Genomic DNA, 56,227 nt, shown 5'->3' on the forward strand with positions numbered 1-56,227 from the left:
CGGCTGACATTGGCGTCGGCCACGGTTTCAAGCATCGCCAGGCGGCGGAAGTGCCGGGCGATATGCCGGGTCCGCAGGAAGCCGGCGAAGAACTCTTTCAACAGGGTGAGGTTCATGATTGTTACTCCTGCGCGAGGAAAAAACCGTCGTGCAGGTACCGCCCGTCCGTACCGCGCCCGTTCTACAGGCACGGCAAGACAGGGCCCGCCCACCGCAAAAGGCAGGCGCGTCCGTAGCATCCTGGGGTTACCCAGGTGCTGGTCAGCGTCGATGAGAGGGATTCAGGCAGGCGCCTGGACTGGCTGCTGCCGGGATGCCGCTTCTCGCTTTAGTGGCGAGACAACGGCATCGAAAGAATGCGCGTTACCTTGCCAAGTATGTGCCGGTTATCAGAACCGGCCGACTACTGTCACTCGAACAAGTACCCACTGAGGGTCTCCGCTATTGATGAAAACGCGCGAAGCTTACGCCCCGGTGATAGGAGAGTAAACCGTAGGAAAGCATCCCAATGGGGAATAAGAGGATTCTTCAGGATGGGTTCAGGTACACATTCCCCCGGGCCGCCGCGCAGCAAAATGTGGGAGCGGGCTTGCTCGCGAAGGCGGTGTATCAGTCAATGAATGCTCTGACTGACACACCGCCTTCGCGAGCAAGCCCGCACACTTTGGATGGCGTACATACATTGCTACGGTAAAACTGGCCGATCTCGTGGCACCAAGCCCAAGTAATCCTCAACCTGCCCACCTGACAACGCCTTGACCTGAATCGACACCCGGTTCACCTGCCGACCCATGGTGATGCCCTCCCGCGTACGCACCTGCACATACCCAAGCTTGGGCCAAAAACGCTCGGCCTTGGCATTGCCGATAACCACCGTCAGCCGCAACCATTGCGCGCCACTCTCGGCGGCCCAGGTTTCAAGGCTCGCATGCAGTTGTTGCGCCAGCCCCGAACCCTGCAAACGCGAGTCGACCAGCAGCAAACCGATATGCCAAACGCCGACGGCCAACAGGTCTGCTGCAATGTTCACCACTGCGACCAATTGGCCATGCGCATCGCGATAACCTAGCCAATACAGGCGGCGGCACTGCCACCCCGGCGGCAACTGGCCCAGCAGTTCATCACGCGCTTCGTTGGGCGTGGCCGGCTCGCCGTTCACAGCGATGAAATACTCCGGCGCCCGTTCAAAAAACTGCTGCAACTCGACTTCATCGCGATCAAGCAACTCAACCACACGAATGCCTTCTACGGCGCAATCAGGCAACGACACGATCAATCATCCCGCGTCAGCACTTCCAACAACTCAATCTCAAAACGCAGATTGCTGTTGGGCTTGATATGCGCGCCCATCGACCGCTCGCCATAGGCCAGATGCGCCGGCACAAATAGCGTACGCACACCGCCGACCTGCATGCCCATCAGGCCCTGGTCCCAGCCCTTGATAACGCGGCCCGTGCCGATCACACATTGAAACGGCTTGCCCCGCTCCCAAGAGGAGTCGAACACCGTGCCATCTTCCAGGGTGCCGGTGTATTGAGTGGTGATAAGAGCGCCCTTGACCACGGCTTTACCGTCGCCCAGGCGGTTGTCGGTGATCTGGAGTTCGTTGTCGTTCATGGGGGGTCTCGTGGAATGCGCAAAGGCTGGGGTTTTCCCAGAATCGAAGGGGTTTGGCAAGTGCACCAGCGCCTGTACTCCATACGCACCCCGTGAGCAGGCAATTTCTCTGCACTATCCTTACCCCAAAGTGTCGTACTCCCATGCGCCCACACCCGGAGACTTTATGACCCAAGACGTCCTTGCCAAGGAAACCAACCGCCGCCAATTGCAGCAGATCATCTCCGGGCTCTCCGACGGCGTGATGCTGGCCGAGGTTGATCAAACAATCCTGTGGGCCAATGAGGCCGCGCTGGCCATGCATGGCGTGGGTGAAGTGACGGAGCTGGGGGCCAATGGGCCGCAATACGCCGAACGTTTCGGCCTGCGTTATCGCAATAACCATCCGGTATTACCGGAAAACTACCCCCTGGCCCGTGCGGCACTGGGAGACGAGTTCAGCGATGTGGTGGTGGAAGTCACCCCCGTCGCTGATCAAGATAGAACCTGGGTCCACCGCCTGCGCAGCCTGGTCATCACCGACGCCAAGGGTGAGCCGGAGCTGCTGGTGTTGATCCTCAGCGACGCCACCGAATGGGCCAGCGCCGAGCAACGCTTCGAGAAAACCTTCAATGCCAACCCCGCGCCCGCCGTGATCTGTCGCTTGAGCGACTTGCGCTACATCAAGGTCAACCAGGGCTTTTTGGAGATGACCGGCTACAACCGCGACCAGGTCATCGGCAAGTCCGTCTATGAGCTGGATGTGCTGGAACAGGCCGAGCGCAAAGACCTGGCCATCCAGCGCTTGGGCGAAGGCGCGACCATCCCGCAGATGCAGGCCGAGCTGCGGCTGCCCGCCGGTGGCAGCAAACTGGTGATCGTTGCCGGCCAGCCGTTGGACATGAACGAAGAAGACTGCATGCTCTTCTCCTTCATGGACCTGGAGCCGCGGCGCAAAGCGGAAATTGCCCTGCGCCAGAGTGAAGAGCGCTTTGCCAAGTCGTTCCGCCTCACGCCTGTGCCCACCCTGGTGTGCAGCGCCGATAATCGCCAAGTGGTGGACGTCAACGAAGCCTTTATGAACATCACGGGCTACATCAGCGAAGAATTGATCGGTAAATCCATCGAAGACATCGACTTTATCGACAGCCCCCAGGTGGGCGCAAAGCTGTTCGCAAGCCTGGAAAAAGCCGGCAACCTCGACGGCCAAGACCTCAAAGTACGCAAAAAAGGTAACGAGGTGATCGACTGCGTAGTCTCTGCCGACACCGTGATCATCGAGGATGTGCCGTGCTACCTGCTGGTGATGATGAACATCACCGAACGCAAACGCTCGGAGCTGGAGTTGGTCGCGGCCATCGAGGAAGTGATGCAGGACGCCTCCTGGTTCAGCCAGACCCTGATCGAGAAACTGGCCAACGCCAAGAGCGTCAACAGCCCCAATGCGCCCAACATCGCGTTCACCGACCTTACCGCGCGCGAACGCGATGTACTCGGGCTGATTTGCGAAGGCTTGGCCGACAAAGAGATCGCCTCGCGCCTCAAACTGGCGCCCAATACGGTGCGCAACCATGTGGCCACGGTGTATTCCAAGCTGGGCGTGCACAGCCGCAGCTCGGCCATCGTCTGGGCCCGTGAACGCGGGTTATTTGCCGGAGAACTGCGGCTTAGAAAGTAAGCCAGGAAAGTGCAAATGCACTAGTGCGACTAGTGCGAATTCGCCTTATGGCGCCAGGGGCCAGTCCTTAACCTTCAAGGGTCGAAACTTATGCCTTGAAGGAACTCGCATGTTTACCCTCTCGCAACTGCGAAACTGCATCGAAGAAGGCCTGTCGCCGCTGACGTGTGAGTTTACCCTGTGCCGGGACGCGTCCTTGACCCTCAAGGTCTTCGACGCGCAAACCGGCCGGGTAGACCTGGTCGTCACGGGGATCAGCACCAACCGGCTGCAGACCCCGCAAGAAGTGCAAACGATGGTGGAAGAGTTGCGCTACGAACTGCAAAGCAACAATGTCGGCAAGCTCACGCTCGATGACTGGCCTTCAGCGACGCCCCAATAAAATAGAACACCCCGCCCCCAACAATAAACGCCCCCAGCATGTAAAACATGTAGTGGGCCGGCAGGCTGGCCAACACCAGCCCACACAGCACCGGCCCCAGGGCGGCGCCGAGATTGGACAGGTTTTGCGCACCGTAATACATGCCCCGCAAGTGGTCTGGGGCAATTCGGTCGATAAACATGTACTCGGCCGGAAACACCACAATCTCCCCCACCGTAAACACCGCCATCGCCAGCACCCACCACAGCACGCTGGTAGACAAGGCAAAGCCAATCAACCCAAGCATGAACATGCTCAAGCCAAAGATCAGCCACTGGCTCAGGTAGCGGTGGGAAATGCGGCGACCGATCACGTATTGCAAGGCAATCACCAACACGGCGTTGGTGGTGAGCACCGCATTGATGACGGTGTACGTGTATTCATTGCTCGTGGTGGTCACCAGGTACTGCGACAGGTAGGCCGTGAATTGGCCGAACACCACCGCACTGAGCAAGCCGCCAATCGTGAAGCACACCAAGCGATGATCCCGCAGCAGCACACGCCCCACTGCAAGAAAGGAAACGGGTTTTTGCGTGGCATCCACAGTAGTCAGCGAGCGGTCGCCCCAGCGCCAGTACAGCAAGAAAAATCCCGCCCCCAACAGCGCCGACAGCATAAACGGCAAGCTGATATCCAGCCTGGCAATCATCGCTCCAAAAAACGGCCCGACGGCATAGCCGATATTGGTCAGGGTGTACTTGATGGAAAACACTTCACTGCGCGCCTCTTCAGACAGCAGGCTGGCAAAGCCGGCTTTGACCGCAATATCGATGACCGCGTAGGCGAGGTTGATCAGGATCAGGCAGCTGTAGAACGCCCAGATATTCTGCGCCAGCACCGTGCCGATAAAGCCCAGCACAAACACCACACTCAAGCCGAGCAACAGCCGATAACTGTTGATGCGATCGACCAGAAAGCCGCCGTACACACTGAGCAATGAGCCCACGATCAACGAACTGCCAATCACCAGGCCCACCTGAGTAATGTCCAGGGCAAAGTGGCTGGTGAGGTAGATCACGAGGTAGGGAAAGGTGATGGCCTTGGCCAGCGTCAGCATCAACGTGGCGCACAGCAACAGGTTAACGGTGCGGGGGTAATTTCTTATTGTGGCAAGCATCCTGCTCTCTTTTTTAAGGTAACGCGGCCCTTTTATAGCCGGCTACCTTAACCCAGGAGCAGGGGCAAAATACAAGGTCATTTCTTGACGGGCGTAATCTCGAGAATCGTGCCGTTGGTGGTCTTGAGCAACACGAATTTATCGCCTACCCGTGCCCATTGGCTTTCGTCCTCCGGCTGCTTGAGGCCACGTTTTTTCCAGTCGCTGACGGCTGACTCCTTGCGCATCAAAATGTCCGGCGCACGGTCGCCTTCTTTCAAGTCACGGGTGTTGATGTTGGAAGGCTGCACGGTTTCTTGCGGGGTATCACCGGCCTGCACGACAAAGCTGGCAGTGGACAGGCTGGTGGCGACCAACAGACAGGCGATCAGGGGTTTGGCTTTCATGGGTGCTCCTTCAATAAATAGTGCTCACCCAAGTTCGGACCGCTGGCGCACGCAATCATTCAACCCAATACCTGTGGCGAGGGAGCTTGCTCCCGCTGGGCTGCGCAGCAGCCCCAAAAAGCCCCACCCTGATCTACCTGAACCACCCCGCTGCCTGAGTTGGGGCCGCTTCGCGGCCCAGCGGGAGCAAGCTCCCTCGCCACAGGGGATCTACCAACCTGGAGGGGCTCATTGCCATCGTGAAATAATTCATGTAATTTTTCATGAAATTATTCGATATATATTTCATGACCCCACAAGAAGAACTCGCCACCCTCGCCGCCCTGATCCACGACCTGCGCAAGCACAAGAAGCTCACCCTCGCCCAGCTCGCGCAAAAAATCGAGCGCTCAGTGGGCTTCCTGTCCCAGGTCGAACGCGGGTTGTCGCGCCCGACCGTAGCGGACTTGACCGCCATCAGCCACGCCCTAGACGTGCCTACCACCTATTTCTACAGCCAGCCCAAACCCAAAGCGGTGAGCTGGATCACCCGCCCCAACGAACGGCGCACGGTGTATTACGCCAACGGCATCACCGACATTCTCGTCTCGCCCAGCATGAACGGCGCCTTCTCGATGCTCGACAGCCTGTTGGCCCCCGGCGCCAACAGCGGTGAGCAGACCATGAGCGACCGTGCCGAGCAGGCCGGTTTTGTACTGGAAGGCGAGCTGACGCTGTGGGTGGAGGGTGAAGCCGATTCAGTCACCCTCCTCGCAGGCGACAGTTTCCACCTGGCCAGCTTCGCCCATTGCCGCTACGCCAACCTGACCGACCTGCCCGCCCGCGTGCTGTGGGTTTACAACTAGGAGTTGCACCCGTGAAAAGCCAATCCACCACGTTGCTGGCCGAAGTACGGACCTTTCGCCAGAACCACCCCGACGTGCGTTATGTCGACCTGATCGCCCTGGACATTCCGGGGCACTTCTATGGCAAGCGCTACCCCGTGGAGATGCTGGAAAAGGTCGCCGCCGGTAGCCCCTTGAAACTGCCACAAAACGCCGTACTGCTGGGCGCTCAGGGTGGCTTGTTCAAGATCGGCGATTACTGTTTTAACGACGGCGACCCCGATGCCAACCGCCGCCTGGTGCCAGGCACGCTCAAGCCGGTTACCTGGGAGTCGCAGCCGCTGGGGCAAATGCTGATCACCTCTGACGGCACCGAAGCGCCCATCGAATTCGAACCCCGGGAAGTGCTGGCCAAGGTGCTGGAGCGCCTGCATCACAAGGGCATTCACCCGGTGGTGGCGTTTGAGCTGGAGTTCTACCTGTTCGATAAAAAGCTCGCTGATGGCCTGCCGCAATTTGCCCGCGACCCGCTGAGCGATGACGCCGACGACCAGCCCAATCTGCATATAGAACGCCTGTCGCGGTTCAGCGAAGTACTGGACGACATGGCCCAGACCGCCAAGGCCCAGGGCATCGACATCACCGTGATCACCGCCGAAATTGGCCCCGGCCAGTTCGAAATCAATTTCGGTCATCTGGACGACGGCCTGCGCGCCGCCGACTGGGCCGCCCTGTTCTGCCGCAGTACCCGAGGCGTGGCGCTCAAGCACGGCTACCGCGCCAGCTTCATGGCCAAGCCCTACCTGCAATACCCCGGCAGCGGCATGCATGTGCATGTCAGCCTGTATGACGGCGCCGGCAATAACCTGCTGGCGGCGCACCAGCAGCAACCCCTGCGCCACGCCGTGGCCGGTTGCCTGGAGTTGCTGCCCCACTGCATGCCGATCTTCTCGCCCAACCACAACGCCTTCCGCCGACTGGGCGGCACCGTCAACGCGGCAACCTGCGCCAGCTGGGGCTTTGAGGACCGCGACGCCTGCGTGCGCATCCCCGAGTCCGACCCGCGCAACCTGCGCATCGAACACCGCCTCGCCAGTGCCGATGCCAACCCGTACCTGGTGCTGGCGACGATCCTCGTCGGCTTGGAGCATGGCCTTGAAGCCAAGCGCGAGCCCATCGCCCCGCTGAACGAAGACCGCAGCAGCGGCACCGACTTCCCCGTGGAAATGCTCGACGCCGTACGTGCCATGCAACATCAACCGGTATTGCGCGATAAGCTGGGTGCCGAGTTTGTCGATGTGTACTGCGAAAACAAACGCCAGGACCACCTCGCCTTCCAGCAAGAGATCCATGCGCGGGAATATCGCTGGTTTCTTTAACCCTATGATGGAATCACCCATGACCGACCAAAGCGCCCCGGCGCTCAAGGAAATCTTCAACGTCGAACGCCTGCACCACATCGCTACCGAGATGACAGCGGTGTATCCAGCGTTCGACGCCCAGGCTTTCCTCAAGCACGCCAAGACCGGGCTGGCCGAGTTGTCGGTGATGCAACGCATGGCACGGGTCAGCGAGAGCCTGCACGCGGTGATCCCCTTGGATTACACGCAAACCCTCAAACTGCTTTACGCCCTGGCACCGCGCCTGAACAGCGGGTTTGTCAGCCTGTTCCTGCCGCACTTCGTAGCGAGCTACGGCCTGCATGACTTCAAGCGTTCCATGGCTGCACTCAAATACTTCACCACCTTCGGCTCCTCCGAGTTTGCGATCCGGCACTTTTTGCTGCACGACTTCCAGCGCACCCTGGCGGTGATGCAAACCTGGTCGCTGGACGACAACGAACACGTACGACGCCTGGCCAGCGAAGGCTCGCGACCGCGCCTACCCTGGTCGTTTCGCCTGGCAGACGTACAAGCCAACCCCGAACTGTGCGCTTCGATCCTCGACAACCTCAAGGCCGACCCCAGCCTGTACGTACGCAAGTCGGTGGCCAACCATCTCAACGACATCACCAAAGACCACCCGGATTGGGTGCTTACCCTCATCGAAGGCTGGCCCCTCGACAACCCCCACACTGCCTGGATCGCCCGCCATGCCCTGCGCAGCCTGATCAAGCAAGGCAACACCCGCGCACTCACGATCATGGGCGCCGGGGGCAAGGCTGAAGTGAAGCTGCATGGATTGAGCGTGACCCCGGCGGTGATCAACCTGGGGGAGCGGATCGCGCTGTCGTTCAGCCTGGAATCAACAGCGGCCACAGCACAGAAGCTGGTGGTGGATTACGCCATTGATTACGTGAAAAGCGCCGGGCATAGCGCGAAGAAGGTGTTCAAGCTCAAGGCGTTTAGCCTCGGTGCGGGTGAGCACCACAGCCTGAGGCGCGAGCAGCACATCCGCGAGCTGACCACGCGCAAGCACTATCCGGGCAGGCATGTGGTGCATGTGATGGTAAATGGGGAGAGGCTGGGCAGCGCGGAGTTTGAATTGCTGGCCTGACAGGCTCCAAGCAACACCACTGCTCAAATGTGGGAGGGGGCTTGCCCCCGATGGCGGAGTGTCAGTTGGTGAAAGTGTTGACTGACACACTGTCATCGGGGGCAAGCCCCCTCCCACATTTTAATCCTGTTTCGGTCAGTTGGATTCGCCGAGCAGCAACCCCTGCTCCCGCGCGCACAACTCCACCACGTAATCCCACAACACCCGCAGCCGCACCGATTTATGCAACTCCCTGCGCGAGCTGATCCAGTAACTGCGCTGGATACCCTCCCCCGGCAGCAGCGCCACCAAGTCCGGATCGCCGGAGGCCATGAAGCACGGCAACACCGCAATCCCCAACCCCGACCGCGCAGCCTGGTGCTGGGCGATCACGCTGGTGCTGTGGAACACCACCTTGGGGTTGCGGCAGAAGCTGCTGAGAAATTTCAGCTCCTGGCTAAACAGCAGATCGTCTACGTAATCGATCCACGCATGGGCCGCCAGGTCTTCGCGTTTCTCAATCGGTGGGTTACGCGCCAGGTAATCACGGCTGGCGTAGAGCGCCAGGCGGTAGTCGGTGAGTTTGCGCGTGACCAGTTGATCGACGCTGGGGCGCTCCAGGTGAATGCTGATTTCCGCTTCGCGGTTGAGGATGCTGACAAAGCGCGGCACGGCTACCAGTTCCACTTCCAACCCCGGATAGCGTTCGAACAGCCCGCCCATACGACTGGCGAGGAACATCACCCCCAGACCTTCGGCCACCCCCAGGCGGATCTTGCCCAGCGGCGCGGCGGAGTGCGTCAGCTCGTCTTCGGCCAGCAGCGCGACGTTTTCCATGGCCTCGGCATGCTTGAGCAGGGCTTCGCCGGCGGGGGTCAGCTCATAGCCCTGGGCGTGCTGCACAAACAACGCGGTGCCCAGGCTTTTCTCGATAGCCTCGATGTGCCGGGCCACGGTGGCGTGGGTGGTTTTCAGACGTTGCGCGGCGGTCAGCAGGCGGCCGCTGCGTTGCAACTCCAGAAAGTAGCGCAGGTCATTCCAATCGAACATGTGCCCTCCATCTCCATGGGTCTTCGCCGCGCTGTTTAAAAACGCACAGCAGCTGGGTAAAAACTAACATTTTTAAGACGAAAACTAACAACTAGGATGGAGCCAATAAGAAAAACAAGCGAGACCTCAAATGCCCACTGCAACTGCTGAGTACGATTACATCGTCGTAGGCGCCGGCCCCGCAGGCTGCTTGCTGGCCAATCGTCTGTCCGCCAACCCCGCCCACCGCGTATTGCTGCTTGAAGCCGGTGGCCGCGACAACTACCCCTGGATCCACATCCCCGTCGGCTACCTGTTCTGCATCGGCAACCCACGCACCGACTGGTGCCTCAAGACCGAAGCCCAGGAAGGCCTGCAAGGCCGTGCGCTGAGTTATCCACGGGGTAAAGTGCTGGGCGGCTGCTCATCCATCAACGGCATGATCTACATGCGCGGCCAGGCCCGTGACTACGACGGCTGGGCGGCCGAAGGCAACGAAGGCTGGGGCTGGGACGATGTGCTGCCCCTGTTCAAGAAGAGCGAAAACCATTTTGCCGGTAGCTCCGAGTTCCATAGCGACGGCGGCGAGTGGCGCGTTGAGCAACAGCGCCTGCACTGGCCTATCCTCGATGCGTTTCGCGACGCGGCGGCGCAGAGTGGCATCGCCAACATCAACGACTTCAATCAAGGCGATAACGAAGGCTGCGGCTACTTCCAGGTCAACCAGAAGGCCGGTGTGCGCTGGAATGCAGCCAAGGCGTTTCTCAAGCCGATCCGCCAGCGCCCCAACCTCACTGTACTGACCGAGGTTGACGTAGACCGCGTGCTGCTGGAAAACGGCCGCGCTTCCCAGGTGATTGGGCGTCAGCAAGGCCAGCAGGTGAGTTGGAAGGCGCGCAAGGAAATCATCCTGTGTGCCGGCTCCGTGGGCTCGCCGGGCATTCTGCAACGCTCAGGTATCGGCCCCTCCAGCGTGCTCAAGCCGCTGGGCATCAATGTGCTGCACGAACTGCCCGGTGTTGGCGGCAACCTGCAGGACCACCTGCAATTACGGCTGATCTACAAGCTGGAAAACGCTCGCACCCTCAACCAGATCGCAGGCACCCTGTGGGGCAAGATGGGCATGGGCTTGCGCTACCTTTATGACCGCAGCGGCCCGCTGTCGATGGCGCCCAGCCAGCTTGGCGCGTTTGCTCGCTCCAGCCCGGACCAGGCCTCGGCCAATCTCGAATACCACGTGCAACCGCTGTCTCTGGAACGTTTTGGCGAGCCGCTGCACGCGTTCCCGGCGTTTACCGCGTCGGTCTGCGACCTGCGCCCGCAAAGCCGGGGGCGCATCGATATTCGTTCGGCCAACCCGGAGGATGCGCCGCTGATCCGGCCCAACTACCTCAGCCATCCAGAGGATCTACGCGTGGCCGCCGATGCCATTCGCCTGACGCGACGCATTGTTGCCGCGCCCGCCCTGAGCCAGTTCAAACCGGTGGAGTACTTGCCCGGCGACTCGCTGCAAACCGAGGAGCAACTGCACGAAGCGGCTGCGCGTATCGGGACTACTATCTTCCATCCGGTGGGCACCTGCCGCATGGGCAGCGATAAAGACGCTGTGGTTGACGCCCAGCTGCGGGTACACGGCGTGCCCGGCCTGCGTATTGCTGATGCTTCGGTGATGCCGCGCATTACGTCCGGCAACACCTGTTCACCTACGCTGATGATCGCGGAGAAAGCCGCGCAGCTGATCCTTTCGCCGAATACAAGGAGCCTCACCCCGCAGAGAGAACTGGTTCATGCAATCTGAATAGCGGCGCCGAAACTGGCGCCGACAGTGGAACAACAATAAATAATCACTGTGAGGGCTACCCGATGTCAGAACATGCTCAACCCTTGGGCTCGGCGGTCAACGCCGCGAGCACCAGCAACGACTCGAAGAAGGTCATCTTCGCCTCCTCCCTGGGGACGGTGTTCGAGTGGTATGACTTTTTCCTCTACGGCGCCCTGGCGGCGGTAATCAGCAAACAGTTCTTTGCCGGGGTCAACGACACCACGGCGTTTATCTTTGCGTTGATGGCCTTTGCTGCCGGCTTTGTGGTGCGCCCCTTCGGCGCGTTGGTGTTCGGCCGCCTGGGGGACATGATCGGGCGAAAATACACCTTTCTGGTCACCATCATTTTGATGGGCGTGGCGACCTTTTGCGTCGGGCTATTGCCGACCTACGCCAGCATTGGTATTGCGGCGCCGATCATCCTGATCGTGCTGCGCATGCTGCAAGGCCTGGCCTTGGGCGGCGAGTACGGTGGCGCGGCGACCTATGTGGCCGAGCATGCGCCTGCGGGCAAGCGCGGCTTCCATACCAGCTGGATTCAATCCACCGCGACCCTCGGCCTGCTGCTGTCGCTGCTGGTGGTGCTGGCTTGCCGCTACTTCACCGGTGACCAGTTCGAAGTGTGGGGCTGGCGTATTCCGTTCCTGTTTTCCATCGTGCTGCTGGGTATCTCGACCTGGATTCGCATGAGCCTGCACGAATCGCCGGCCTTCTTGAAAATGAAAGAGGAAGGCAAGGCCAGCACGTCGCCGATACGTGATTCGTTCGGCAAATGGGAAAACCTCAAGGTGGTGTTGATCGCGCTGTTCAGCATCAACGGCGGGCAAGCGGTGACGTTCTACGCCGCGCAATTCTATGTGCTGTTCTTCCTCACCCAATTCCTGAAAATGGACCCGGCCCTGGCCAACATGCTGCTGATCATCAGCGTGGTGATTGGCGCGCCGTTCTTTATCTTCTTTGGCTGGCTGTCGGACAAAGTGGGACGCAAGCCGGTGCTGATGCTCGGCCTGTTGCTGGCCACCGTGTTGTACTTCCCGATCTTCAAGAGCCTGGCGCACTACACCAACCCAGCGATGGACCAGGCCAGCACCCAGGCGCCGATCACCGTACTGGCCGACCCGGCCACCTGCACCTTCCAGTTCGACCCGGTGGGCAAGGCGAAATTTGACAGCCCGTGCGACAAGGTCAAGACGTTCCTGGTCAAGCAGGGCCTGCCCTACAGCAGCGCTGCGGCCCCGGCGGGCAGCCCGGTGCAGGTGAGCGTCGGCGAAGTGCGTATTGACGGCTTTGACGAAAAGGCACTGCGCGGCGCCGTGACCCTGGCTGGCTACCCAAGCTCAGCCGATGTGGCGCAAGTGAATAAAACCATGGTGGTGGTGCTGATCGTGGCGCTGATCCTGATCGCGGCCATGTGCTACGGGCCGTTGGCGGCGTTGATGGTGGAGTTGTTCCCAACGCGTATCCGCTATACCTCGATGTCCCTGCCCTACCACATTGGCAACGGCTGGTTTGGCGGGTTCCTGCCGACGGTGTCGTTTGCGTTGGTGGTGTATACCGGGGATATCTTCTATGGCCTGTGGTATCCGGTGGTGGTGACGGGGGTGAGTTTGGTAGTGGGAATGTTCTGCCTGAAAGAAACACGCCACGTAGACATCGACAATAACTAACCCGATCGTCTGAACACAGAAGATCCCCTGTGGGAGGGGGCTTGCCCCCGATAGCGGTGTATCAGTTGAAGCTTCTTTGACTGACACTCTGCAATCGGGAGCAAGCCCCCTCCCACATTTGCCTTGAGGCATCTACACAAATTGCTGTACATCCATACAGATAAAGGTTGATCAAACGCTGCTGACTAAGCATCCTGCACAGCATCAACCCGATCTGATGTGACGACCATGCGGCTGTACCTCTGTGAAAAACCCTCCCAGGCCAAGGATATCGCGGCCGTACTCGGCGCCAGTCGCCGGGGCGACGGCTGTTGGCTGGGCAACGGGGTCACGGTCACCTGGTGCATCGGCCATCTGCTCGAAACCGCCCCGCCCGACGCCTACGACGAAAAGTACAAGCGCTGGGTGCTGGCCGACCTGCCCATCGTCCCGGAAAAATGGAAGATGCGCGTCAAACCCAAGACTGCCAGCCAGTTCAAAGCCGTCAAGCGACTGCTCGGTGAGGCGCAAGAGCTGGTGATCGCCACCGACGCCGACCGTGAAGGCGAGATGATTGCCCGCGAATTGGTGGAGCATTGCCGTTATCGCGGGCCCATCCAGCGTCTGTGGTTGTCGGCGCTGGACGACGCGTCCATCCGCAAGGCCCTGGCGACCCTCAAGCCCGGCGCCGAAACCTTCAGCCTGTATCACTCGGCCTTGGGCCGCTCCCGCGCCGATTGGTTGATTGGCATGAACATGAGCCGCCTGTTTACCTTGCTCGGGCGCCAATCCGGCTACCAAGGTGTGCTGCCGGTAGGTCGCGTACAAACCCCAACCCTGCGCCTCGTAGTAGACCGTGACCGCAGCATCGCCGACTTCGTGCCGGTAGCCTATTGGGCAATTGACGTAGACCTGCACCACGAGCGCATGACCTTCACTGCCCAATGGCGAGCAGCAGACGATGTTTGTGACGACCAGGGCCGATGCCTCAACCCCCAACTGGCCCGCGATGCGGCCGAGGCCATGCGCAACGCCGCCAGTGCACGGCTGGTCAAGCTGCGCACCGAACGCATGCGTGAAGTGGCGCCCCTGCCCTTTGACCTGGGCACCCTGCAAGAAATCTGCTCCAAAAAACTCGGCCTCGGTGCCCAGGAAACGCTGGATATCGCCCAATCCCTCTACGAAACCCATAAAGTCATCACCTACCCACGCAGCGACTGCGGCTATCTGCCGGTTAGCCAGCACAGCGATGCGCCGAAGATCCTCGACGCCCTGGGCCGCGCCGATGCCGCGGTGAATGAGCTGATGCCCCATATCGACCCCCAGCGCCGCTCACGGGCATGGAACGACGCCAAGGTCAGCGCCCACCACGGCATCATCCCCACCGGTGCAGGCAAGGACGTAGGGCAACTAACGGGTAAGCACCGTGCGGTCTACACCTTGATTCGTGCGCGTTACCTGGCGCAGTTCCTGCCCAACCATGAATACGACCGCACCCAGGCGGATTTCGACTGCGCCGGGCAAGCGTTGCGTGCGGTGGGCAAGGTCGTGATCGAGCCGGGCTGGAAGCGCGCCTTGCCCGAAGCGCTGGCGCCGGCCAAGGGCCGTGAAGCACCTGCACCGCAGGCCCTGCCGATGTTGGTTCAGGGCCAGGAGTACACGGTAGCCAAGGTCAATCTCAAAGACCTGTGGACCCAACCACCCAAACCTTTTACCGAAGGCGACCTGATCAAGGCGATGAAAAACGTCGCCAAACTGGTGGAAGACCCACTGCTCAAACAAAAGCTCAAGGACACCACCGGCATCGGTACCGAAGCGACCCGGGCCGGGATTATTCAAGGCTTGCTCGACCGCGGTTACCTGGTAAAGAACGGCAAGGCGCTGTCGGCCACACCGGCGGCGTTCAGCCTGATCGACGCGGTGCCCCGGGCCATTGCCGACCCCGGCACCACGGCCATCTGGGAGCAGGCGCTGGACATGGTGCAAAGCGGCGAAATGAGCCTCGAAGAATTCGTCGCCAAACAAGCGGCCTGGATGAGCAAGCAAGTGGCACGCTGCAATGGCATGCGCATGACCATCACTGGGCCGGCCAGCCCCTCAGGGGCCGCGCCATGGAAAAAGAAACGCAAGAGCGCCCCGCGCAAGACCAGCGCCAGCCCAAAACGCGCTAAAAAGCCGGCAAATGCGGGGTAAACAGCAAAAAAATCCGGCGAATGACGTTTTTCGACGGGTTTAACGCCGCTTTGGACCTTGCCCCCGCGCAGGCCGTCTAGGATTCTTTAGGGGACCTTGACTACCTAATAACAACACCGGAGTGGCCGCCATGAAAACCGTCGCACAAGTGCTCAAAGCCAAGGAGCTTAAAAACCAGGACGTGCACACCATCCAATGGGACCACACCGTGTTTGAAGCACTGGTGCGGATGTCGGAGAAAAACGTCGGGGCCTTGCCAGTCGTCAAGGAAGGCGTGGTGGTAGGCATCATCAGTGAGCGGGATTACGCGCGTAAACTTATCCTCAAAGGCTTGTCGTCTGTGACCACGCGGGTCGATGAAGTCATGAGCTCTCCGGTGATCACCGTCGACACCCATAAAAAGGTCGATGAGTGCATGAACATCATGACCGACAGCCACCTGCGCCACCTGCCTGTCGTCGAAGACGGCCAACTGCTGGGCTTGCTGTCGATTGGCGACTTGGTGAAAGAAGCCATTGCCGATCAAGCTGACCTGATTAAACAGCTGGAGCAGTACATTCGCGGCGAATAGGGGAACCCATGCTCGATAGCCTGGAACACCAGGAAGGCCACCTCGACACCCTGCACCAGGCCATGGCCGGCGGGCGCTTTCTGGTGCTGACCGGCGCGGGGATCAGCACGTCATCGGGCATTCCCGATTACCGCGACAGCGAAGGCGTGCGCCGGGGTAAGCCGCCCATGATGTACCAGGAATTCACCGCCACTCCAGAAGCTCGGCGCCGGTATTGGGCCAGGGCGATGCTGGGGTGGCCCAGGGTATGTATTGCCCAGCCAAACCAGGCTCACCTGGCGCTGGCGACGTTGCAGCAACGCGGGCGCATCAGTGGGCTGATCACCCAAAACGTCGATACCCTGCATGACCAAGCTGGTAGCCATGACGTAATCGAGTTGCACGGCAGCCTGCACCGGGTGCTATGCCTGGATTGCCAGCAACGCAGCGAGCGCAATGCGATCCAGCGGCTGATGGAAACACAGAACCCCTACCTGGCCGGCGTCGATGCGGTGCAGGCACCGGATGGCGATACATTGCTGGACCCAGCGTTTGAGGCGCGCTTTCAGGTGCCCCGATGCCCCCATTGCAATGGTCAGCGATTGAAGCCAGATGTAGTGTTTTTTGGCGAGAACGTGGCACCGCCCACAGCGGCCAAGGCCATGGCCGCGGTGGAACAAGCCGATGGGTTGTTGGTGGTGGGTTCTTCGCTGATGGCCTATTCAGCGTTCAGGCTGTGCAAGGCGATGGTGGAGCAAGGCAAACCGGTGATAGCGATCAACCTGGGCAAGACGCGGGGGGATGAGTTGTTGCAGGTGAAGATCGAGGCGTCTTGCGAGACGTTGTTGCCCCTACTCACTGACCGCCTCCAATAGCAAAAACACCACAAATCAACTGTGGGAGGGGGCTTGCTCCCGATAGCGGTGTGTCAGTCAATAGATCAGTGACTGATACACCGCTATCGGGAGCAAGCCCCCTCCCACATGGGTTTTGTGTTGAATCTACTGTTCGTGAGCTACGACCTGCCACTCCAGAAAGTGACGCCCAAGTCACATTTTCCCGCATCCCCCCGTCCTCACGACGATTTATGTAGTGACCAAAAATAATCACTACATAACCGTTGACGTAACCCTTTTGTCCTTGCATTATCGAGACGTCTCCCGGATCGGGAGCGTTGGCAACACGTGTTTTGAACCAGCTCGTCTGACCGCCGAGCTGTTCTATCCGGATGTGCACTGCCCACAAGGCAGATTGATGAAGCTGACCGACCCGCAAGGGTGGGTACAAGGAGCTCAAACGCCTCTTGTCTTCGTTATGAAACCATTGCGTAGCAGTTCATCAGCAAGACTACATGCATCAGGTTCAAGACCCTGCCCGTATTCGGCAGACAGTCGCTGACGCCCGGTTTTCGGAACCGGAGACAACTTACTCATCAATTGATAAATCGCCAACTGGTCAAGGGGCTTACACATGAATCTGAACAACCAACCAACTATCGATGAATTGGCTGAGATGTTCGCAGCGCAGAAAGACACACTCGACGACCATATCCTTTGGGTTGGCAAATCGGGCGAAGTCCAAATTGACTGCCTGGCGCCCCACACCGAAGAAGCCGAGTTTGACCGCAATAACCGTGAGCTCGCGGCACGCCTGAAGATGTACCGCCGTGGCCAGGGTTATGTCGGTAAAAAAGCGGCGGCTGATCGCAACTTTATCGAACACGTTTTCGACACACTTAACAATGCCTGGGCGTCTTTCAAAGACAGCTCGCAAGTTAAAGTTGTTGACCGTTACTACTAAGTAACACTCACTTTAGATGGGCACTGGTTTACCAGTGCCCATTTTTATTTCAAGTACTGTTAAAACGTGGGAAACCTACCCTTCCCCGCTTCATCCCGAAAAATATCAAACAGCACTTGCGCCGCCGCCGACAATTCATGCCCTGGCTTGGTCAACACACCAATCGGGCGCTCAATCACTGGATCGCGCAGCGTAATGCAATGGGCACCCGCCTCTTCCATCTGTCTCGCACATAACGCTGGCACGGCGCTGACGCCCAAGCCACTGGCAACCATTTTGCCCACCGTCGCCAATTGATGGCTCTCCAGCGCGACCGGCAACTTCATCTGCAACGCACCCAAGTGCTCTTCCAGCATCACCCGCACCGTGGACGGCCTTTGCAACGTGATGAACGGCTGCTCCAACAGGGTTTTCCAATCGATCTCGGCACAGGCTGCCAACGGCGAATCACCGGGCACTACGGCGATAAAGCGATCCAAATACAACGGCGTGAACGCCAGCGAAGAACCGTCTGTTGGCTCGAAGGCCACGCCCAATTCCACTTGGCGGTCGCGCACCATTTCCAACACCTGCTCGTTGATCAGGTCATGCACCGTCACATTCACCTGAGGGTAACGCGCGCGGAATATCTTCAGGATCGGTGGCAACAGGTTACCGGCAAACGACGGCATTGCCGCCACCGTCACCCGCCCACGTTGCAAGGTGAAGCGCTGGCGCAGTTCGTCTTCGGCATTGTCCCACTCCGCAATTAAACGCCGGGCCAAGGGCAGCAGGGACTCACCTTCAGGGGTCAGCGCAACATTGCGCGTATTGCGACTGAAAAGGCGCCCACCCAGCCCTTCCTCCAGGCCCTTGATGGTAAGGCTCAACGCCGATTGGGAGAGATGCAGGCGCTCGCAAGCGGCGGCAAAACTCAAGGATTGGGCCACGGCGAGAAACGCCCGCATCTGTTTAACTGTCATAAGGCTACTCCGAGCGGCTGGGCAACTATGCTGTTTTCTAAATCAATCGACCTTAAAAAACAACTTAACAAATCAATCCATCGGCGCAACACTCGGTTCACTGGCTGGACCACAAACAATAAAAGAGGTGCATATGGCAGGTTTCGATAAACGCGTGGCGTCCTATGAAGAAGCGCTGGCAGGCCTGGAAGACGGCATGACCGTGCTCTCCGGTGGTTTTGGCCTGTGTGGCATTCCAGAAAACCTCATCGCCGAGATCAAGCGCAAAGGCACCCGCGACCTGACCGTAGTTTCCAACAACTGCGGCGTCGACGGCTTTGGCCTGGGCGTGCTGCTGGAAGAAAAACAGATCAGCAAAGTGATCGCCTCCTACGTCGGTGAAAACGCCCTGTTCGAAAAGCAACTGCTCAGCGGCGAAATCGAAGTGGTATTGACCCCCCAAGGCACCCTGGCAGAAAAAATGCGCGCAGGCGGTGCCGGCATCCCGGCCTTCTTCACCGCCACCGGTGTTGGCACTCCGGTCGCAGAAGGCAAGGAAACCCGTGAGTTCAACGGCCGCCCATACCTGATGGAAGAATCCATCACCGGCGACTTCGCCATCGTCAAAGGCTGGAAAGCCGACCACTTCGGCAACGTGATCTACCGCCACACCGCCCAGAACTTCAACCCACTGGCCGCCACCGCGGGCAAGATCACCGTGGTTGAAGTCGAGGAAATCGTCGAACCGGGCGAGCTGGACCCGGCGCAGATCCACACCCCTGGCATCTACGTCGACCGGATCATCTGCGGCACGTTCGAGAAGCGCATCGAACAGCGCACCGTGCGCAAATAATCCGCCTCCAGCCCGAATAATAAGAGGAAACACCCATGGCTCTTACCCGCGAACAAATGGCTCAACGCGTCGCCCGCGAAATGCAGGACGGTTTCTACGTCAACCTCGGCATCGGCATTCCGACCCTGGTGGCCAACTACATCCCCGAAGGCATGGAAGTGATGCTGCAATCGGAAAACGGCCTGCTGGGCATGGGGCCGTTTCCTACCGAAGACACCATCGATGCCGACATGATCAACGCCGGCAAGCAGACCGTCACCGCACGCGTTGGCGCCTCGATCTTCTCCTCCGCCGAGTCGTTCGCGATGATTCGCGGCGGCCACGTCGACCTCACTGTGCTCGGCGCATTTGAAGTGGACGTACAGGGCAACATCGCCTCATGGATGATCCCCGGCAAGCTGGTCAAAGGCATGGGCGGCGCCATGGACCTGGTGGCCGGCGCAGAAAACATCATCGTGATCATGACCCATGCGTCCAAGGACGGTGAGTCCAAGCTACTCAGCCAGTGCAGCCTGCCGCTGACCGGCGCCAACTGCATCAAGCGTGTACTGACTGACCTGGCGTACCTGGAAATCGAAAATGGCGCTTTTGTCCTCAAGGAACGCGCACCTGGCGTCAGCGTTGAAGAGATTGTGAGCAAGACCGCCGGTAAACTGATCGTCCCGGACCACGTTCCAGAAATGCACTTCCAGTGAGGACAGATTCCATGCAAGACGTCGTGATTGTTGCTGCCACCCGCACCGCCGTGGGCAGCTTCCAGGGTTCGCTGGCGAACATCCCGGCACCGGAACTGGGTGCCGCCGTGATCCGCCGCCTGCTGGAGCAGACCGGCCTGGACCCGGCCCAAGTGGATGAAGTGATCCTTGGCCAAGTACTCACCGCAGGCAGCGGCCAGAACCCGGCACGCCAGGCCTCGATCCTCGCCGGCCTGCCCCACGCGGTGCCGAGCCTGACCCTGAACAAAGTCTGCGGTTCCGGCCTCAAGGCCCTGCACCTGGGCGCACAAGCCATCCGTTGTGGCGATGCCGAGGTGATCATCGCCGGCGGCATGGAGAACATGAGCCTCGCCCCCTACGTACTGCCCGCCGCACGCACCGGTTTGCGAATGGGCCACGCCAAGATGATCGACAGCATGATCACCGACGGCCTGTGGGATGCGTTCAACGACTACCACATGGGCATCACCGCCGAAAACCTGGTGGACAAATACGGCATCAGCCGCGAAGCCCAGGACGCTTTCGCTGCCGCCTCCCAGCAAAAAGCCACCGCTGCTATCGAGGCCGGGCGCTTTGCTGACGAAATCACGCCGATCCTGATCCCCCAGCGTAAAGGCGATCCAATCACCTTCGCCGTAGATGAACAGCCCCGCGCCGGCACGACTGCCGAGTCCCTGGGCAAACTCAAACCAGCGTTCAAGAAAGACGGCAGTGTCACCGCCGGCAACGCTTCGAGCCTCAATGACGGCGCCGCAGCCGTGCTGCTGATGAGTGCTGACAAAGCCAAGGCCCTCGGCCTGCCAGTGCTGGCCCGCATCGCCAGCTACGCCAATGCCGGCGTCGACCCGGCGATCATGGGCATCGGCCCGGTGTCGGCCACTCGCCGCTGCCTGGACAAAGCCGGTTGGAGCCTGAGCGACCTGGACCTGATCGAAGCCAACGAAGCCTTCGCCGCGCAGGCCTTGGCGGTGGGCAAAGAGCTGGAGTGGGACGCTAACAAGGTCAACGTCAACGGCGGCGCCATTGCCATCGGCCACCCGATTGGCGCCTCAGGCTGCCGCGTGCTGGTAACCCTGCTGCACGAGATGATCAAGCGTGATGCCAAGAAAGGCCTTGCCACTTTGTGTATCGGTGGCGGCCAAGGCGTAGCGCTGGCCCTCGAACGCAGCTGATTAAATGAGCAACATTGAAAAGGCCCGGTTCCACGAAAACCGGGCCTTTTCTTTATGCGCTCTGTCTGAAAAAACACAGTTCAAATGTGGGAGCGGCGGTGCGACGATTCGACTTGCTCGCGAATGCGGTGTGTCAGACACATATTCTTTGACTGACCGGACGCATTCGCGAGCAAGTCGAATCGTCGCACCGCCGCTCCCACATTTGATCCTTATTGCCTGTCAGATTGCGGCACCGCAAACACCGCACTCGCCCGCGCCACCACCTTTTCCCCCACCTGCAAACTCACCGTGGCAAACGCCATCTGCCGCCCGCGTTTGTGATGCTCCAAGCGCACCACAATCCACTCCCCCACCTGCACCGCCCCCAGGTAATCCAGAGTCATGCTCGCCGTAATCAGCGGCAACGGCGGCTCACTGGAAAACGCCATCGCATAACCCATGCCGATATCCGCCAGGGTCGCCAACACCCCGCCATGCACGGTACCGCGCCCGTTCGCATGACGATTGTCGGCACGCAAACCGATTTCCAGTTGCAAGCCTTCACCCCGACAATACGCAGGGCCTAATAAATCGAGAAGTGGGCTGCTGCGGGGCAACGAGACAAAACCTTCGGGCACGGCGTGGGCGATCATGGCGAGTTCTTCCTTGGAGTCAGGCTTGAGGTGTACGCCTGCCCCTCAGTCACAGCCATCACCATCAGCGGCGCAAATCCCCTTTGATGCTTTGCGTTAATCCGCCAGACCCGCTTTAATCGCCGTCCAATTTCCCCGCACCTCCCAAGGAATCGTAATGCGCCACCTGGACGGCAAACCAAAATCCTACCTGTTGTGCCTACTGGCAGCCCTGACCCTAGCGGGCTGTTCACCCAAGGATCACTCCCGCGCAAGGGTGATCAACGGCGAGCAAAGCCGTGCTGGCGCGCAACTGGCGTATGAACATGAACTGACGCTTGCCCTACCGGGCGCGCTGCTGGTGCCACGCATGCAGGCCACCCGCGAAGCTTGCGAAACGGCACGATTTGGCGCCTGCAATATCCTGGGCATTACCGAAGACGGCAACGGTGGCGAGATCATCCTGCGTATCGCACCGACCGGCGTGGAGCCCATGGTTGCGATGGCAGCCGAAGGTGGCAAACTCGGCCAGCGCATCACCACCGCCGAAGACCTGGCCGACGCCGTCGCCGATGTGCGCCGCCGCCAAGAGCGCCTGCAAGCCCAGCAACAGCGCCTGGACGAATTGGCCAAGCGCAAGGACATCACCGTCAGCGACCTGATCGCCTTGAGCAAGGAGCAAGCATCCATCGAAAACGAGTTGCAGGAACTGGCACAAATCGCCGCCAACCAGCAACGCCGTCTCGACACCAACCGCGTAACCCTGAACTTCCGCTCATCCGACGGTGCAAATCAACCGTCGCGGTTCAGCCGCATGTTCAGCAACCTCGGCGACAACCTGGTAAACGGCACCGCCGACGCGGTGGAACGCTCCAGCTATGTGCTGCCGTTTGTGATCCTGGCGTTCCCGGTGATCTGGTTGTGGGTGTGGCTGTGGCGCCGGTTCGTCAAACGCCGCAGCTGATCAGCGCTTCAGACAGCGCTGATAACGCTCGTCCACCCGCTTGGCGAACCACGCCGTGGTGAGGTTGCGGGTGATCTTTGGGCTCTTGAGCACGATGCCCGGCAGGATTGCCCGCGGCATCGGCTTTCCGGCAGCCTTATCGGCCAGGGCGAACACACGCGTGTAGAGCGTGGTCTGCTCAAAGTCCAACTGCTCACCCTGCTCCAGTTGACTGCGGATGCTCGGGTTACGCATATCCAGCTTCGCCCCCAATGAGCGCACTGCCAACTCGGTGGTACCGGGCAGCAACGAACCGAAGCGAATCAAATCCCCATCCAACGCCAGCTCTTTGCCTGAGGCGCGGCTGACCGCCGCCTGGAACGCGGCGTTGCGGCTGGCGTACCACCCGGCATTGAAGTCGGCAAAGCGGTACAGCGGCTGGTCGTAGTTCACCGGGTAACCGAGCAAGTGGGCAATGCCGAAGTACATGCCGCCACGGCGGGTGAAGACTTCACGTCGGATAGAGCCATCCACTGTGTAGGGATAACCCCGCGCCTGTTTCTGCGCAAAGTCGATACTCACCTGCATGGGGCCAGCGGTGTGCACGGGGTTGAAGCCGTCAAAGAGGGTTTTGCCCAAGGGCACCACGCTGATGAAATCATCAAAAATACCGCTCAGGTCTTTCTCCGTGCGCGCGGCACTCAGCCGGTCGGCGTAGGTCTTGCCCGTTGGCGAACGCAATTGCAGGGCGCTGCGTACCACAAACGCTGGCACATGGACTTTGCCCGCGCGACGCAGGATTTCATCCTGGGCGATCTTGCCCATGTTCGGCACGGGCGGGTCGACCTGGTAGGTGGACTCCTGCTCGGTCACCGCCAGCACCGCGCAGATATTTTCAGTGCTGGGGTAAATCCTCTGCGTGTCGAAGGCGGTGTAGATGTCCTGCGCCCAGCCGTTTCGGTCCGGCACCTTGGCAGGCAGCAGGCGCACGATTTGCGCTTTCACCTCGGCTTCGCTGCGCTCCGGCTGCTGCGGGCTGCGTGCGGTGGAGCAACCGGCCAGTACCAGCAAAGGGGTGAGGCACAGGATCAGGCGGCTTGGGAGCATGGGACATCCTTGGATAACAACGGGCCGGGCATTACAGATATCGACCGGTAAGTCTAACCAGGGTTCGCCGACCGGGTGCGCTCGCCAATCATGAACAAAAATGACAGGATCGACCAACCACCATTCATAAAAGGAGTTTGAATGTCATGCACAGTCTGAATTTCTTCGTCACTTGCCTGATCGTCGTGCTGATTCCCGGTACCGGCGTGATCTTCACCGTGTCCACAGGCCTCATGGCCGGCAAACGCGCCAGTGTGTTCGCTGCACTGGGATGCACCGCCGGGATTATCCCGCACTTGCTGGCGTCCATTCTCGGCCTCTCCGCCCTGCTACACACCAGTGCCTTGGCATTCGACATGCTGAAGTACGCAGGCGTCGCCTATCTGTTGTACGTGGCGTATGCCACCTGGCGGGATCGCTCGGCCTTTGCCGTGAGCGACACGCCGACGGTCTCCAGCTCGCGTAGTCTTATGTTGCGTGGTTTTCTAATGAATATCCTGAACCCGAAATTGACCATTTTCTTCCTGGCGTTCCTGCCACAATTCGTCACCCCAGGCAGCACCGCCCCTGCTGTGCAAATGTTGATGCTTAGTGGCGTGTTCATGGCCATGACGTTTACGGTATTCGTGGCGTATGGCCTGCTGGCCAATGTATTTAGTCGCACGGTGATTGAGTCGCCACGCGTGCAGAACTGGCTGCGGCGCAGTTTTGCCGCAGCGTTTGCGGGGCTGGGGTTGAATCTGGCGTTTGCGCAGCGCTGAAAGCCCACACTCATGCTTCAATCGCACGACGTCAATTGAAACGTCCTACGTGATCGCCAGATAAGCTCTACTCCTCTGCTCTAAAAACCTCTGCAAAGTCCCTCGACTGACTACACAGTGCGAGGGATTGCAGATGAATTTAATTGTTACCGGGGTCCAATCGTGAACCCCGCCATTGGCAGGCTGGCCCTGACCCCGATGGATGTGAAGACGGTCGATGTCGAGGCCGTGTTTCGTGACTTCCGTGAGTGCCTGAATACCTTTGACGAGTGGGCCGAAAGCTTTTGGAGCTTCTCGGCGCTGGATGTCGAGCAGGTTTTCAAAGTTGGGGAGGAAGTGGCGCTGGTCGCGCCCGTCAAAAGTTCGATCACTCCCAACACCACCACCGCAATGTGCGGCGCAAACGGCACATTGACACTGGTGCATCTGTTCCAGAGCACGCGCTTTGTGCCCATCGGCAACACGCCGGTGATGCTACAACGCGTCGATCCCAAGGGCAGCCCACTGGGCGAACCGATCCACAAGACCATCGGCCCCAGCGGCATTCTCGAAATCAACGAGTGCGATCGTAACCAGCAGTACCGGGTCAGCTTTTATCCCAATGTTTCCAAGGATCACGTCAAGGCGCTCTATGCGTCTTATCAGACGGTGATTGATGAGCTGGAAGTGCGCCTGCGTGAAGCGTGGACGGATACCTTTGAAGCCCAGTGGAAAACCTTTGCCGACGCCAAGCCACTTGATCAACGCGGCATGCTTGAAAAAGCATTCCTACGGGGCATGGGCACAGCGCTTTACAGCCTTTGGGACAATTTCACGCAGTTATATGACCTGTTGGCGGACATCAAGCCCAACAGTGAAAAGCTGCTGGCGTACCTCTCCCAATCCGAACTCGATGAACTGCTGAAGCTGGGCAATGACGCCATTGCCAAGGGCTTGCTGGTGCTCAGTGATGAGCCGCTGATGTTTATCTACCTGTCGGCGATAGCCAGCTGGGTGCGGATGTTGCCGCCCCAGGAAATGAACGAGGTGATGGGGGAAGTCACTGGCGAGGTGTTGATCGCCTTGCTGCTGTTGAGGGTTTTAGGTGCGATGGGGGTAGCGGTGCGCCTGGGGGCTCAGGTGCTGGCGCATATCAAATCCGTTCGGGCACGGCATTTGTTGGAGCTGCTGGCTAAGGCGTTGGTGGGAGGCAAGCTGGAAACCCATACCGACGCGGTTAAGCCGTTCGAGCTCGGAGGACCGGCTGCACCGGTAAAAACAATTCCGGCTGTGCCGTTGAAGGTTGGGGATCAATTGGTTTCGAACCCGGTGGCGATGGTTCGAGGCAAGGGTCAGCAGAGGACGGCGTTGGTTCGGCAAGAGTCTGTGGATGATGTGCCGGCTTCGGGTAAGAACCCGAACGGGGATACCGCTTCAAGTTCGGATAAAACGGCTACTGACGGCTGCCCGGTTTCGATGGTTACCGGGGAGGAATTGTTGACTTTGGTTGACGGTTCGCTGGACGGGATTCTGCCGTTTGAGTGGACCCGGCTGTACCGCACCAGCGCCGTGGAAGTGGATTGCGGGCTGGGGTTCGGCTGGAGCCACTCGCTGGCGCATCGGCTTTCTGTTGTGGGTGACTCGGTGGTGTGGACCGATCATGAAAATCGGTCGATTGCCCTGCCCTTGCCCTCTTCTTCTCGGCCTGCGATTACCAATAGCTTGGCCGAAGCGGCAATCTATCTGGGCGAAAAGCCGGATGAGTTGGTGCTGGCTCAAGCCTCACGTTTTTACCATTTCGTTAACGGTTCGCTGACGGCGATCAGTGATGCGTATGGCAACCGGCTGCGTATTTCTCGTGATGTTTTGGGGCGTATTGAGCGGGTGAATAACGGTGTTGGGCGCTCGTTGTTTTTGCGCTACTCGGCCGATCGCATCGTGGCGGTGGATTACCAGATTCAGCGGGCCAAGGGTTATGAGCCCTACGTCTGGGTGACCGAGCAAAACATCGTTTCCTACGCCTATGGCGAACTCGGCAGGCTGATTTCGGCGACCAATGCCGTAGGCGAAAGCGAGGTTTATCGCTACGACGACCAGCACGTCATTCTTGAACGGGGTTTGGCCGGTGGGGCGAGTTTCTTCTGGGGGTGGGAAAGGTCTGGCAAGGCGGCGCGATGTGTTCGGCATTGGGCCAGTTTTTCGCAGATGGACACGCGGTATGTCTGGGATGACAACGGCCGCGTCACGGTGTTTAACGCCGATGGCAGTCAGGAAGTGTATGTGCATGACCAGCACGCAAGGCTGGTGCAGCGGGTTGATCCGGATGGCGCGGAGCACTTCAAATCCTACGATGACAAAGGCCGGCTGACGGTTGAGCAAGACCCGCTGGGGGCGGTGACGGCGTATCAGTACGACGACGCCGGGCGCTTGGTGGCGGTGTTTCCGGGAGACAATGAGCCGACAGCATACGAGCATGACAACGGCTTCATACGGGTTGTAAGACGCGGTGACGCGGTTTGGAAGTATGAAAGAAATGATCAGGGCGATGTCACGCGCAAGATTGATCCTGATGGGCATATCACCGATTACACCTACAACAAACACGGGCAGCTGATTGGGGTTTGGTTCCCGGATAACAGCTCTCAACGGCTAGTCTGGAATGCGCGCGGACAGCTCACTGAAGAACAGCTGCCCAATGGCGGGATCAAGCGGTATCGCTATGACGATATTGGGCGGCAGATCGCGCGTGAGGATGAGCATGGTGCGCTGACCCAGTATCAGTGGGACCACGTTGGGCGCTTGGTTCGGGTAGTCCTACCGGGCGGCGCTTGCAGGGAATACAGCTATAACCCCTACGGAAAAATCACCGCCGAGCGTGATGAGCTCGGGCGTGTTACGCGCTACGAGTACGCGGATGGTTTGCACCTGATCAGCCGTCGCATCAACGCTGACGGCACCCAGGTTAAATACCACTACGACAATGTTCGGTTGTTGCTGACCGAGATCGAAAACGAGGTTGGCGAAACCTATCGGTTGCAATACCACGCCAACGGCCTGATCCAACAGGAAACCGGATTCGATGGCCAGCGCACCGCCTACGTCTACGACCTTAACGGCAATCTGCAAGAGAAGACCGAGCATGGCGATGACGGCAGTCAGCTCGTCACCCGCTACGAACGCGACTTCGTCGGACGCCTCATACGAAAAACCCTGCCCGACAGCAGTGTTGTTGACTATGCCTACGACCGCCAGGGCAATCTCCTTAGCGTCGACGACAGCCACTGGTTTTTAGCCTACGAATACGACCAACAAAACCGCCTCACCGCCGAACACCAAGGCTGGGGCACCTTGCGTTACGGCTATGACGCCTGCGGCCAGCTTCAAAAACTGCGCCTACCGGATAACAACCGTGTTGTTTTTAATCATGCCAAAGGCGGCCACCTCGCCACCGTCGAACTCAACGGTTCAACGCTTACTTCTCACCTATTCAAATCAGGCCAGGAACACCAACGCCAGCAAGGCCAACTCCTCAACCACTACCACTACGACGACCAACAGCGCCTCCACGCCCACGCCGTCACCCAACAAAACCACTACCTCTACCAACGCCAATACGACTACGACAAATCCAACAACCTCACCCGCCTGCTCGACACCCGCAAAGGCGAACACCGCTACCAGTACGACCCACTCAACCGCCTAACCCGCGCCGACCATTCCCAAGACCTGCAAGAACGCTTCGGTCACGACCCGGCTAGCAACCTGCTCATGCAAGACCGCCCCGGCCCCGACATCGTGGCTGGCAATCGTCTGTTGATGCAGGGCGACAACCACTACGACTACGACGCCTTCGGCAATCTGATCCGTGAACGACGCGGCAAGGGCCCGCAGCACGTCACCGAATACCGCTACGACTGCCAACATCGGTTAATAAGCGTCACCAAACCCAACGGCCAAGCCGCCAGCTACCGCTACGACCCATTCGGCAGGCGCATCAGCAAAACCGTCGACAACATCACCACGGAGTTCTTCTGGCAAGGCGACAAACTCATCGCCGAATACCACAAAGATAAACACCGAAGCTACCTCTACGAACCCGACAGCTTCCGCCCGCTGGCCCTTCTGGAAGGCTTTGGCCCAAAAGCCACCAAGCCCTACCACTATCAGCTCGACCACCTCGGCACACCACAGGAACTCACAACTCCCGAAGGCGAAATCGTCTGGTCTGCTCACTACCGCGCCTACGGCGAAATTTCCCGGCTCGACATCAGAAAAGTCGACAACCCACTACGATTCCAAGGCCAGTACTTCGACCAAGAAAGCGGCCTGCACTACAACCGCCATCGCTACTACAACCCGGATATCGGCCGCTACCTGACGCCTGACCCGGTGAAGTTGGCGGGTGGGATCAACGCCTACCAGTACGCAACCAACCCTACAGGGTGGATAGATCCATTAGGGTTGAGTTGCAGGGCTGGGAATTGCCCCGGCGGCGTACTAGACACACATGAGAACGAAGGCGGTCATTTAATAGAAAAGCACGTCGGGCAGACAGACAGGCAACTGTTTGAAAGGCTCAATCTGGAGCCACATATTCCTGCAGCCTCTACATTCAAAACCATTGAGGAAGCTGAAACTCTTGTGTCTAATACTTTAACTGCGAGACGCCAAGAGATATCCATATTTTTAGAAGGTAGAGGAGACAAACATATCATTCACGAAAGTTCCAACCTGCCTGTAGGCGTGAGCATAATTAGAGGAACTGAAACCTCTATACCTGTTTATAATTTCATTCTAGTTCTAAGGAGAAAACCAACGATGCCTGATGGCTATCTATTACTAACAGGATACCCAGAAAAATGAACATCCCTTTGACCAAGCTCCAACAGTTTCTCGGCGCATACTTCAATCAAGATTGGGTATATGACTATACTTCAGCCGACGAGGTGATTGACTCATTTTTAACAGAGTCATCCCGAGACACAATCATCACCGTAAAGGAAGAAATTCTAGAATTAAAAAAAACTTGCACAAATGAACAAGAGTTCCAAGACAAGCTACTGCGCGAACAGCATTGCTACTATTACTACCCACATGAATGGACATCTGGAAAGCTATGGCTTGAACATGTGATAAGCAAAATAGATACGTTCCTACATCAGCCAGAAAATTAGGACGATCAGGCTTATAAAATCAGCGCCGGCGCGATTGCGGTGGATCAGCATAGTATTTGTTGGCTGACACACCGCCATCGGGGGCAAGCCCCCTCCCACATTTTGAATTGCAGCGGGTGTTAGATCCCCGCCAACGCCAGATCCATCGCAAAGTACGTAAAAATCAAATCCGCCCCCGCCCGCTTGATCGACCCCAACGTCTCGCGCACCACGCGATCCTCATCAATCGCCCCCGCCTGTGCGCCAAACTTGATCATCGCGTACTCACCGCTCACCTGGTACGCCGCCACCGGCAACCGCGAGGCTTCGCGGATGTCGCGGATGATGTCGAGGTAGGCACCGGCCGGTTTGACCATCAGCGCGTCCGCGCCTTCCTGTTCGTCCAGCAATGATTCGCGCACGGCTTCGCGGCGGTTCATTGGGTTCATCTGGTAGCTTTTGCGGTCGCCCTTGAGGGCGCTGCCGCCGGCTTCGCGGAACGGGCCGTAGAGGGCCGAGGCGAATTTGGTCGAGTAGGCCATGATCGGGATGTGGGTGAAACCGGCGTCATCCAGGGCGCGGCGGATGGCTTGGACCTGGCCGTCCATGGCAGCCGAGGGTGCGATCACGTCGGCGCCGGCGCGGGCGGCAGCTACGGCTTGTTTGCCGAGGTTGACCAGGGTTGCATCGTTGTCGACATGGGCGCCGTGCATCACGCCGCAGTGGCCGTGGTCGGTGTATTCGCAAAAGCAGGTGTCGGACATCACGATCATTTCCGGCACGGCGTCCTTGATGATCGAGGACATGCGCGAGACCAGGCCGCGTTCTTTCCAGGTGTCGCTGCCGCTGGCGTCCAAGTGGTGGGACACGCCAAAGGTCATCACCGACTTGATGCCGGCGCGGGCGTAGCGCTCGATTTCGCTGGCGAGCTTTTTCTCAGGAATACGTTGCACGCCCGGCATGCTGGTAATCGGCACGAAGTCGTCGATTTCTTCTTCGACGAAGATCGGCAGCACCAGGTCGTTGAGGGTGAACTCGGTCTCCTGGAACAAACCACGCAGCTCCGGGGAGCGGCGCAGGCGGCGTGGGCGGGCTTGGGGGAACTGGCTGGTCATGGCTGTCCTGAAATAATGACGAAATCTTTGGGGCGAAAGCTTATGCCCACTGGCATGCGCAGCACAAACGCCGAGGGGCCAATAGTGTATTGCTCGGGCCGTAATAATGTATTGATCTAGAGCTGTAGACGCCCTTCGATGCACACCGCGACGGCGCCGCCGACCCAGATTTCATCGCCTTGGCGTTCGACGCGAATACGCCCTGCACGCCCAATCGCCGTGCCCTGGCTGACCACAAAGCGATCCGGCGCCAAGCCTTCTGCGAGCAACCATTGGGCAACGCCGGCGTTCAGGCTGCCGGTGGCCGGGTCTTCCTGGGCGCCGTCGCCTGCGACAAAGGCACGCACTTCAAACTGAGCGTCCACATCGTCGAGATTGGGGTCGCAGGGGGCAATCACGCCCACGGCCAAGCCGAGCAACTGCGAGTAGTCCGGCTGCAAATCCAGTACCTGACTGCGATCGGCCAACATCAGTGCCAGCCAGCCCGCACCGTTGTCGACCCACTGGCTGCGTACGATGGCTTGCGGGCTCAGGCCCAATCCCAGGCGTACGCGCTCAAGCAAAGGCGCCTCCACCGCGCCGGAGCGCAACAAAGGCGGCGCAATAAACGCCAGCTCAGCGCCTTGGCGACGGATGCGCACCAGGCCGATTTCGCACTCCTGAATGATCTCTTCGCCTTTTGGAACGCCGCCAGCTTGCAGCCAGGCATGGCAACTGCCCAGCGTCGGGTGACCGGCGAAAGGCAGCTCCTTCAGGGTGGTAAAAATGCGCACCCGGTAGTCAGCCTTGGGGTCGCGCGGGGTAAGCAAAAACGTGGTTTCGCTGAGATTGGTCCAATTGGCAAAATCGGCCATTTGCTGGTCTGTCAGGCTGTCGGCGCCAAACACCACGGCCAGCGGGTTGCCTTTAAGCGGCACGCTGCTGAACACATCCAGTTGTTTGAAATCAAAAGTCGGCATCGGCTCAGCTCGGAATATTCAGGCCACGGATCACCGCCGGGCGGGCAACGAAGCCGTCCAGCGCGCGCAGTACGTTGGGGAAGTCGGCAATGCCCACCAGGTCGCCCGACTCGTAGAAACCGATCAGGTTGCGAATCCACGGGAAGGTGGCGATGTCGGCGATGCTGTAGTCGTCACCCATGATCCAGGTGCGGCCCAGCAGGCGCTTTTCAAGCACATCCAGCAGGCGTCGGGACTCAGCGGCGTAGCGGTCCCGGGGGCGCTTGTCTTCATAGGCCTTGCCGGCAAACTTGTTGAAGAAACCCAACTGGCCAAACATCGGGCCGATGCCGCCCATCTGGAACATCAACCATTGAAGGGTTTCGTAGCGGGTGGCTGGGTCTTCAGAGAGCAACTGGCTGGTTTTTTCTGCGAGGTAGATAAGGATCGCACCGGATTCGAACAGCGCCAACGGCACGCCGCCGGGGCCATTGGGGTCGATGATCGCAGGGATCTTGTTGTTGGGGTTTAGGGACAAAAACTCGGGGGACAACTGATCCTGGGTATCGAAGCTGACCTTATGTGCCTCGTAAGGCAGGCCAAGCTCTTCGAGCATGATCGACACTTTTACCCCGTTGGGGGTGGGCAGCGAGTACAGTTGCAGGCGCTCCGGGTGCTGGGCAGGCCATTTGCTGTTGATCGGGAAGGCGGCGAGAGGGTTCATAGGGAAATCCCTGAGCAGAAAGCCTCCATCATAGTCATCTGGCTGATGTCCTGCATGGGTCACGAATGCGCAACATCAGCGGGCTATTATCCCGCGTGGGCGAACCAATACGCCCTTGCGCACTCTTAAGTGCGCTTGAAGGGTGAATGGAGGCACCTTGCTATAACGACAAGGAACACCGCTGGACGCAGGATGCGTCACTGGGGCCGGGCATGTCAGCCTTAATCCGATGCACTTAAGACTCGACATTTATGACCATCAAGCCTCTGTGCCTTGCGAAACGCCTGAAACGATATTCATACATCATGTTGCCTATTTTGTTGGTGGGCGGCGCCATCGGCCTGACCCTGGAGTCGCGCACGAGCAAAGCCGAACAGGCAGACGGTGTGCAAACCCTGGTGTTCCTGCGCCACGGCGAAAAACCTGCCGGCGGCCTCGGCCAGCTCAATTGCCAGGGCCTCAACCGGGCGATGAACCTGGCCACCCTGCTGCCGGAAAAATTCGGCAAGGCCGATTTTGTGTTTGCTGCCAACCCGACGCGCAATGTCGAGGAAGGCGAGCTGGACAATTCCTACAGCTACATTCGCCCCCTGATGACCATCAGCCCCAGTGCTATCAAGCTCGGCCTGCCGGTGAACATCAACTTTTCTGCGAATGACACCAGTGACCTCGCCGATGAGCTGGTGGAAGACAAGTACCACAACGCGACCATCTACACCGCGTGGTCCCACGGCTACCTGCCGGAGTTGATCAACAAGGTGGCCAGCGAAGCCTCGGGTGAAAAGCACACCATCACCGACGATTGGTCTGGCAGTGATTACGACACGCTGTATGTGCTGACGCTGACCTGGCATAACGGCAAGGCTTCGCTGTTGAGCCGCAACTATAAGCAAGGCTTGAACAACGGTGACGAGAGCTGCCCGGACCCGACGCAGGTCAGCGCAGACTCCTGATGGCTAGGCCTCGGCCAGGCAATTCATAAGTAGCAGGTACAGACCAACAAAAACGCCGCATTCTGTCAGACAGAATGCGGCGTTTTGTTTTCGGGCAATGGCCCGCTGATTACACCTGGCGGGCAGCCAGCAACCGCTTGTGACGATTACGCCTCGCGATGTTCAAGCACTCAATCGCTGCCGAGAACGCCATGGCTGCGTACACGTAACCTTTTGGCACATGGGCACCGAAGCCTTCGGCAATCAGCGTCATGCCGATCATGATCAGGAAGCCCAGGGCCAGCATCACCACAGTCGGGTTATCGTTGATGAACTTGGCCAACGGCTCGGCCGCCACCAGCATGACGATCACCGAGGTCACTACGGCAATGATCATGATCGGCAAGTGCTCGGTCATGCCCACGGCGGTAATGATGCTGTCGATGGAGAACACCAGGTCCAGCAGCAGGATCTGCCCGATGGCCGCCGCGAAGCCGATGGCGACCGTGTTGCCGACACTGGCTTTCTCTTCAGGCTCTGGGTCCATGCTGTGATGGATCTCGGTCGTCGCCTTCCATACCAGGAACAGGCCACCGGCAATCAGGATCATGTCCTTCCACGAAAACGCCTGGCCCAGCACTTCAAACACCGGCGTGGTCAGTTGCACGATAAATGCGATGGTGCTCAACAGGCCAAGGCGCAATACCAACGCCATGCTGATACCGATGCGCCGCGCTTTGGCCCGGTGCTGCTCGGGTAATTTATTGGTGAGGATCGAGATAAAGATCAGGTTATCGATGCCCAGCACGATTTCCATCACGATCAAGGTGGCCAGGGCAACCCAGGCGGTGGGGCTGGCAGCCAGTTGTAAAAGGTAATCCATAGGTCAGTCCTGACGTTGTGCTGGGGTAATTAAGCTTCTTTACGGTCGGATTCCGAAGCGTTTTCAGCTTCTTCGTCTTTTTTCTCAGGGCTGATCAGGCCTTGTGTCGCTTCACTCAATGCCTGCTCAGCGGCCTTATGGGTGTCATCGATCGCTTGCTTGGCCGACTCGGTCGCTTTACCCAGTACCTGCTGGGCGCTTTTTTCAACCTGATCGCAACCGCTGATCACTACCAATGAAAGCGCAAGCAGCGACGCTGCGCCGAGAGAATTGAGTTTCATAGTGTATTCCTCGTTAGAACCATTGGGTCCAAATAGTGGCCCCTCGATAGCGAGGCATTCTATGCAGGCGAACAGTTCAGGAAAATTCGTATTTTTCTCGCGTATACTTCGATTTTTACGAAGTGATGGCCGCCATGCTTAATTATCGCCAACTGCATTACTTCTGGGTCGTGGCCAAGACCGGCAGCATCGTGCGCGCCTGTGAGCAACTGAACCTCACGCCCCAAACCATCAGCGGGCAGATCAGCCTGCTGGAGCAAACCTTTGGTATCGCGCTGTTTCAGCGTGTGGGGCGCCAGTTAGAGCTGACCGAGGCCGGGCGCCAGGCGCTGCCCTATGCCGAGCAGATGTTCCAGACCGGCAATGAGCTTGAAGCGATGTTGCGCGCCCAGCCCAATGAGCAGCAGATCGTGTTTCGCGTCGGAGTGGCGGATGTGGTGCCCAAATCCATCGTCTATCGCCTGATCGCGCCGACCATGGAGCTGAGCGAGCCGATTCGTATCACCTGCCGCGAGGACAAACTTGAGCGTCTGCTGGCCGACCTGGCGATCCAGCGTTTGGACCTCGTAATTTCCGATAGCCCAATGCCTACGCACCTGGACATTAAAGGCTATAGCCAGAAACTCGGGGAATGCGGTATCAGTTTTTTCGCCACCCAGGCGTTGGCTGATATATACGGCGGCGCTTTCCCACAGTGTTTGCAGGGTGCGCCCTTATTGATTCCGGGGGCGGAGACGGTGGTGCGCAGCCGTTTGCAGCGCTGGTTCGCCGAGCAGCAGATACAGCCCAAAATCATCGGCGAGTTCGACGACAGCGCCCTGATGCAGGCCTTCGGCCAATCCGGCAGCGGGATCTTCATCGCCCCCAGCGTGATCGCCGACGAGGTGGTACGCCAGTACGGCGTGGCGTTGATTGGCCAGACCGATGCGGTCACCGAGTCGTTCTATGCGATCTCGGTGGAGCGCAAGGTCAAGCACCCCGGCATCGTGGCGATTACCGAGGGGGCCAGGCGCGAGTTGTTTACCGCCCTGCCATGACCTGCGGCTGCTTGATGGTCATCAGCCAGAGCGCGAGCAGGATCGACACCAGAATCAACCCCGACGCCGCAAAGCCCAGGCTACCCAGGCCCAGGGTGTCGATCACATGCCCACCGACCATCGCCCCCAGACCAATCCCCAAGTTGGCCCCGGCAATGTTAAGCGACGCCGCGAACGCCGGCGCATGAGGCGCCGCCTTGATCAAGCGCACATGGCTGACCAGGAACATCGCCGCCTGGGTCACGCCCCACACCGCCATCGCCGCAGCCAGGCCGATGGTGGAGTGGATCGCTGGCACCAGCGCCACCATGCCGGCGATCATAAAGCCGCAAAACACCATTGAAGCAATCAACGGGTGACGGTCAACCGCACGGCCGCCCAGGGCATTGCCGATCAAACCGACTGCGCCAAAGCCCATCAGGCACCAGCCCACCAGCGTGCCGTCAAACCCGGCCAGGCGTTCGAGGATGTCCGCCAGGTACGTATAGGCCGTGAACATGCCGCTGAACACCAGGATCGACAACAGGATATGGCCCTGCATCAGCGGGTTGCGCAAGATCTTGAACTGCGAGCGCAACGTCACTTCATCGTTCTTCGGTTGGGTCACCGGCAGGTAGATAAACAGCAGCAAGGCCTTGGCCAACGCCACCACGGCGAGGATGCCAAAGGCCGTGCGCCAGCCGAACATATCGGAAATCAGCGTGCCCACCGGGATGCCGAACACCGTCGCACAGACGATGCCAAAGCCGATCTTCTCGATGGCGCGCCCGGCGAATTCCGGGCCGACGATATCCACCGCCGTTTCACTGGCCAAGGCCCAGAACACCGGCAAGCCCAACGCCGGAATCAACCGCGCGAAGGCCATAACCCAGATATTCGGGGCCAACGCGGCCACGGTATTGGCCGCCGCAAACATAATCAAAATGGTGATAAACAAGCGCTTGCGCTGGAATCGCGCAAAGTACGCGGTGAGAAATGGCCCGAACGCGGCCACGGTGAATGCAAACAGCGTCACCAGCAACCCCGCCTGGGACACACTGACATTCAGGTCGCGGGCGATGGCGGGCAGCAGGCCGACAATGATGAATTCCGTAGTCAGCACGGTAAAGCCAGCGGCTGACAGCAGCAGGATGGGAAACAGCATGAAAACTCCAGAAACAACGACATCAACGACAGCCCAAAGGGCCCGCTGACAGAGAGGAAAGGTGAGAGGCCAGAATCTTAACAGAGTCTGCCCAGCACGGGCGAAGGCTGACGGACGTAAGCGACGCAATGCCGCACACACCGGGACACTTCCTACAGCATGCTAGACTCCGCGCCTGCTTCCTACAGCCCATTCTGCCTGCAATGCTGCGTCCTACTAAAAAAACTAGAGACAACTGTTTATGACTGCTGCCCCTTCCCTGCTGCAACGACTCACCCGCGTCAGCCTGGTTACCCAAATCGTCATCGGCCTGATCGCCGGTATCCTGCTGGCCTTGCTCTTGCCCGAGGCGGCCAAAGCCACCGGGTTTATCGGCAAGGTGTTTGTCGCCGCGCTCAAGGCCGTGGCGCCGATCCTGGTGTTTGTATTGGTGATGGCGTCGATCGCCAACCATAAACATGGCCAGGAAACCCATATCAAACCGATTCTGTTCCTGTACCTGCTGGGCACTTTCGCGGCCGCCGTGGTTGCGGTGATTGCCAGCATGTGGTTTCCCTCCTCGCTGGTGCTGGCCACCCATGACGCCACCGTCAGTGCACCGGGCGGCATTGGTGAGGTTTTACAAAGCCTGCTGCTCAGCGTGGTGGACAACCCGGTCAGCGCGCTGATGAACGCCAACTTCATCGGCATCCTGGCCTGGGCTATCGGCATGGGCGTTGCCATTCGCCATGCCGGCGAAACTACCCGCACCGTACTGGATGACTTGTCCAACGGCGTGACGCTGATCGTGCGCGTGGTGATCCGTTTCGCGCCGCTGGGCATCTTTGGCCTGGTGGCCTCGACCCTGGCCACCTCGGGCTTCGGCGCCCTGCTCGGCTACGCTCACCTGCTGGTGGTGTTGATCGGTTGCATGTTGTTCGTGGCCTTGGTGGTCAACCCGGCCATCGTGTTCTGGAAGCTGCGTCGCAACCCGTACCCACTGGTACTGCTGTGCCTGCGAGAAAGCGGCATCACCGCCTTCTTCACCCGCAGCTCGGCGGCGAACATTCCGGTCAACCTGGCCTTGAGCAAGCGCCTGGGCCTGCATGAAGACACCTACTCGGTCTCCATCCCGCTGGGCGCCACCATCAATATGGCCGGTGCTGCCATCACCATCACCGTGCTGACCCTGGCCGCCGTACACACCCTGGGCATCGCCGTCGACCTACCGACTGCCGTGCTGCTCAGCGTGGTTGCTGCGATCTGTGCCTGTGGCGCATCGGGCGTGGCCGGTGGGTCGCTGCTGCTGATTCCGCTGGCGTGCAGCCTGTTTGGCATCCCCAGCGAGATCGCCATGCAGGTGGTGGCCGTTGGTTTCATCATCGGTGTGCTGCAGGATTCGGCAGAAACCGCGCTGAATTCGTCCACCGATGTGCTGTTCACCGCCGCCGCTTGCCTGGGTAAGGAAGAACAGCCGGCTTAACGTTCAGGCACAAAAAAACCGGGGCGGCTCTTGAGTGAACCGCCCCGGTTTTTTATGGCGGCTTAGAACGCGCCCATGTAGTCGCGCTTGCCCACTTCCACACCGTTGTGACGCAGCAAAGCGTAAGCGGTGGTGACGTGGAAGAAGAACTGCGGCAGGCCGTAGGTCAGCAGGTAGGACTGGCCGCTGAAGCGCTTCTCTTTCGGGGTGCCTGGGCGGGTAACGATCTCGATGCCTTCCTTGCCGTCGACTTGCTCAGGCTCGATGGTATCGATGAAGGCCAGCACCTTGGCGATCAGGGCTTGCAGGTCGGCAAAGGTCACTTCGCCATCTTCGTATTTAGGCACTTCGATCTCGGCCAGGCGCGCAGAAACACCCTTGGCGAAGTCGACGGCGATCTGCACTTGGCGCACCAGTTGGAACATGTCCGGGAACAGACGCGCTTGCAACAGTGCGTTGGGCTCGATGTTCTTGGCGGTGGCGTGGGCTTCGGCTTTGGTCAACACGCCGCTCAGGGCGGTGAGCATTTGCTTGAAGACTGGGATGGAAGCGGCGTACAGGGAAATAGTCATGGCAGTCTCATGGTTAATGGCACGGTTTGAACAGGCCGCGATTATAGACCTGCCTGTCGCTTGTCTTTTATTTTTTCCGGCTTAGGCTAGGCACTTCACTGCATAGGGAAAGCGCGATGACCGCCGAGCACGACACCGAGACCCCCGAGCCGCGCCTGAACAGCACGGAAATCCGCATTCTGGGCTGCCTGATCGAAAAACAGGCGACCAACCCCGAGACCTACCCCCTGACCCTCAATGCCCTGGTGCTGGCCTGCAACCAGAAGACCAGCCGCGAACCAGTCACCAACCTCAGTCAAGGCCAGGTCGGCCAGAGCCTGCGCGTGCTGGAAGGCCAGGGTTTTACCCGCTTGGTGATGGGCAGCCGCGCCGACCGCTGGGAACATCGGGTGGACAAGGCGCTGGAACTGGTGCCGGCCCAGGTGATCCTGATTGGCTTGTTGTTCCTGCGCGGGCCGCAGACGGTCAATGAGCTGCTCACCCGCAGCGGGCGCATGCATGACTTTGAAGATGCCGAACAGGTGGTGCACCAGCTTGAGCGTTTGATCGCGCGGGGGTTGGCGCTGTTGGTGCCACGTCAGGCGGGGCAGCGGGAAGATCGGTATACCCATGCGTTGGGTGACCCGGCGGATATAGAGGCGATTATCAGCGCTCGCGGTAGCCCGGTAGAGCGTGGAGCCAGCGGTGTTTCAGCCGAGCGCATCGAGGAGCTGGAAGCGCGAATTGCTGCATTGGAAGAACGCTTGGCTCAGTTGGAACAGGCATAACACGATCAAAATGTGGGAGCGGGCTTGCCCGCGATAGCGGTGTAACAGGCTAAATATCGGTGACTGACACACCGCTATCGCGGGCAAGCCCGCTCCCACATTGGTTCCCCTGCGCCCATTAACCGCGGGCGAAGGCCACTGCCGCCTGGAACTGCTCATCGGTCGGGCGCACTCCGGTATAGAGCACAAACTGCTCCAACGCCTGGATCGCAATCACTTCCAACCCCGTAATCACCCGTTTGCCCTGGGCCCGCCCACGCACGATCAACGGCGTTTCGGCGGGAATCGCCACCACATCGAACACCGTATCGGCCGCATCCACCGCATCCGCGTCAAACGCCAGCGCATCCGCCTCAGGCCCGCCGGTCATGCCGATGGGAGTCACATTGATCAGCATCTGCGGGCGCAGTTCACCCAGTTCAGCACGCCACTCATACCCCAGGTTCTGCGCCAAGGCCCGGCCCGACGCTTCGTTGCGCGCCACAATCACGCCATTGGCATAACCACCGTCACGCAAGGCACTCGCCACGGCCTTGGCCATGCCGCCGCTGCCGCGCAGGGCGAAGGTCGAGTCCTTGGGCACTGCGTGGGCTTTGAGCAGTTGCTCAATGGCGATGTAGTCGGTGTTGTAGGCCTTGAGATGGCCGTTGGTGTTGACGATGGTGTTCAGCGAATCGATGGCTTGAACCGAATCGTCCAATTCGTCCACCAAGGCAATGGCGGCTTCCTTGAACGGCATCGAAACCCCGCAGCCCCGCACGCCCAAGGCGCGGATACCACCGATCGCGCCGGGCAAGTCCTGGCTACTGAAGGCTTTATAGTAGAAGTTCAGACCCAGCTGTTCGTACAGGTGGTTATGAAAACGCAGGCCAAAATTCCCGGGACGCGCCGACAGCGACATGCACAGTTGGGTGTCCTTGTTGGGGTGCATCTGCATGGAAAACTCCTTTGAGTAAGCAAATCGGTACAGACCTTACACAACCTTTACCTAGCGGCCGTGCTGTTTTTCAGAAACACGTTGTCTTAAAAGTATCCCCGCGACAATCCTTGAGTCTATTGATTGCAGACCACAAGCGCAGGGGCTAACCGAGGAATGACCATGATTCGTACAATCCCCAAGATCGCCTTGCTTGTCGGCGCACTCGCTATGGCAGGCCAAGCCTCCGCCCACGGTGGTGGTGGATGGGGTGGCCCGGCCGTATTGGGTGCTTTAGTCGGCGCCGCCGTGGTGGGCTCCGTGGTTGCCAGCCAGCCGCGTGAAGTCTATGTGCAGCAGCAACCGGTGTATGTGCAGCCGCAACCGGTGTATGCCGCTCCGCCGCCGGTCTACTACGCCCCGCCGCCACCGGTGTATGTGCAACAGCAGGTCTATTACCGCCCGGCACCGGTGTATTACGGGCCACCCCGTGGCTACTACGGCCCTCCCCACGGTTACTACGGGCGCGGCTGGTAACACTGATACCGCTGATAAAAACCGTCGTCTCGTCTGAAAAACAGGCCTCGCATCACTGCGGGGCCTTTTTTTTGCATGAAAAAGTCTGGATTCATCGCGCCAAGGTCGCTCTTGGGACAATGGTCCAGGCCTGATCGCACATCATCAACACCATTGTCTACTTGATCGACCGGGGCGCACGCTGTCATGTTTGTGTCACGACACACTTTCACTATCGACCCTGTCCACCCAATAACAATTAAGGACGACTGACCATGCCCACCCAAAACCCGCACCGCACTGCTGGCCTTTGTACGTCCAGCAAGGTCTATAGCGCCCTCACCGAGCTCAAGGCCCTGGAAGGCCACCGCAACGCCAAGTTCCTTGCGTTACTCACGGAAAACCTCGTGCGCAAGGGCCTGCTCAGCGAGCAGGAAGTGGTGAGCATGCTGGATCAGGTGGTGGACTGACGCCTGCGTCGATGTCGACTATCGAGACAGGTGATTTTTCCTACGGCATCCAGCCCATTAAAGTGACCCCCATAGCAATTGGAGGTCTTTATGCCCACTGTTCAAATCATGTCCGTCATCGGCAGCGCCGTTCCCGCCCCCCTGCGGGAAGTGGGCTTGCTCGCCTGCTGGTACCTGGTACGCGATGGCGAAGCCATCAGCGGCCCACTCACATCGCTGTCGGCCGCCGAAAAGCAGCTGCAACAAGCCTCGAATTTCAAGCTGCACGCCTGACGCTTACGGCAATGGCAGCTTGACCCGGGGCTTGCTTTCCACAAACAGCGCCCAGCTGGACATAAACAACGCCGCCACCAGCGGCCCGATCACAAACCCATTCAGGCCGAATACCGACAGGCCGCCCAGGGTAGAAATCAGAATCAGGTAGTCCGGCATCTTGGTGTCTTTGCCCACCAGGATCGGGCGCAGCACGTTGTCTACCAGCCCGATCACAAACACGCCGAACAAGCCCAGCACCACGCCCTGCCAGATCGCACCGCTCAACAGGAAGTAGGCGGCCACCGGGCCCCACACGATCCCCGCGCCCACCGCCGGCAATAACGACAGAAACGCCATCAACACCGCCCAGAGCAGTGCACTGGGAATGTCCAGGAACCAGAAGATCAACCCGCCCAGTGCGCCCTGAGTCACTGCCACCAGCACATTGCCCTTGACCGTGGCACGCACCACCCGATTGAACTTGAGCTGCAAACGGCGCTTTTGCGGCTCGGCCAGCGGCACCGCCGTGCGCACCTTGCGCACCAGCTCCGGGCCGTCGCGCAGCAGGAAGAACAGCAAGTACAGCATGATGAAAAAGCTCACCAGAAAATCGAAAGTCCCCTGGCCAAAACTGAACGCTTGGGTCGCAAAGAACTGGCTGCCCTGCATCGCACTTTTGACGATCTTCTCCCGCAGGCCTTCCAGGTTGCCCATGCCGAAGCGGTCCAGCAGGTGTTGGAAGTACGGCGGCAAGAAGTTCTTGAATTGCTCGATGTAGCCCGCCACGTCCAGCTTGCCACTCTCGACGTTTTTATAGAGCGTCGCCCCCTCTTGCACCAACAACGCACTGGTGATGATCACCGGCAGAATCGCAATGACCAGACACACTGACAAAGTGGTCAAGGACGTCAGGTTGCGGTTCCAGCCGAACCGTAACTGCAGGCGGCGCTGCATCGGCGCGAAGATGATGCCGAGGATCACCGCCCAGAACACCGCGCCATAGAACGGCAGCAATATCCAGATAAAGGCGACGGTCACCAGTGCCAGCAGCAACAGTAAGGTCTTGAATTGCAGGTTGGATTGATTCATGTCCGGTCCATGTCAAAAAAGCAGGGTGCGTCCGTACGCACTGCTGCTTAGTCCGCGGCCAGCGCTGGGAGTGCCATCTTTGTTACAAGGGTAGACCCAGATCAATAAACCCAAGGCCCGCATGCTCTACCCTGCCGCACTTTTTGACCAAGTGCCGACCATGCCCTCAGTTATCGCCCCTGAATTGCTCGCCCCTGCCGGCACCCTGAAAAACATGCGTTACGCCTTTGCCTACGGCGCCGACGCGGTATACGCGGGCCAGCCGCGCTACAGTTTGCGGGTGCGCAACAATGAGTTCGACCATGCCAATCTGGCCCTGGGCATCGACGAAGCCCACGCCCAGGGCAAACGTTTCTACGTAGTGGTCAACATCGCGCCCCACAACGCCAAGTTGAAGACCTTCCTCAAAGACCTGGCCCCGGTGATCGCCATGGGGCCGGATGCGCTGATCATGTCCGACCCGGGGCTGATCATGCTGGTGCGCAGGCACTTCCCACAGATGCCGATCCACTTGTCGGTGCAGGCCAATACGGTGAACTGGGCCAGCGTCGAGTTCTGGCAGCAGCAAGGGATCTGCCGGGTGATCCTGTCGCGAGAGCTGTCGCTGGAAGAGATCGCCGAGATCCGTCAACAGGTGCCGGCCATGGAGCTGGAAGTGTTTGTGCACGGCGCGTTGTGCATGGCCTATTCCGGGCGCTGCCTGCTTTCGGGCTACATGAACAAGCGCGACGCCAACCAGGGCAGTTGCACCAATGCGTGCCGCTGGAAATACCAGGCCACGCCAGCCGTTGAAAATGCCACGGGGGATATCGTCCAGGTGGTTCAGCCGACCCTGGGCATTGGCGCGCCGACCGACCAGGTGTTCCTGCTCCAGGAAGCCAACCGCCCCGATGAGCAAATGCCGGCCTTCGAAGACGAACACGGCACCTACATCATGAACGCCAAGGACCTGCGCGCCGTGCAACATGTGGAGCGACTGACTCAGATGGGCGTGCATTCGCTGAAGATCGAAGGCCGCACCAAGTCGCACTTCTATTGCGCACGCACCACCCAGGTGTATCGCCAGGCGATTGATGACGCCGTGGCCGGTCGCGCCTTCGACCGCAGCTTGATGACAAACCTGGAATCACTGGCCCAGCGCGGCTACACCGAAGGTTTTCTGCGCCGCCACGTGCATGACGAATACCAAAACTACCAGAACGGCAGCTCGGTCTCCGAGCGTCAGCAATTTGTAGGTGAGCTGACCGGCGAGCGGCGCGGCGAGCTGGCCGAGGTCAAGGTGAAGAACCGCTTTGCCGTGGGCCAGCACCTGGAATTGATGACCCCTGCCGGTAACTTTCACTTTGACCTGGGGATTATGCAGAACGCCAGGGGCGAGGCGATTGAAGTGGCGCCGGGGGATGGGCACACCGTGTATGTGCCGCTCCCGCTGGAAACGGACTTGCGCTTTGGCTTGCTGATGCGTGACGTTTGAACACCGTGGCCCTTTTTGGTGAGCCGCCCCCCTGTGGGAGCGGGCTTGCCCGCGAAGGCGGCGTGCCTGTTGGTGAATGTGCTGGCTGACCCAACGCCATCGTGGGCAAGCCCACTCCCACATTTGGATCTGTACACGTCTTGGCATCTGAATACATCCCACAGCGGGAGCCAACGCCCTCGCCACAAGCGTTAGATCCGGAACTGCCCCACCAACTGCCCCAACCGCTGGCCCAGATCCGCCAGGCTGCGCGAGGTCTGCGCGCCCAACTGGGTTTCATCGGCCACACTGTCTACCGCCACGGCGATCTGATGCACGCTGCGGTTGATCTCTTCGGCCACGGCGGTCTGCTCTTCGGCGGCGCTGGCGATTTGTGCGTTCATCGAGTTGATGGTGCCGATCAGGTGGGCCATGGTGTCCAGCGACGCCCCGGCCTGGTTGGCCTGGGCCGAGGTGCCGTCGCCGGCATCACTGGAGCGGCGCATGGCGTCCACGGCAGCCTCGGTGCCTTTTTGCAGGCGGTCGATCATGCCCTGGATTTCCTGGGTGCTGGTCTGGGTGCGGCTGGCCAGAGCGCGCACTTCATCGGCCACTACCGCGAAACCACGACCGGCCTCCCCTGCCCGTGCCGCTTCGATGGCGGCATTGAGGGCCAACAGGTTGGTCTGTTCGGCGATTGAGCGGATCACACTCAGCACACTGACGATCGAGGACACATCCTGCTGCAAGCTGTCGAGAGACACGCCGCTACTGCGGATGTCGTTCACCAGTGCATGAATCTGCGCGATGCTGCCGTCCACCACGCGCTTGGCCGTCTGGCCTTCGGCGTCGGTCTGTTGCGCCGCAACGGCGGCCCCCTGGGCACTGCGCGCCACTTCGTGGGCGGCGGACGACATCTGGTTGATCGCCGTAGCCACTTGGTCGGTCTCGTGGCGCTGGCGTTCCATGGCCTGCTCGGAACGCTGGGCCTGATCGGACACCTGGCTGACCAGCCCGGTGAGCTGGCCGGTCATTTCGGTGATCTGGCGCACAAGCCCGTGGATCTTGTCGACAAAGCGGTTGAACGCGCCAGCCAGGTCACCCAACTCATCCTGGCTGGTGATGGCCAGGCGGCGGGTCAGGTCGCCTTCGCCGGCCGCGATATCGTCGAGGTTGGCTTTCATCAGGTGCAGCGGACGCAGGATGGTATTGGCCACCACCAGGCCCACGGCGGCGATCACCAAGAGCACCACCACAGCAACTCCGAGGATGCTCAGCAACACGCCTTGCATGCGTTTTTCGACCTTGGCCTCGACCACCGCCACCTGGGCCTCGATACCGTCCAGGTTCACCGAAGTACCGATCACCATGTCCCACTTGGGCAGGTATTCGGTGTAGCCGAGTTTGGGCACCAGCTCGGTCTGGCCAGGCTGCGTGGAGCTGTATTGCAGGTAGTGGGTGCCGTCCTTGCCGACCTTCACCAGGTCGCGGTTGACGTACACGCCATTGGGGTCGCGGTTGTCCTTGAAGCTCTTGCCCACGCCGTCGGGACTGTTGCCCTTGAACAGGCGGATGGTCTCGGAGTCGTAGCCAAAGAAATAGCCATCCTTGCCATAGCTGGTGTTGGACAGCAGCTTGACCACCTGCGCCCGCGCGGCAGTGTCACCGGGGGCGGCGGCGTCGTAGAGCGGCTTGATGGTGCTCATGGCCACCTCCACATAACTTTGCAGCGTGGCCTTGGCGTCGTTGAGCAGGCGCTGGCGGGTTTCATCCACCTCATTGCGCGCCTGGCCCTGAAGAATCCACACCGTGGTGAGGCTGATGACTACGGCAAACAGCAACACTGGCACTATGGCCAGTGACAGGACTTTGGCCTTCAGGCTCAGACGCATGGCTTTTCTCTCTTATTAGTGGCGACTTGAGAGGTTAACGGCTGCGTAGGAGGTTTCTGTAATAACCGGGCTTATTCGTGTGTACGTTTCTTGGGTTGTGGTTGTGGTGAGCGAGCTTGCCCCGCTCACCACGGCAGCCCACTCCCCACAACCACGACAGCCCCACTCACCAACGTCAGAGGGTCATGGCCGCCAGCCAACCAAAAGCCAGCAGCGGGATGTTGTAGTGCAGGAACGTCGGCACCACGGTGTCCCAGATATGGTGGTGCTGGCCGTCGATATTCAGGCCGGAGGTGGGGCCGAGGGTCGAATCCGATGCGGGCGAGCCGGCGTCGCCCAGGGCGCCAGCCGTGCCGACGATGCACACGATGGCCACCGGGCTGAAACCCAATTGCACACACAGCGGCACGAAAATCGCGGCGAGGATCGGCACCGTGGAAAATGACGAGCCGATGCCCATGGTCACCAGCAACCCCACCAGCAACATCAACAGTGCACCGACACCCCGGCTATGGCCGATGAACGCCGCTGAGGTTTCCACCAGCGAACGCACATCCCCCGTGGCCTTGAGCACTTCGGCAAAACCCGAGGAGGCGATCATGATGAAGCCGATCATGGCCATCATCTTCATGCCTTCGGTGAACAGGTCGTCGGTGTCGCTCCAGCGCACGATGCCCGACACCGAGAAGATCAGGAAACCCGCCAATGCGCCGATGATCATCGAGTCCAGCCACAACTGGATGATAAACGCCGAGGCAATCGCCAGGCCGGCCACCAGCAGGGTCAGCGGGTTGTACTGCACCGCCACTTGTTCGACCCGCTCGATTTTCTCCAGGTCGTACACACGTTTTTTGCGGTAGCTGACAAACACCGCCACCAGCAGGCCCACCACCATGCCCAGGGCCGGCAGGCTCATGGCGTGGGTGACGTTGACCTGGCCGATATCCACCCCGCTCTTGGCCACGTTGGCCAGCAGGATCTGGTTGAGGAAGATATTGCCAAAGCCCACGGGCAGGAACATATACGGGGTGATCAGGCCGAACGTCATCACACAGGCGATCAGGCGGCGGTCCAGTTGCAGCTTGGTCAGCACGTACAGCAGCGGCGGCACCAGCAACGGGATAAACGCGATATGGATCGGCAGGATGTTCTGCGAGGCAATCGCCACCACCCACAGCAGGCCGATCAGCAGCCATTTGACGTGGCTGCCGCCGCTGGCTTCCTGGCGGTCCACCAGCATCAGCGCCTTGTCGGCCAAGGCGTGGGCCAGGCCGGACTTGGCGATCGCCACCGCGAATGCGCCGAGCAAAGCGTATGACAAGGCCACGGTGGCACCGCCGCCCAAGCCGCCATTGAAGGCGGTGAGCGTGGCGTCGATCCCCAGGCCACCGGTGAGACCACCCACCAGGGCGCCGACGATGATGGCGATGACCACATGCACGCGGGACAAGCTGAGCACCAGCATGGTGCCGACCGCGGCAATGACTGCGTTAATCATGGTTACCTCAAGCAAAAACATAAAAAACAGGCATGCCCGCACTCGGCGGCCATCGGGTGGCTACCAGCATGCAGGCTTGGAGGAGGTCTTATTAGAGGGCGCGCACTTTGCAGCAGGTGGGGCTGCATGTCAAAAAACGGCGACGCTTTTGGCTTTCAATTGAACGTTTAAATAATAAAGATCCGAAAAAAGCGGCCGATAACCTGACTCTCTGTGTTTTCAGGTTAAGGATGCGCCTCGATGTCTCTCAGACAGCTCTCCATTCAATGGAAAATCACCCTACTCGCCGGCCTGTGCCTGCTGGGGATCGTGACCTTGCTGGTAGGTCTGTCGCTGTATCGCATGGAGCAGAGCTCGCAGCAGGTCAAGGCATCCAGCATGCAGATGCTCGATGAAGCCGCGCAGTCGCGCATCGAAGCCCAGGGCGAAGTGCAGGCGCTGGGCATCCGTCGCCAGTTCATGGACGCCTATCAGTACGGCCATGGTTTCTCGCGCCAGGTGTTGTTTCTGCGTGAACAGGCCGAGAAGCGCTTTCTCGACGCTTTCGACACCCGCGAAGACTTGACCCGCCAGGTCAAGGCCGCACTGCAGGCCAACCCGGATCTGCTGGGTTTGTCGCTGGTGTTCGAAGCCAATGCTTTGGACGGCAAGGATGAGCTGTTCGCAGGCCAGGCGGAGTTGGGCAGTAACGACAAAGGCCGCTTCGCGCTGTACTGGTCGCAGTCGACACCAGGCCAGTTGAGCTCGATGGCATTGCCGGAAAGCGACATGTCCGACGTCAGCATCGGCCCCAGCGGTGAGAAGGCCAACGCCTGGTTCACCTGCCCGCGCACCACCCTCAAGCCCTGCGTGATCGAGCCTTACTTCTATATGATCAACGGGCAAAACGTGCTGATGACCAGCATCGTGTTCCCGCTGATGGCCAACGGCAAAGTCATTGCTTCACTGTCGGTGGATATCAACCTCAACAGCCTGCAGGCCGTGAGCCAACAAGCCAGCCACAAGCTGTACGACGGCCAGACCCAGGTCAGCATCCTGAGCCCCACCGGCGTGCTCGCCGGCTACAGCCCGGATGCCAGCAAACTGAGCCAGCGCCTCGACCAGGTCGACACCGCCCACGGCGCGCAAGTACTCAGCGCCCTGGCCGGCGGCACACAGACCCGCAGCCTGCGCACAGACCATCAACTCAAGGTACTGGCGCCGTTCGCGCCAATCCCGGACGGCAAGCCGTGGGCTGTGTTGCTGGATGTGCCGGAAAAAGTCCTGGTGGCCCCGGCCGAAGCGCTCAAAGCCCAGCTGGATGCCGACAATGCCCAAGGCACCTTGCTGGAGCTGGGCTTGGGCTTGATTGCAGCAGTGGTCGGCCTGATCCTGGTGTGGCTGATGGCACGCAGCGTGACCCGGCCGATCCTCGGCGTGGCCCACATGCTTGAAGACATCGCCAGCGGCGAAGGCGACCTGACCCGTCGCCTGGCCTACGACAAACAGGATGAACTGGGTCAATTGGCCAGTTGGTTCAACCGCTTCCTCGACAAGCTGCAACCGATCATCGCCGAAGTGAAACGCTCGGTGCAGGACGCCCGAGGCACCGCCGACCAGTCCGCCGCAATCGCTACCGAAACCAGCGCTGGCATGGAGCAGCAATATCGCCAGGTCGACCAGGTGGCCACCGCCTCCCACGAAATGAGCGCCACCGCCCAGGACGTGGCGCGCAGCGCCGCACAGGCCGCCCAAGCTGCCCGCGATGCCGACCAGGCCACCCGCGACGGCCTGACCGTGATCGACCGCACCACCACCAACATCGGCCATCTGGCGGCAGACATGAGCACCGCCATGGCCCAGGTCGAAGGCCTGGCCGCCAACAGCGAGAAGATCGGATCGGTGCTGGAAGTGATTCGTGGCATTGCCGAGCAAACCAACCTGCTGGCGCTCAACGCAGCGATTGAAGCCGCCCGCGCCGGTGAAGCTGGCCGTGGGTTTGCGGTGGTGGCCGATGAAGTCCGCAACCTGGCCCGACGCACCCAGGAGTCGGTGGAAGAAACCCGCCTGGTGATCGAGCAGTTGCAGAGCGGCACCGAAGAAGTGGTCGGCTCCATGGGCAACAGCTACCGCCAAGCCCAAGGCAGCGTCGAACAGGTTGGCCAAGCGGTGACTGCCCTGCGCCAGATCGGCGAGGCGGTGACGGTGATCAGCGACATGAACCTGCAAATCGCCAGCGCCGCCGAAGAGCAAAGCGCGGTGGCCGAAGAGATCAACAGCAACGTGGCGACGATTCGCGATGTGACCGAGTCGCTGTCAGAGCAGGCCAATGAATCAGCGCGGGTGAGCCAGGCGTTGAATAGCCTCGCTAATCAGCAGCAGGGGTTGATGGATCAGTTTCGGGTGTGAGTGAGCGGCACTGATCCTGACCCTTGAGTAGATCCAATGTGGGAGCGGGCTTGCCTGCGAAAGCGGTGGGCCAGCTGGCATTTGCGGCGACTGACCCACCGCCTTCGCGGGCAAGCCCGCTCCCACAGGGGTCTAGCGGTGTGATCGGTTTCCTGGCCTGGCACAAATCAATGTGGGAGCTGGCTTGCCTGCGAAGGCGGTGGGCCAGTTGGCATTTGCGGCGACTGACCCACCGCCTTCGCGGGCAACCCCGCTCCCACAGGGGTCTAGCGGTGTGATCGGTTTCCAGGCCTGGCACAAATCAATGTGGGAGCTGGCTTGCCTGCGAAAGCGGTGGGCCAGCTGGCATTTGCGGCGGCTGACACACCGCCTTCGCGGGCAAGCCCACATTTTGAACTGCGTCAGTGTTTGGGTAATTCGACCAGCACTTTAAGGCCGCCCAGTTCGGACGCGTGCAACTGCAACCCCCCGCCCCACACCTCGACAATATCCCGCACAATGCCCAGCCCCAGGCCATGCCCGTCAATCTGCTCATCCAACCGCGCGCCACGGCTGAACACCTGGTCACGCTGGGTTTCGGGGATGCCAGGGCCGTCATCTTCCACGGCCAGCAGGTAGCTTCGCTGCGTTTCACTCACGCTCAAGCGCACGTCGGCATCTGCCCACTTGCAAGCGTTGTCCAGCAGGTTGCCCAACAGTTCGAGCAGGTCTTCTCGGTCCCACGGCAATTGCAGGCCAGGCGCGGCGTGGTAGCTCAGGTCCAGGTGCTCGCCGTGGATCATGTTCAAGGTGGCAAGCAAACCCGGCAGTTCTTTTTCGCAGTCAAACAACGCACCCGGCAAGGTCTCGCCGGCCAGGCGCGCGCGGTTGAGTTCGCGGTTGAGGCGCTGTTGCACCTGCCCCAATTGGTCGCGCAACAGTTTGCTCAGCTCGGGGTGATGCTTGAGCGCATCGCTGGACGCGGCGCTCAACAGCACCGCTAACGGGGTCTTGAGGGCATGCCCCAAATTGCCCAAGGCATTGCGCGAGCGCTTGAGGCTGTCTTCGGTATGGGCCAGCAAGTGGTTGATCTGTGCGACCAAAGGTTCCAGTTCCAGCGGCACCTGGGTATCGAGTTGGGAGCGCTGCCCCTGTTGCAACTGGGCAATTTGGTTACGTGCGACTTCCAACGGGCGCAAGGCGCGGCGCACGGTGACCCGTTGCAGGATCAGCACCAGCAGCAACGCCGCCAGCCCCATCATCAGACCAATCTGACGCATCAGGCGGAAGCTTTCGCGCACCGGGGTGTAGTCTTGGGCCACGCTGATGGAAATCGATTGGCCAAAGCGCTTGTAGTCCGAACGCAGCACCAGCAGTTGCTGGCCTTCAGGCCCCAGTTGCAGATTGCCCTTGAGCCCGGCTTCGGGCAGACGCGGCAGTTCCTGATCCCACAACGAACGGGAACGCCAGTGGGTCTGGGCAAAGTCGATACGAAAGTAATGCCCCGAAAACGGCCGCTGATAGGCCGGTGACAAACGCTGCTCATCCAACTGCACGCCGTTGGGGCCGCGTACCAACGCCACCAACAGGTTCTCGGCATCGTTGCGCAGCCCGGCTTCCAGGTAGCGTTGCAGACCGGCTTCGAACAACCACAGGCTGGTTTGCGCCAGTACCACACCGACGATCACCATCACGCTGATCAACCCAAGGCTCAGACGCCGCTGGATAGACTTCATGCAGGGCTGGCGCCAAACCGGTAGCCCTGGCCGCGCCGGGTTTCGATCACAGTGCGGCCCAGCTTGCGGCGTAGATGATTGACGTGAACCTCCAACACATTGGAATCACGCTCGGTCTCGCCGTCATACAGGTGCTCAGCCAAGTGGCTTTTCGACAAAATCTGCTCGGGGTGCAGCATGAAATAGCGCAGCAGGCGAAACTCGGCGGCGGTCAGTTGGATCTCTGCGCCATCGCGCAACACACATTGGCGGCCTTCATCCAGGTGCAGGCCAGCTGCCTGCAGGGTGGGCTGGTTGGCCTGGCCATGGGAACGGCGCAACAGTGCCTGGATGCGCAGGTGCAGCTCTTCGGGGTGGAAAGGTTTGCTCAAGTAATCGTCGGCACCGGCCTTGAGCCCTTCGATACGCTCGGCCCACGAATCGCGGGCGGTGAGCACCAGCACCGGCGTGGCCAACGCAGCGGCGCGCCATTGCGCCAGCACCTCAAGCCCAGGCAAACCGGGCAGCCCGAGGTCAAGAATGATCAGGTCATAGGGCTCGCTGCGGCCCTGGTACACGGCGTCGCGGCCATCGGCCAGCCAATCGACAGCGTAGCCCTGGCGTTGCAGGCCGGCCAGCAGTTCATCGGCCAAGGGTACGTTGTCTTCTACCAGGAGCAGGCGCATCAGTCTTCCTCATCTTTGATCAGCACACCGGTGGCGGCGTCCAGCTTGATCTCGCGCACCACCCCTTCGGTGGTCACCAGCTCTACTTCATAGGCATATTGACCGTGTTTTTTCTCCAGCTCCGCTTCCAGCAGCCGGGAGCCAGGGTAGCGCGCCATGGCCTGTTGCAGCAGTTGCTCAAGCGGCAGTATCACGCCCTGCTGACGCAGGGCCAAGGCCTCATCCTGATCAAGGTCGCGCGCCGCCAGGCTTGAGCAGAACGCCAGGAGCACCAGCAGTGCCAGACCACTGGCGCGTAGATATACCGTCATTACGTATCCTGATGATTCTTGAGAACGCGCCCGGTGAGCGCGTCCAATTCAACGTCCCATTCAATGCCGTTGGCGTCTTCGAGCTCCACTTCATAGACGTATTTGCCGTATGCCTCGTCCAGGTCGGTGTCCAGCAACGTCGAACCGGGGTGCAGGGCCAGGGCCGCTGCTTCCAACTGGTCGAAGGCAACAATTGTAACAGTGGCGGGCACGTTCAGTGGTTTGCCGGAGTCTACAGCTCCGGCCTGGTTCGCCGAAAACGCAATAATAGCGGCGGCGGCCACAGCTGTAAGTCGCTTCATGGGAAGTCTCCGTAACACGATGTTTTTCCTACGCCGGCCACGGTACCTCCTGCAACTTAACTGAAACTGAATTGCCACCATGGCAATTTCCAACGCCCATTGCTCTATGACTTTTCCTATAATCGCCCGCTCGCTGCAAAAGAGATCGGTATGACCGCCATCCACATCAAGTTTCCCGCCCTGACACTGAAGGCCGGTAAACGCGCCTTCAGGCGCATCCGTGAGCAAGGCCTGCAACCTGCTGAAGTCGGCATCCTCCCCGGCGCGGCCGGCGGCCCCAAGGCCCTGGGTATTCAAGGCCTGGACTTGGCGCTGTTCGGCGACTGGCTACCACGCGCACCACGCGAACGTGCACTGATCGGCGCGTCCATCGGCTCCTGGCGCTTTGCCAGCGCCTGCCTGCCCGACCCGGTGCAGGGCTTGCTGGACCTGGGCCGCCTGTACAACGAACAACGCTTTGCCAAAGGCGTGACCATGGCCGAGGTCAGCCACAGCTGCCAGCGCATGCTCGACGACCTGCTGGCCGGCCGCGATGCGCGGGTACTGGACAACCCCGACTACCGATTGAACATCATGGTGGTCAAGAGCCACGGCCTGCTCGCCGATGATCACCGAGGGCGCCTTGGGCTGGGCCTGTCGTCGGTGATCGCCGACAACTTGCGGGGCCGTGCGCGGCTGTCGCGGCATTTTGAACGGCTGATCATCCACGACCCACGCCAGGCGCCGCCGGTGCACGCGTTGAACGACTTCCCCTCGCGCTTCCTTGATCTGGAGCTGGGCAACCTGCGCCAAGCCCTGTTGGCCTCGGGCTCGATCCCCATGGTGATGCAAGGCGTGCGCGACCTGCCCGGCGCCGGGGCCGGCACCTATCGCGACGGTGGCCTGCTGGACTACCACCTCGACCTGCCCTACCACGGCGACGACATCGTGCTGTACCCGCACTTTACCGATCGGGTTATCCCAGGCTGGTTCGACAAGGGCCTGCCGTGGCGGCGCAGCAGTCAACAGGGCTTGCAGGATGTGTTGCTGCTGGCCCCGTCCAAGGACTACCTGGCCCGCCTGCCCCACGGCAAATTGCCGGACCGCAGCGACTTCAAGCGCTTTATGGGCGATGACGTGAGCCGTAACAAGTACTGGCAAACCGCGATGAGCGAAAGCCAGCGCCTGGGGGATGAGTTTCTGGCATTGGCCGATAACGGTGGGCTGGGCGAGCGCTTGCAGGCGCTTTGACCCAGCGGTATGCGCGGCGGCGGGCCAAGCTGTTAAACTCGCCGCCTGCCAGATATCTGACCGAGCTGAAAATACTGTGGAAATCTTCAAAGAGTTTACATTCGAGTCCGCCCACCGCCTGCCCCACGTACCGGATGGCCACAAATGTGGGCGCCTGCATGGGCATTCGTTCAAGGTGGCAATCCATCTAAGCGGCGACCTCGACCCCCATACCGGCTGGATTCGCGACTTTTCGGAGATCAAGGCGATTTTCAAGCCGCTCTACGAGCGTCTCGACCACAACTACCTCAACGACATCCCAGGCCTTGAGAACCCTACCAGCGAAGTGCTGGCCAAGTGGATCTGGACTGAGTTGAAGCCTCTGCTGCCGGAGCTCAGCGCGATTCGTATCCATGAGACGTGCACCAGCGGTTGCATCTATCGCGGTGAATAAACCTGTGGGAGCTTGCTCCCGCTGAACTGCGCAGCAATCCCAGTCCTGTAAACCAAAAGCTGGGGCCGCTTCGCGACCCAGCGGGAGCAAGCTCCCTCGCCACAGTTAAAGTGTTCACCTTAACTGACTGGATCCCCGCTGCAATAACGGAGCGCCCCCTGATGGAAAACACTTGGCTGGCCCAAGCCAAACGCCTGCAGGCGCTGGCCTCCACGGGGCTGCACTTTTGCACGAATGATTACGACCGCGAGATCCTCGACGAAGTCGCCGAAATTGCCCACAGAATGTTGGCCCAACTGGGCAATGTGCCCTTGGAACGTATCACCGGGCTGGTGACGGACTTTGCCCAACGCTACTCCACGCCAATGATCGACGTGCGCGGTGCGGTGATCGACGGTGACCGTATCCTGCTGGTGCGCGAATCAACCGATGGCTGCTGGGCATTGCCGGGAGGGTTCGCCGATATCGGCTTGTCGGCCGCCGAAAACGTCGTCAAGGAGATCCGCGAGGAAGCCGGGCTGACAGTGACCGCACGGGCGCTGTACAGCGTGACGCACAAGGCCAAGGGTTTGTACCGCCCGGATGTGCGCGACTTCTACAAGCTGTACTTCCTGTGTGACCGGGTAGACCTGAAGGCACCCGCAGCCGGGCTCGAGACCACCGAAGTCGGTTTTTTCTGCCTCGATGAGCTGCCACCGCTGTCCCGTGGGCGCACCATCGAAAGTGATCTGGAGGCTGCCTTTGCCTTCCATCGCGGCGAGACCACGCACACGCTGTTCGACTGATCCAATTTGTATCACCGCCGCACCGCTTTCGTGCCTGATTGGGCACTGCGAACACTGCTTCCTGCGTTTCTCCCCAGTTTGGCTATACAGAGTGTGCACGGTGCACAACGCGCACCGTGCGCCCGTCACTGCCTCTGATTTGGCACGCACGGTGCAATAGGCCTGCGTCACTCATTCAGGGAGCAAGGCACATGACGCAGCAAGAAACGGGCAACGATTACCCCCTCAGCGAAGTCCCCATGCATGCGCGCAAAGGCCTGGCGTCGACCGCCATGGTGTTGCTGGGCTTTACCTTTTTTACCGCGACCATGTTTGCCGGCGGCAAGCTGGGGGTGGCGTTCAGTTTTACCGACATGCTGGGCGTCGTGGCGCTGGGTAACCTGTTGCTGGGTATTTACGCCGCAGGTTTGGGTTACATCGCGTTCAAGAGCGGGCTAAATTCGGTATTGATGGGGCGCTTCTGCTTTGGCGAAGTGGGCAGCAAGCTCAGCGACCTGATTCTCGGTTTTACTCAGATCGGCTGGTATGCGTGGGGCACCGCGACGGCCGCGGTGGTGCTGGGCAAATATTTCGAGCTGAGCCAGGGCAGTGTGTTGGCGTTGATGGTGGTGTTTGGCCTGGTGTTCTGCGCCACGGCTTACATTGGCTATCGCGGCTTGGAGATTTTGTCCTATATCG

Annotated in this window: 55 protein-coding genes and 1 pseudogene (2 of these 56 running past the window's edge); 31 read left to right on the top strand and 25 right to left on the bottom strand. The window is 59.9% G+C overall.

All coding sequences use genetic code 11. The annotated features are described in order from the left end of the window. The 3 genes from mgtA to ICY20_RS16575 all read right to left on the bottom strand — a co-directional run. Nucleotides 1–116 carry the 5' portion of a magnesium-translocating P-type ATPase gene (mgtA, locus tag ICY20_RS16565; protein WP_194938023.1) on the bottom strand. The gene continues 2,590 nt to the left of window position 1, outside the view, so the window shows 116 of its 2,706 coding nt (coding positions 1–116); the start codon lies at nt 114–116; its stop codon lies beyond the left edge, outside the window. Between the two features lie 569 nt (nt 117–685). Continuing rightward, nucleotides 686–1,270, bottom strand: coding sequence for a GNAT family N-acetyltransferase (locus ICY20_RS16570; RefSeq protein ID WP_324187956.1), 585 nt, complete (start codon nt 1,268–1,270; stop codon nt 686–688). A gap of 2 nt (nt 1,271–1,272) precedes the next feature. Then, complete coding sequence (locus tag ICY20_RS16575) at nt 1,273–1,617, bottom strand: FKBP-type peptidyl-prolyl cis-trans isomerase (protein WP_159960067.1); 345 nt, start codon at nt 1,615–1,617, stop codon at nt 1,273–1,275. Nucleotides 1,618–1,783: 166 nt separating this feature from the next. Between ICY20_RS16575 and ICY20_RS16580 the strand changes: the two genes are divergently transcribed. Continuing rightward, nucleotides 1,784–3,274, top strand: coding sequence for a helix-turn-helix transcriptional regulator (locus ICY20_RS16580; RefSeq protein ID WP_159960065.1), 1,491 nt, complete (start codon nt 1,784–1,786; stop codon nt 3,272–3,274). Between the two features lie 109 nt (nt 3,275–3,383). Next, nucleotides 3,384–3,656, top strand: coding sequence for a DUF1652 domain-containing protein (locus ICY20_RS16585; RefSeq protein WP_159960063.1), 273 nt, complete (start codon nt 3,384–3,386; stop codon nt 3,654–3,656). Here ICY20_RS16585 and ICY20_RS16590 read toward each other — a convergent pair. Both ICY20_RS16590 and ICY20_RS16595 read right to left on the bottom strand, forming a co-directional pair. Then, nucleotides 3,619–4,812, bottom strand: coding sequence for an MFS transporter (locus ICY20_RS16590; protein ID WP_194938025.1), 1,194 nt, complete (start codon nt 4,810–4,812; stop codon nt 3,619–3,621). The genes ICY20_RS16585 and ICY20_RS16590 overlap by 38 nt on opposite strands. 77 nt (nt 4,813–4,889) lie before the next feature. After that, nucleotides 4,890–5,198, bottom strand: a complete 309-nt coding sequence (locus ICY20_RS16595; RefSeq protein ID WP_159960059.1) for an RcnB family protein — start codon at nt 5,196–5,198, stop codon at nt 4,890–4,892. Between the two features lie 287 nt (nt 5,199–5,485). Between ICY20_RS16595 and ICY20_RS16600 the strand changes: the two genes are divergently transcribed. From ICY20_RS16600 to ICY20_RS16610, 3 genes are read left to right on the top strand one after another with little or no spacing between them, the layout of a single operon-like run. Next, nucleotides 5,486–6,043, top strand: coding sequence for a helix-turn-helix domain-containing protein (locus ICY20_RS16600; protein ID WP_159960057.1), 558 nt, complete (start codon nt 5,486–5,488; stop codon nt 6,041–6,043). Between the two features lie 11 nt (nt 6,044–6,054). Then, nucleotides 6,055–7,401, top strand: a complete 1,347-nt coding sequence (locus tag ICY20_RS16605; protein ID WP_194938026.1) for a glutamine synthetase family protein — start codon at nt 6,055–6,057, stop codon at nt 7,399–7,401. A gap of 19 nt (nt 7,402–7,420) precedes the next feature. Continuing rightward, entirely contained in the window at nt 7,421–8,518 is a 1,098-nt protein-coding gene (locus ICY20_RS16610) for a DNA alkylation repair protein (RefSeq protein WP_194938027.1), read from the top strand. A gap of 135 nt (nt 8,519–8,653) precedes the next feature. Here the strand turns inward: ICY20_RS16610 and ICY20_RS16615 are convergent, their stop codons facing one another. Further along, complete coding sequence (locus ICY20_RS16615; protein ID WP_159960051.1) at nt 8,654–9,547, bottom strand: LysR family transcriptional regulator; 894 nt, start codon at nt 9,545–9,547, stop codon at nt 8,654–8,656. Nucleotides 9,548–9,677: 130 nt separating this feature from the next. On the opposite strand from ICY20_RS16615, the gene ICY20_RS16620 reads away from it, so the two are divergent. The 6 genes from ICY20_RS16620 (at nt 9,678) to ICY20_RS16645 (ending at nt 17,537) form a co-directional block, all read left to right on the top strand. Further along, nucleotides 9,678–11,324 carry a GMC family oxidoreductase gene (locus tag ICY20_RS16620; RefSeq protein WP_194938028.1) on the top strand — a complete coding sequence of 549 codons (1,647 nt, stop codon included), beginning with the start codon at nt 9,678–9,680 and terminating at the stop codon, nt 11,322–11,324. A 65-nt stretch (nt 11,325–11,389) separates the two neighbouring features. After that, entirely contained in the window at nt 11,390–13,015 is a 1,626-nt protein-coding gene (locus ICY20_RS16625) for an MFS transporter (protein WP_159960047.1), read from the top strand. A gap of 228 nt (nt 13,016–13,243) precedes the next feature. Further along, entirely contained in the window at nt 13,244–15,187 is a 1,944-nt protein-coding gene (locus tag ICY20_RS16630) for a DNA topoisomerase III (protein ID WP_194938029.1), read from the top strand. Between the two features lie 130 nt (nt 15,188–15,317). Beyond that, nucleotides 15,318–15,758 carry a CBS domain-containing protein gene (locus ICY20_RS16635; RefSeq protein ID WP_194938030.1) on the top strand — a complete coding sequence of 147 codons (441 nt, stop codon included), beginning with the start codon at nt 15,318–15,320 and terminating at the stop codon, nt 15,756–15,758. An 8-nt stretch (nt 15,759–15,766) separates the two neighbouring features. After that, nucleotides 15,767–16,612 (top strand): NAD-dependent protein deacetylase, encoded by an 846-nt coding sequence (locus ICY20_RS16640; protein WP_194938031.1) that lies wholly within the window; start codon nt 15,767–15,769, stop codon nt 16,610–16,612. Between the two features lie 595 nt (nt 16,613–17,207). Beyond that, entirely contained in the window at nt 17,208–17,537 is a 330-nt protein-coding gene (locus tag ICY20_RS16645; RefSeq protein ID WP_159960039.1) for a hypothetical protein, read from the top strand. Nucleotides 17,538–17,596: 59 nt separating this feature from the next. On the opposite strand, the gene ICY20_RS16650 is transcribed toward ICY20_RS16645, so the two are convergent. Then, nucleotides 17,597–18,499, bottom strand: coding sequence for a LysR family transcriptional regulator (locus ICY20_RS16650; protein WP_194938032.1), 903 nt, complete (start codon nt 18,497–18,499; stop codon nt 17,597–17,599). Between the two features lie 133 nt (nt 18,500–18,632). Between ICY20_RS16650 and ICY20_RS16655 the strand changes: the two genes are divergently transcribed. The 3 genes from ICY20_RS16655 to ICY20_RS16665 are packed head-to-tail and all read left to right on the top strand — an operon-like array spanning nt 18,633 to nt 21,219. Continuing rightward, nucleotides 18,633–19,331: a CoA transferase subunit A gene (locus ICY20_RS16655; protein ID WP_010211319.1), complete on the top strand. Its 699-nt coding sequence runs from the start codon at nt 18,633–18,635 to the stop codon at nt 19,329–19,331. A 35-nt stretch (nt 19,332–19,366) separates the two neighbouring features. After that, nucleotides 19,367–20,026: a CoA transferase subunit B gene (locus tag ICY20_RS16660; RefSeq protein ID WP_060756454.1), complete on the top strand. Its 660-nt coding sequence runs from the start codon at nt 19,367–19,369 to the stop codon at nt 20,024–20,026. Nucleotides 20,027–20,037: 11 nt separating this feature from the next. Next, complete coding sequence (locus ICY20_RS16665) at nt 20,038–21,219, top strand: acetyl-CoA C-acetyltransferase (protein ID WP_194938033.1); 1,182 nt, start codon at nt 20,038–20,040, stop codon at nt 21,217–21,219. 212 nt (nt 21,220–21,431) lie between these two features. On the opposite strand, the gene ICY20_RS16670 is transcribed toward ICY20_RS16665, so the two are convergent. Beyond that, entirely contained in the window at nt 21,432–21,854 is a 423-nt protein-coding gene (locus tag ICY20_RS16670) for a PaaI family thioesterase (RefSeq protein ID WP_038843905.1), read from the bottom strand. Between the two features lie 157 nt (nt 21,855–22,011). Between ICY20_RS16670 and ICY20_RS16675 the strand changes: the two genes are divergently transcribed. Further along, entirely contained in the window at nt 22,012–22,797 is a 786-nt protein-coding gene (locus tag ICY20_RS16675) for a DUF4349 domain-containing protein (protein WP_159960033.1), read from the top strand. Here the strand turns inward: ICY20_RS16675 and ICY20_RS16680 are convergent, their stop codons facing one another. After that, on the bottom strand, nt 22,798–23,883 hold the full coding sequence (locus ICY20_RS16680) for a DUF1615 domain-containing protein (protein ID WP_159960031.1): 1,086 nt from the start codon (nt 23,881–23,883) through the stop codon (nt 22,798–22,800). A 146-nt stretch (nt 23,884–24,029) separates the two neighbouring features. Here ICY20_RS16680 and ICY20_RS16685 point away from each other — a divergent pair, with 146 nt between their 5' ends. The 3 genes from ICY20_RS16685 (at nt 24,030) to ICY20_RS16695 (ending at nt 29,797) form a co-directional block, all read left to right on the top strand. Next, nucleotides 24,030–24,644, top strand: coding sequence for a LysE family translocator (locus ICY20_RS16685; protein ID WP_159960029.1), 615 nt, complete (start codon nt 24,030–24,032; stop codon nt 24,642–24,644). 198 nt (nt 24,645–24,842) lie between these two features. After that, complete coding sequence (locus tag ICY20_RS16690) at nt 24,843–29,486, top strand: RHS repeat-associated core domain-containing protein (RefSeq protein ID WP_194938082.1); 4,644 nt, start codon at nt 24,843–24,845, stop codon at nt 29,484–29,486. Beyond that, nucleotides 29,483–29,797 (top strand): contact-dependent growth inhibition system immunity protein, encoded by a 315-nt coding sequence (locus ICY20_RS16695; protein ID WP_159961468.1) that lies wholly within the window; start codon nt 29,483–29,485, stop codon nt 29,795–29,797. The genes ICY20_RS16690 and ICY20_RS16695 overlap by 4 nt, the downstream gene beginning before the upstream one ends. Nucleotides 29,798–29,916: 119 nt before the next feature. On the opposite strand, the gene hemB is transcribed toward ICY20_RS16695, so the two are convergent. The 3 genes from hemB to ICY20_RS16710 all read right to left on the bottom strand — a co-directional run bounded on the left by hemB (nt 29,917) and on the right by ICY20_RS16710 (nt 32,553). Beyond that, nucleotides 29,917–30,891: a porphobilinogen synthase gene (gene hemB / locus ICY20_RS16700; protein WP_122490065.1), complete on the bottom strand. Its 975-nt coding sequence runs from the start codon at nt 30,889–30,891 to the stop codon at nt 29,917–29,919. A gap of 116 nt (nt 30,892–31,007) precedes the next feature. Next, nucleotides 31,008–31,850 carry a PhzF family phenazine biosynthesis protein gene (locus tag ICY20_RS16705; protein WP_159961470.1) on the bottom strand — a complete coding sequence of 281 codons (843 nt, stop codon included), beginning with the start codon at nt 31,848–31,850 and terminating at the stop codon, nt 31,008–31,010. A gap of 4 nt (nt 31,851–31,854) precedes the next feature. Next, entirely contained in the window at nt 31,855–32,553 is a 699-nt protein-coding gene (locus tag ICY20_RS16710; RefSeq protein ID WP_159961472.1) for a glutathione S-transferase N-terminal domain-containing protein, read from the bottom strand. Nucleotides 32,554–32,804: 251 nt separating this feature from the next. Here ICY20_RS16710 and ICY20_RS16715 point away from each other — a divergent pair, with 251 nt between their 5' ends. Next, nucleotides 32,805–33,506: a histidine phosphatase family protein gene (locus ICY20_RS16715; protein WP_159961474.1), complete on the top strand. Its 702-nt coding sequence runs from the start codon at nt 32,805–32,807 to the stop codon at nt 33,504–33,506. 109 nt (nt 33,507–33,615) lie between these two features. On the opposite strand, the gene ICY20_RS16720 is transcribed toward ICY20_RS16715, so the two are convergent. Next, a complete protein-coding gene (locus tag ICY20_RS16720; RefSeq protein ID WP_159961475.1) occupies nt 33,616–34,368 on the bottom strand; it encodes a TerC family protein in 753 nt (250 codons plus the stop codon). A 29-nt stretch (nt 34,369–34,397) separates the two neighbouring features. Continuing rightward, complete coding sequence (locus ICY20_RS16725) at nt 34,398–34,649, bottom strand: hypothetical protein (protein WP_122490070.1); 252 nt, start codon at nt 34,647–34,649, stop codon at nt 34,398–34,400. Between the two features lie 134 nt (nt 34,650–34,783). Here ICY20_RS16725 and nhaR point away from each other — a divergent pair, with 134 nt between their 5' ends. Next, a complete protein-coding gene (gene nhaR / locus ICY20_RS16730; protein WP_159961477.1) occupies nt 34,784–35,686 on the top strand; it encodes a transcriptional activator NhaR in 903 nt (300 codons plus the stop codon). On the opposite strand, the gene ICY20_RS16735 is transcribed toward nhaR, so the two are convergent. Then, nucleotides 35,670–36,830, bottom strand: a complete 1,161-nt coding sequence (locus ICY20_RS16735; protein ID WP_159961479.1) for an MFS transporter — start codon at nt 36,828–36,830, stop codon at nt 35,670–35,672. The genes nhaR and ICY20_RS16735 overlap by 17 nt on opposite strands. A 241-nt stretch (nt 36,831–37,071) precedes the next feature. On the opposite strand from ICY20_RS16735, the gene sstT reads away from it, so the two are divergent. Next, entirely contained in the window at nt 37,072–38,292 is a 1,221-nt protein-coding gene (gene sstT, locus ICY20_RS16740; protein ID WP_194938034.1) for a serine/threonine transporter SstT, read from the top strand. Between the two features lie 62 nt (nt 38,293–38,354). Here the strand turns inward: sstT and ICY20_RS16745 are convergent, their stop codons facing one another. After that, nucleotides 38,355–38,864: a DUF1993 domain-containing protein gene (locus ICY20_RS16745; protein WP_194938035.1), complete on the bottom strand. Its 510-nt coding sequence runs from the start codon at nt 38,862–38,864 to the stop codon at nt 38,355–38,357. Nucleotides 38,865–38,980: 116 nt separating this feature from the next. On the opposite strand from ICY20_RS16745, the gene ICY20_RS16750 reads away from it, so the two are divergent. Further along, nucleotides 38,981–39,631, top strand: coding sequence for a YceH family protein (locus tag ICY20_RS16750; protein WP_194938036.1), 651 nt, complete (start codon nt 38,981–38,983; stop codon nt 39,629–39,631). Nucleotides 39,632–39,749: 118 nt separating this feature from the next. On the opposite strand, the gene ICY20_RS16755 is transcribed toward ICY20_RS16750, so the two are convergent. After that, nucleotides 39,750–40,568 (bottom strand): shikimate 5-dehydrogenase, encoded by an 819-nt coding sequence (locus ICY20_RS16755; protein ID WP_194938037.1) that lies wholly within the window; start codon nt 40,566–40,568, stop codon nt 39,750–39,752. Nucleotides 40,569–40,724: 156 nt separating this feature from the next. Here ICY20_RS16755 and ICY20_RS16760 point away from each other — a divergent pair, with 156 nt between their 5' ends. From ICY20_RS16760 to ICY20_RS16770, 3 genes are all read left to right on the top strand, one after another. After that, nucleotides 40,725–41,084 (top strand): hypothetical protein, encoded by a 360-nt coding sequence (locus tag ICY20_RS16760; protein ID WP_122490077.1) that lies wholly within the window; start codon nt 40,725–40,727, stop codon nt 41,082–41,084. Nucleotides 41,085–41,338: 254 nt separating this feature from the next. After that, complete coding sequence (locus ICY20_RS16765) at nt 41,339–41,533, top strand: hypothetical protein (RefSeq protein ID WP_122490078.1); 195 nt, start codon at nt 41,339–41,341, stop codon at nt 41,531–41,533. A 90-nt stretch (nt 41,534–41,623) separates the two neighbouring features. Further along, entirely contained in the window at nt 41,624–41,806 is a 183-nt protein-coding gene (locus ICY20_RS16770; RefSeq protein ID WP_159961502.1) for a hypothetical protein, read from the top strand. Between the two features lie 3 nt (nt 41,807–41,809). Here ICY20_RS16770 and ICY20_RS16775 read toward each other — a convergent pair whose 3' ends face one another. Beyond that, nucleotides 41,810–42,877, bottom strand: coding sequence for an AI-2E family transporter (locus tag ICY20_RS16775; protein ID WP_159961505.1), 1,068 nt, complete (start codon nt 42,875–42,877; stop codon nt 41,810–41,812). A 160-nt stretch (nt 42,878–43,037) separates the two neighbouring features. On the opposite strand from ICY20_RS16775, the gene trhP reads away from it, so the two are divergent. Continuing rightward, nucleotides 43,038–44,351, top strand: coding sequence for a prephenate-dependent tRNA uridine(34) hydroxylase TrhP (trhP, locus tag ICY20_RS16780; protein WP_194938038.1), 1,314 nt, complete (start codon nt 43,038–43,040; stop codon nt 44,349–44,351). A 191-nt stretch (nt 44,352–44,542) separates the two neighbouring features. Here trhP and ICY20_RS28440 read toward each other — a convergent pair whose 3' ends face one another. The 3 genes and pseudogenes from ICY20_RS28440 to ICY20_RS16790 all read right to left on the bottom strand — a co-directional run bounded on the left by ICY20_RS28440 (nt 44,543) and on the right by ICY20_RS16790 (nt 47,717). Then, nucleotides 44,543–45,364: a methyl-accepting chemotaxis protein gene (locus ICY20_RS28440; RefSeq protein WP_407692628.1), complete on the bottom strand. Its 822-nt coding sequence runs from the start codon at nt 45,362–45,364 to the stop codon at nt 44,543–44,545. Between the two features lie 36 nt (nt 45,365–45,400). After that, nucleotides 45,401–46,222 (bottom strand): annotated as a pseudogene (locus ICY20_RS28445) (cache domain-containing protein); the annotation flags it as partial. A 175-nt stretch (nt 46,223–46,397) separates the two neighbouring features. Next, nucleotides 46,398–47,717, bottom strand: a complete 1,320-nt coding sequence (locus ICY20_RS16790; RefSeq protein WP_194938083.1) for a Na+/H+ antiporter family protein — start codon at nt 47,715–47,717, stop codon at nt 46,398–46,400. Nucleotides 47,718–47,960: 243 nt separating this feature from the next. Between ICY20_RS16790 and ICY20_RS28555 the strand changes: the two genes are divergently transcribed. Further along, on the top strand, nt 47,961–50,108 hold the full coding sequence (locus ICY20_RS28555; protein ID WP_194938040.1) for a methyl-accepting chemotaxis protein: 2,148 nt from the start codon (nt 47,961–47,963) through the stop codon (nt 50,106–50,108). 401 nt (nt 50,109–50,509) lie between these two features. Here the strand turns inward: ICY20_RS28555 and ICY20_RS16800 are convergent, their stop codons facing one another. From ICY20_RS16800 to ICY20_RS16815, 4 genes are read right to left on the bottom strand one after another with little or no spacing between them, the layout of a single operon-like run. Further along, complete coding sequence (locus ICY20_RS16800; protein ID WP_159961520.1) at nt 50,510–51,823, bottom strand: sensor histidine kinase; 1,314 nt, start codon at nt 51,821–51,823, stop codon at nt 50,510–50,512. Further along, the gene (locus tag ICY20_RS16805) at nt 51,820–52,488 is read right to left on the bottom strand and encodes a response regulator transcription factor (RefSeq protein WP_159961523.1); all 669 of its coding nucleotides are present in this window, start codon (nt 52,486–52,488) and stop codon (nt 51,820–51,822) included. Before ICY20_RS16805 ends, ICY20_RS16800 begins: the two co-directional genes overlap by 4 nt. After that, nucleotides 52,488–52,799: a PepSY domain-containing protein gene (locus tag ICY20_RS16810; protein WP_159961526.1), complete on the bottom strand. Its 312-nt coding sequence runs from the start codon at nt 52,797–52,799 to the stop codon at nt 52,488–52,490. The genes ICY20_RS16805 and ICY20_RS16810 overlap by 1 nt, the downstream gene beginning before the upstream one ends. Continuing rightward, entirely contained in the window at nt 52,799–53,101 is a 303-nt protein-coding gene (locus tag ICY20_RS16815; protein WP_159961529.1) for a PepSY domain-containing protein, read from the bottom strand. Before ICY20_RS16815 ends, ICY20_RS16810 begins: the two co-directional genes overlap by 1 nt. Nucleotides 53,102–53,251: 150 nt before the next feature. Between ICY20_RS16815 and ICY20_RS16820 the strand changes: the two genes are divergently transcribed. The 4 genes from ICY20_RS16820 to codB form a co-directional block, all read left to right on the top strand. Beyond that, nucleotides 53,252–54,331: a patatin-like phospholipase domain-containing protein gene (locus ICY20_RS16820; protein ID WP_194938041.1), complete on the top strand. Its 1,080-nt coding sequence runs from the start codon at nt 53,252–53,254 to the stop codon at nt 54,329–54,331. Between the two features lie 76 nt (nt 54,332–54,407). Continuing rightward, nucleotides 54,408–54,764: a 6-carboxytetrahydropterin synthase QueD gene (gene queD / locus ICY20_RS16825; RefSeq protein WP_017736453.1), complete on the top strand. Its 357-nt coding sequence runs from the start codon at nt 54,408–54,410 to the stop codon at nt 54,762–54,764. A 161-nt stretch (nt 54,765–54,925) separates the two neighbouring features. Further along, the gene (locus ICY20_RS16830) at nt 54,926–55,549 is read left to right on the top strand and encodes an NUDIX hydrolase (RefSeq protein ID WP_194938042.1); all 624 of its coding nucleotides are present in this window, start codon (nt 54,926–54,928) and stop codon (nt 55,547–55,549) included. Between the two features lie 191 nt (nt 55,550–55,740). Then, a protein-coding gene (codB, locus tag ICY20_RS16835; protein ID WP_159961538.1) for a cytosine permease crosses the window boundary here: on the top strand, nt 55,741–56,227 show its 5' portion. Its footprint extends 782 nt past the window's final position; the window shows 487 of its 1,269 coding nt (coding positions 1–487); the start codon lies at nt 55,741–55,743; its stop codon lies beyond the right edge, outside the window.

Origin of the sequence: Pseudomonas pisciculturae, from assembly GCF_015461805.1 — a bacterium.
Taxonomy (GTDB): domain Bacteria; phylum Pseudomonadota; class Gammaproteobacteria; order Pseudomonadales; family Pseudomonadaceae; genus Aquipseudomonas; species Aquipseudomonas pisciculturae.

Coding starts and splice junctions, on each gene's coding strand:
- ICY20_RS16655 (WP_010211319.1), top strand. CDS start 18,633: ATGGCAGGTTTCGATAAACGCGTGGCGTCCTATGAAGAAGCGCTGGCA.
- ICY20_RS16640 (WP_194938031.1), top strand. CDS start 15,767: ATGCTCGATAGCCTGGAACACCAGGAAGGCCACCTCGACACCCTGCAC.
- ICY20_RS16715 (WP_159961474.1), top strand. CDS start 32,805: ATGACCATCAAGCCTCTGTGCCTTGCGAAACGCCTGAAACGATATTCA.
- sstT (WP_194938034.1), top strand. CDS start 37,072: ATGACTGCTGCCCCTTCCCTGCTGCAACGACTCACCCGCGTCAGCCTG.
- ICY20_RS16670 (WP_038843905.1), bottom strand. CDS start 21,854: ATGATCGCCCACGCCGTGCCCGAAGGTTTTGTCTCGTTGCCCCGCAGC.
- ICY20_RS16610 (WP_194938027.1), top strand. CDS start 7,421: ATGACCGACCAAAGCGCCCCGGCGCTCAAGGAAATCTTCAACGTCGAA.
- ICY20_RS16615 (WP_159960051.1), bottom strand. CDS start 9,547: ATGTTCGATTGGAATGACCTGCGCTACTTTCTGGAGTTGCAACGCAGC.
- ICY20_RS16760 (WP_122490077.1), top strand. CDS start 40,725: ATGACCATGATTCGTACAATCCCCAAGATCGCCTTGCTTGTCGGCGCA.
- ICY20_RS16735 (WP_159961479.1), bottom strand. CDS start 36,830: ATGCTGTTTCCCATCCTGCTGCTGTCAGCCGCTGGCTTTACCGTGCTG.
- nhaR (WP_159961477.1), top strand. CDS start 34,784: ATGCTTAATTATCGCCAACTGCATTACTTCTGGGTCGTGGCCAAGACC.
- ICY20_RS16725 (WP_122490070.1), bottom strand. CDS start 34,649: ATGAAACTCAATTCTCTCGGCGCAGCGTCGCTGCTTGCGCTTTCATTG.
- ICY20_RS16815 (WP_159961529.1), bottom strand. CDS start 53,101: ATGAAGCGACTTACAGCTGTGGCCGCCGCCGCTATTATTGCGTTTTCG.
- ICY20_RS16630 (WP_194938029.1), top strand. CDS start 13,244: ATGCGGCTGTACCTCTGTGAAAAACCCTCCCAGGCCAAGGATATCGCG.
- ICY20_RS16750 (WP_194938036.1), top strand. CDS start 38,981: ATGACCGCCGAGCACGACACCGAGACCCCCGAGCCGCGCCTGAACAGC.
- ICY20_RS16705 (WP_159961470.1), bottom strand. CDS start 31,850: ATGCCGACTTTTGATTTCAAACAACTGGATGTGTTCAGCAGCGTGCCG.
- ICY20_RS16755 (WP_194938037.1), bottom strand. CDS start 40,568: ATGCAGATGCACCCCAACAAGGACACCCAACTGTGCATGTCGCTGTCG.
- ICY20_RS16625 (WP_159960047.1), top strand. CDS start 11,390: ATGTCAGAACATGCTCAACCCTTGGGCTCGGCGGTCAACGCCGCGAGC.
- ICY20_RS28555 (WP_194938040.1), top strand. CDS start 47,961: ATGTCTCTCAGACAGCTCTCCATTCAATGGAAAATCACCCTACTCGCC.
- ICY20_RS16590 (WP_194938025.1), bottom strand. CDS start 4,812: ATGCTTGCCACAATAAGAAATTACCCCCGCACCGTTAACCTGTTGCTG.
- ICY20_RS16585 (WP_159960063.1), top strand. CDS start 3,384: ATGTTTACCCTCTCGCAACTGCGAAACTGCATCGAAGAAGGCCTGTCG.
- ICY20_RS16600 (WP_159960057.1), top strand. CDS start 5,486: ATGACCCCACAAGAAGAACTCGCCACCCTCGCCGCCCTGATCCACGAC.
- ICY20_RS16695 (WP_159961468.1), top strand. CDS start 29,483: ATGAACATCCCTTTGACCAAGCTCCAACAGTTTCTCGGCGCATACTTC.
- ICY20_RS16690 (WP_194938082.1), top strand. CDS start 24,843: ATGGATGTGAAGACGGTCGATGTCGAGGCCGTGTTTCGTGACTTCCGT.
- ICY20_RS16720 (WP_159961475.1), bottom strand. CDS start 34,368: ATGGATTACCTTTTACAACTGGCTGCCAGCCCCACCGCCTGGGTTGCC.
- ICY20_RS16660 (WP_060756454.1), top strand. CDS start 19,367: ATGGCTCTTACCCGCGAACAAATGGCTCAACGCGTCGCCCGCGAAATG.
- ICY20_RS16830 (WP_194938042.1), top strand. CDS start 54,926: ATGGAAAACACTTGGCTGGCCCAAGCCAAACGCCTGCAGGCGCTGGCC.
- ICY20_RS28440 (WP_407692628.1), bottom strand. CDS start 45,364: ATGACCGGCCAGCTCACCGGGCTGGTCAGCCAGGTGTCCGATCAGGCC.
- ICY20_RS16665 (WP_194938033.1), top strand. CDS start 20,038: ATGCAAGACGTCGTGATTGTTGCTGCCACCCGCACCGCCGTGGGCAGC.
- ICY20_RS16770 (WP_159961502.1), top strand. CDS start 41,624: ATGCCCACTGTTCAAATCATGTCCGTCATCGGCAGCGCCGTTCCCGCC.
- ICY20_RS16575 (WP_159960067.1), bottom strand. CDS start 1,617: ATGAACGACAACGAACTCCAGATCACCGACAACCGCCTGGGCGACGGT.
- ICY20_RS16685 (WP_159960029.1), top strand. CDS start 24,030: ATGCACAGTCTGAATTTCTTCGTCACTTGCCTGATCGTCGTGCTGATT.
- ICY20_RS16580 (WP_159960065.1), top strand. CDS start 1,784: ATGACCCAAGACGTCCTTGCCAAGGAAACCAACCGCCGCCAATTGCAG.
- ICY20_RS16810 (WP_159961526.1), bottom strand. CDS start 52,799: ATGACGGTATATCTACGCGCCAGTGGTCTGGCACTGCTGGTGCTCCTG.
- ICY20_RS16675 (WP_159960033.1), top strand. CDS start 22,012: ATGCGCCACCTGGACGGCAAACCAAAATCCTACCTGTTGTGCCTACTG.
- ICY20_RS16775 (WP_159961505.1), bottom strand. CDS start 42,877: ATGAATCAATCCAACCTGCAATTCAAGACCTTACTGTTGCTGCTGGCA.
- ICY20_RS16805 (WP_159961523.1), bottom strand. CDS start 52,488: ATGCGCCTGCTCCTGGTAGAAGACAACGTACCCTTGGCCGATGAACTG.
- ICY20_RS16595 (WP_159960059.1), bottom strand. CDS start 5,198: ATGAAAGCCAAACCCCTGATCGCCTGTCTGTTGGTCGCCACCAGCCTG.
- ICY20_RS16710 (WP_159961472.1), bottom strand. CDS start 32,553: ATGAACCCTCTCGCCGCCTTCCCGATCAACAGCAAATGGCCTGCCCAG.
- ICY20_RS16635 (WP_194938030.1), top strand. CDS start 15,318: ATGAAAACCGTCGCACAAGTGCTCAAAGCCAAGGAGCTTAAAAACCAG.
- ICY20_RS16620 (WP_194938028.1), top strand. CDS start 9,678: ATGCCCACTGCAACTGCTGAGTACGATTACATCGTCGTAGGCGCCGGC.
- ICY20_RS16765 (WP_122490078.1), top strand. CDS start 41,339: ATGCCCACCCAAAACCCGCACCGCACTGCTGGCCTTTGTACGTCCAGC.
- ICY20_RS16800 (WP_159961520.1), bottom strand. CDS start 51,823: ATGAAGTCTATCCAGCGGCGTCTGAGCCTTGGGTTGATCAGCGTGATG.
- ICY20_RS16650 (WP_194938032.1), bottom strand. CDS start 18,499: ATGACAGTTAAACAGATGCGGGCGTTTCTCGCCGTGGCCCAATCCTTG.
- hemB (WP_122490065.1), bottom strand. CDS start 30,891: ATGACCAGCCAGTTCCCCCAAGCCCGCCCACGCCGCCTGCGCCGCTCC.
- ICY20_RS16645 (WP_159960039.1), top strand. CDS start 17,208: ATGAATCTGAACAACCAACCAACTATCGATGAATTGGCTGAGATGTTC.
- ICY20_RS16820 (WP_194938041.1), top strand. CDS start 53,252: ATGACCGCCATCCACATCAAGTTTCCCGCCCTGACACTGAAGGCCGGT.
- ICY20_RS16680 (WP_159960031.1), bottom strand. CDS start 23,883: ATGCTCCCAAGCCGCCTGATCCTGTGCCTCACCCCTTTGCTGGTACTG.
- trhP (WP_194938038.1), top strand. CDS start 43,038: ATGCCCTCAGTTATCGCCCCTGAATTGCTCGCCCCTGCCGGCACCCTG.
- ICY20_RS16745 (WP_194938035.1), bottom strand. CDS start 38,864: ATGACTATTTCCCTGTACGCCGCTTCCATCCCAGTCTTCAAGCAAATG.